This is a genomic window from Peribacillus sp. NJ11, assembly GCF_030348405.1.
Classification (GTDB): domain Bacteria; phylum Bacillota; class Bacilli; order Bacillales; family DSM-1321; genus Peribacillus.
Genome location: NZ_JAUCFO010000003.1, coordinates 57,672 through 115,342, shown reverse-complemented (window position 1 = coordinate 115,342; position 57,671 = coordinate 57,672). Strand labels below are relative to the sequence as shown.

The 57,671-nt window shown below is 37.9% G+C and carries 52 protein-coding genes, 4 pseudogenes and 1 riboswitch (1 of these 57 only partly in view); of the genes and pseudogenes, 15 read left to right on the top strand and 41 right to left on the bottom strand.

Annotation, left to right across the window (positions count from 1 at the left end):
- Nucleotides 1–742, bottom strand: the 5' portion of a protein-coding gene (gene xylA, locus QUF86_RS28500) for a xylose isomerase (RefSeq protein WP_289336493.1). It extends 590 nt beyond the left edge of the window; only the first 742 of its 1,332 coding nucleotides appear in the window; the start codon lies at nt 740–742; its stop codon lies off the left edge, out of view.
- Between the two features lie 379 nt (nt 743–1,121).
- On the opposite strand from xylA, the gene QUF86_RS28495 reads away from it, so the two are divergent.
- Nucleotides 1,122–2,282 (top strand): ROK family transcriptional regulator, encoded by a 1,161-nt coding sequence (locus QUF86_RS28495; protein ID WP_289336492.1) that lies wholly within the window; start codon nt 1,122–1,124, stop codon nt 2,280–2,282.
- Nucleotides 2,283–2,658: 376 nt separating this feature from the next.
- Here QUF86_RS28495 and QUF86_RS28865 read toward each other — a convergent pair whose 3' ends face one another.
- Together QUF86_RS28865 and QUF86_RS28490 are read right to left on the bottom strand one after the other, a co-directional pair.
- A complete protein-coding gene (locus QUF86_RS28865; protein ID WP_353957727.1) occupies nt 2,659–2,796 on the bottom strand; it encodes an IS3 family transposase in 138 nt (45 codons plus the stop codon).
- Nucleotides 2,796–2,924 (bottom strand): hypothetical protein, encoded by a 129-nt coding sequence (locus QUF86_RS28490; protein WP_289336491.1) that lies wholly within the window; start codon nt 2,922–2,924, stop codon nt 2,796–2,798. Before QUF86_RS28490 ends, QUF86_RS28865 begins: the two co-directional genes overlap by 1 nt.
- Before the next feature lie 379 nt (nt 2,925–3,303).
- A riboswitch (Lysine riboswitch) is annotated at nt 3,304–3,482 on the top strand.
- Between the two features lie 135 nt (nt 3,483–3,617).
- On the opposite strand from QUF86_RS28490, the gene dapA reads away from it, so the two are divergent.
- Nucleotides 3,618–4,514, top strand: a complete 897-nt coding sequence (dapA, locus tag QUF86_RS28485) for a 4-hydroxy-tetrahydrodipicolinate synthase (protein WP_289318497.1) — start codon at nt 3,618–3,620, stop codon at nt 4,512–4,514.
- 681 nt (nt 4,515–5,195) lie between these two features.
- Here the strand turns inward: dapA and QUF86_RS28480 are convergent.
- From QUF86_RS28480 to QUF86_RS28435, 10 genes and pseudogenes are all read right to left on the bottom strand, one after another.
- Nucleotides 5,196–5,336: an IDEAL domain-containing protein gene (locus QUF86_RS28480; RefSeq protein WP_289336511.1), complete on the bottom strand. Its 141-nt coding sequence runs from the start codon at nt 5,334–5,336 to the stop codon at nt 5,196–5,198.
- Between the two features lie 285 nt (nt 5,337–5,621).
- A complete protein-coding gene (locus tag QUF86_RS28475; protein ID WP_289318496.1) occupies nt 5,622–6,248 on the bottom strand; it encodes a hypothetical protein in 627 nt (208 codons plus the stop codon).
- Nucleotides 6,232–6,720: a hypothetical protein gene (locus QUF86_RS28470; RefSeq protein WP_289318495.1), complete on the bottom strand. Its 489-nt coding sequence runs from the start codon at nt 6,718–6,720 to the stop codon at nt 6,232–6,234. Before QUF86_RS28470 ends, QUF86_RS28475 begins: the two co-directional genes overlap by 17 nt.
- A 605-nt stretch (nt 6,721–7,325) precedes the next feature.
- Nucleotides 7,326–7,778: a JAB domain-containing protein gene (locus QUF86_RS28465; RefSeq protein WP_289336490.1), complete on the bottom strand. Its 453-nt coding sequence runs from the start codon at nt 7,776–7,778 to the stop codon at nt 7,326–7,328.
- Between the two features lie 1,211 nt (nt 7,779–8,989).
- The gene (locus QUF86_RS28460; protein WP_289336489.1) at nt 8,990–9,262 is read right to left on the bottom strand and encodes an HU family DNA-binding protein; all 273 of its coding nucleotides are present in this window, start codon (nt 9,260–9,262) and stop codon (nt 8,990–8,992) included.
- A gap of 170 nt (nt 9,263–9,432) precedes the next feature.
- Nucleotides 9,433–11,406 (bottom strand): hypothetical protein, encoded by a 1,974-nt coding sequence (locus tag QUF86_RS28455; RefSeq protein ID WP_289336510.1) that lies wholly within the window; start codon nt 11,404–11,406, stop codon nt 9,433–9,435.
- Between the two features lie 5 nt (nt 11,407–11,411).
- The gene (locus QUF86_RS28450; RefSeq protein ID WP_289336488.1) at nt 11,412–11,903 is read right to left on the bottom strand and encodes a hypothetical protein; all 492 of its coding nucleotides are present in this window, start codon (nt 11,901–11,903) and stop codon (nt 11,412–11,414) included.
- The gene (locus tag QUF86_RS28445; RefSeq protein ID WP_289336487.1) at nt 11,884–13,197 is read right to left on the bottom strand and encodes an ABC-three component system protein; all 1,314 of its coding nucleotides are present in this window, start codon (nt 13,195–13,197) and stop codon (nt 11,884–11,886) included. Before QUF86_RS28445 ends, QUF86_RS28450 begins: the two co-directional genes overlap by 20 nt.
- Nucleotides 13,198–13,438: 241 nt before the next feature.
- Nucleotides 13,439–13,849: pseudogene (locus tag QUF86_RS28440) on the bottom strand (recombinase family protein); the annotation flags it as partial.
- Between the two features lie 25 nt (nt 13,850–13,874).
- Nucleotides 13,875–14,435 (bottom strand): recombinase family protein, encoded by a 561-nt coding sequence (locus QUF86_RS28435; protein ID WP_289336486.1) that lies wholly within the window; start codon nt 14,433–14,435, stop codon nt 13,875–13,877.
- 291 nt (nt 14,436–14,726) lie between these two features.
- On the opposite strand from QUF86_RS28435, the gene QUF86_RS28430 reads away from it, so the two are divergent.
- On the top strand, nt 14,727–14,945 hold the full coding sequence (locus QUF86_RS28430) for a YuzF family protein (RefSeq protein ID WP_289336485.1): 219 nt from the start codon (nt 14,727–14,729) through the stop codon (nt 14,943–14,945).
- Nucleotides 14,946–14,957: 12 nt separating this feature from the next.
- Nucleotides 14,958–15,854 carry a manganese catalase family protein gene (locus QUF86_RS28425; RefSeq protein ID WP_289336484.1) on the top strand — a complete coding sequence of 299 codons (897 nt, stop codon included), beginning with the start codon at nt 14,958–14,960 and terminating at the stop codon, nt 15,852–15,854.
- A gap of 197 nt (nt 15,855–16,051) precedes the next feature.
- Here QUF86_RS28425 and QUF86_RS28420 read toward each other — a convergent pair.
- From QUF86_RS28420 to QUF86_RS28400, 5 genes and pseudogenes are all read right to left on the bottom strand, one after another.
- Nucleotides 16,052–16,150, bottom strand: a pseudogene (locus QUF86_RS28420) (tRNA-dihydrouridine synthase); the annotation flags it as partial.
- A gap of 48 nt (nt 16,151–16,198) precedes the next feature.
- Nucleotides 16,199–16,333 (bottom strand): annotated as a pseudogene (locus QUF86_RS28415) (helix-turn-helix domain-containing protein); the annotation flags it as partial.
- A gap of 105 nt (nt 16,334–16,438) precedes the next feature.
- Nucleotides 16,439–16,720 (bottom strand): hypothetical protein, encoded by a 282-nt coding sequence (locus QUF86_RS28410; protein ID WP_289336483.1) that lies wholly within the window; start codon nt 16,718–16,720, stop codon nt 16,439–16,441.
- 300 nt (nt 16,721–17,020) lie between these two features.
- Complete coding sequence (locus QUF86_RS28405) at nt 17,021–17,329, bottom strand: FtsW/RodA/SpoVE family cell cycle protein (protein ID WP_483313971.1); 309 nt, start codon at nt 17,327–17,329, stop codon at nt 17,021–17,023.
- A 153-nt stretch (nt 17,330–17,482) separates the two neighbouring features.
- Nucleotides 17,483–17,617 (bottom strand): hypothetical protein, encoded by a 135-nt coding sequence (locus QUF86_RS28400; protein ID WP_289336482.1) that lies wholly within the window; start codon nt 17,615–17,617, stop codon nt 17,483–17,485.
- 204 nt (nt 17,618–17,821) lie between these two features.
- Here QUF86_RS28400 and QUF86_RS28395 point away from each other — a divergent pair, with 204 nt between their 5' ends.
- The 5 genes from QUF86_RS28395 (at nt 17,822) to phoU (ending at nt 22,249) form a co-directional block, all read left to right on the top strand.
- Complete coding sequence (locus tag QUF86_RS28395; protein ID WP_289336481.1) at nt 17,822–18,793, top strand: PstS family phosphate ABC transporter substrate-binding protein; 972 nt, start codon at nt 17,822–17,824, stop codon at nt 18,791–18,793.
- 136 nt (nt 18,794–18,929) lie between these two features.
- Nucleotides 18,930–19,835, top strand: coding sequence for a phosphate ABC transporter permease subunit PstC (pstC, locus tag QUF86_RS28390; RefSeq protein WP_483313970.1), 906 nt, complete (start codon nt 18,930–18,932; stop codon nt 19,833–19,835).
- Between the two features lies 1 nt (nt 19,836).
- Nucleotides 19,837–20,715 (top strand): phosphate ABC transporter permease PstA, encoded by an 879-nt coding sequence (pstA, locus tag QUF86_RS28385; RefSeq protein ID WP_289336480.1) that lies wholly within the window; start codon nt 19,837–19,839, stop codon nt 20,713–20,715.
- A 28-nt stretch (nt 20,716–20,743) separates the two neighbouring features.
- On the top strand, nt 20,744–21,544 hold the full coding sequence (gene pstB / locus QUF86_RS28380; protein WP_249598213.1) for a phosphate ABC transporter ATP-binding protein PstB: 801 nt from the start codon (nt 20,744–20,746) through the stop codon (nt 21,542–21,544).
- A 45-nt stretch (nt 21,545–21,589) separates the two neighbouring features.
- Nucleotides 21,590–22,249, top strand: coding sequence for a phosphate signaling complex protein PhoU (gene phoU / locus QUF86_RS28375; RefSeq protein ID WP_289336479.1), 660 nt, complete (start codon nt 21,590–21,592; stop codon nt 22,247–22,249).
- Between the two features lie 216 nt (nt 22,250–22,465).
- On the opposite strand, the gene QUF86_RS28370 is transcribed toward phoU, so the two are convergent.
- Nucleotides 22,466–23,008, bottom strand: coding sequence for a hypothetical protein (locus tag QUF86_RS28370; protein WP_289336478.1), 543 nt, complete (start codon nt 23,006–23,008; stop codon nt 22,466–22,468).
- Nucleotides 23,009–23,414: 406 nt separating this feature from the next.
- Nucleotides 23,415–24,401 carry a YhdH/YhfP family quinone oxidoreductase gene (locus QUF86_RS28365; protein ID WP_289336477.1) on the bottom strand — a complete coding sequence of 329 codons (987 nt, stop codon included), beginning with the start codon at nt 24,399–24,401 and terminating at the stop codon, nt 23,415–23,417.
- A gap of 104 nt (nt 24,402–24,505) precedes the next feature.
- Between QUF86_RS28365 and QUF86_RS28360 the strand changes: the two genes are divergently transcribed.
- The gene (locus tag QUF86_RS28360; protein ID WP_289336476.1) at nt 24,506–24,925 is read left to right on the top strand and encodes a MarR family winged helix-turn-helix transcriptional regulator; all 420 of its coding nucleotides are present in this window, start codon (nt 24,506–24,508) and stop codon (nt 24,923–24,925) included.
- Between the two features lie 603 nt (nt 24,926–25,528).
- Here QUF86_RS28360 and QUF86_RS28355 read toward each other — a convergent pair.
- The 10 genes and pseudogenes from QUF86_RS28355 to QUF86_RS28310 form a co-directional block, all read right to left on the bottom strand.
- The gene (locus QUF86_RS28355; RefSeq protein WP_289336508.1) at nt 25,529–26,938 is read right to left on the bottom strand and encodes an NAD-dependent succinate-semialdehyde dehydrogenase; all 1,410 of its coding nucleotides are present in this window, start codon (nt 26,936–26,938) and stop codon (nt 25,529–25,531) included.
- 241 nt (nt 26,939–27,179) lie between these two features.
- A complete protein-coding gene (locus QUF86_RS28350; protein WP_161923007.1) occupies nt 27,180–28,043 on the bottom strand; it encodes an alpha/beta fold hydrolase in 864 nt (287 codons plus the stop codon).
- A 4-nt stretch (nt 28,044–28,047) separates the two neighbouring features.
- Nucleotides 28,048–28,446, bottom strand: coding sequence for a hypothetical protein (locus tag QUF86_RS28345; RefSeq protein WP_056519646.1), 399 nt, complete (start codon nt 28,444–28,446; stop codon nt 28,048–28,050).
- Between the two features lie 207 nt (nt 28,447–28,653).
- A complete protein-coding gene (locus tag QUF86_RS28340; RefSeq protein WP_161923006.1) occupies nt 28,654–30,513 on the bottom strand; it encodes a sigma-54-dependent Fis family transcriptional regulator in 1,860 nt (619 codons plus the stop codon).
- 210 nt (nt 30,514–30,723) lie between these two features.
- Nucleotides 30,724–31,026, bottom strand: a complete 303-nt coding sequence (locus QUF86_RS28335) for an ArsR/SmtB family transcription factor (RefSeq protein ID WP_056519639.1) — start codon at nt 31,024–31,026, stop codon at nt 30,724–30,726.
- A gap of 251 nt (nt 31,027–31,277) precedes the next feature.
- Complete coding sequence (locus QUF86_RS28330) at nt 31,278–31,550, bottom strand: histidine phosphatase family protein (protein ID WP_289336475.1); 273 nt, start codon at nt 31,548–31,550, stop codon at nt 31,278–31,280.
- A 364-nt stretch (nt 31,551–31,914) separates the two neighbouring features.
- Complete coding sequence (locus QUF86_RS28325) at nt 31,915–32,772, bottom strand: cupin domain-containing protein (RefSeq protein WP_483313969.1); 858 nt, start codon at nt 32,770–32,772, stop codon at nt 31,915–31,917.
- Nucleotides 32,773–32,869: 97 nt separating this feature from the next.
- Complete coding sequence (locus QUF86_RS28320; RefSeq protein ID WP_289318597.1) at nt 32,870–33,130, bottom strand: spore coat protein; 261 nt, start codon at nt 33,128–33,130, stop codon at nt 32,870–32,872.
- A gap of 11 nt (nt 33,131–33,141) precedes the next feature.
- Entirely contained in the window at nt 33,142–33,330 is a 189-nt protein-coding gene (locus tag QUF86_RS28315; RefSeq protein WP_289318596.1) for a hypothetical protein, read from the bottom strand.
- A gap of 787 nt (nt 33,331–34,117) precedes the next feature.
- Nucleotides 34,118–35,173: pseudogene (locus QUF86_RS28310) on the bottom strand (IS110 family RNA-guided transposase); the annotation flags it as partial.
- A 423-nt stretch (nt 35,174–35,596) separates the two neighbouring features.
- Between QUF86_RS28310 and QUF86_RS28305 the strand changes: the two are divergent.
- Nucleotides 35,597–36,304: a cytochrome c biogenesis CcdA family protein gene (locus QUF86_RS28305; protein WP_289336474.1), complete on the top strand. Its 708-nt coding sequence runs from the start codon at nt 35,597–35,599 to the stop codon at nt 36,302–36,304.
- Nucleotides 36,305–36,581: 277 nt separating this feature from the next.
- On the opposite strand, the gene QUF86_RS28300 is transcribed toward QUF86_RS28305, so the two are convergent.
- From QUF86_RS28300 to QUF86_RS28250, 11 genes are all read right to left on the bottom strand, one after another.
- Nucleotides 36,582–37,115 (bottom strand): hypothetical protein, encoded by a 534-nt coding sequence (locus QUF86_RS28300; protein WP_289336473.1) that lies wholly within the window; start codon nt 37,113–37,115, stop codon nt 36,582–36,584.
- A 17-nt stretch (nt 37,116–37,132) separates the two neighbouring features.
- Entirely contained in the window at nt 37,133–38,167 is a 1,035-nt protein-coding gene (locus tag QUF86_RS28295) for a bifunctional lytic transglycosylase/C40 family peptidase (protein ID WP_289336472.1), read from the bottom strand.
- Nucleotides 38,168–38,259: 92 nt separating this feature from the next.
- The gene (locus tag QUF86_RS28290; protein ID WP_289336471.1) at nt 38,260–40,308 is read right to left on the bottom strand and encodes a CD3337/EF1877 family mobilome membrane protein; all 2,049 of its coding nucleotides are present in this window, start codon (nt 40,306–40,308) and stop codon (nt 38,260–38,262) included.
- A gap of 11 nt (nt 40,309–40,319) precedes the next feature.
- Nucleotides 40,320–40,754, bottom strand: a complete 435-nt coding sequence (locus tag QUF86_RS28285; RefSeq protein ID WP_289336470.1) for a hypothetical protein — start codon at nt 40,752–40,754, stop codon at nt 40,320–40,322.
- Complete coding sequence (locus QUF86_RS28280) at nt 40,751–43,201, bottom strand: ATP-binding protein (protein ID WP_289336469.1); 2,451 nt, start codon at nt 43,199–43,201, stop codon at nt 40,751–40,753. Before QUF86_RS28280 ends, QUF86_RS28285 begins: the two co-directional genes overlap by 4 nt.
- Before the next feature lie 12 nt (nt 43,202–43,213).
- Nucleotides 43,214–43,603, bottom strand: coding sequence for a TcpE family conjugal transfer membrane protein (locus QUF86_RS28275; protein ID WP_289336468.1), 390 nt, complete (start codon nt 43,601–43,603; stop codon nt 43,214–43,216).
- A complete protein-coding gene (locus QUF86_RS28270; protein WP_016236199.1) occupies nt 43,600–43,830 on the bottom strand; it encodes a TcpD family membrane protein in 231 nt (76 codons plus the stop codon). The genes QUF86_RS28275 and QUF86_RS28270 overlap by 4 nt, the downstream gene beginning before the upstream one ends.
- 5 nt (nt 43,831–43,835) lie before the next feature.
- Nucleotides 43,836–44,915 carry a conjugal transfer protein gene (locus QUF86_RS28265; RefSeq protein ID WP_289336467.1) on the bottom strand — a complete coding sequence of 360 codons (1,080 nt, stop codon included), beginning with the start codon at nt 44,913–44,915 and terminating at the stop codon, nt 43,836–43,838.
- Nucleotides 44,902–46,875, bottom strand: coding sequence for a type IV secretion system DNA-binding domain-containing protein (locus QUF86_RS28260; RefSeq protein ID WP_289336466.1), 1,974 nt, complete (start codon nt 46,873–46,875; stop codon nt 44,902–44,904). Before QUF86_RS28260 ends, QUF86_RS28265 begins: the two co-directional genes overlap by 14 nt.
- Nucleotides 46,856–47,629 (bottom strand): hypothetical protein, encoded by a 774-nt coding sequence (locus tag QUF86_RS28255; protein WP_289336465.1) that lies wholly within the window; start codon nt 47,627–47,629, stop codon nt 46,856–46,858. The genes QUF86_RS28260 and QUF86_RS28255 overlap by 20 nt, the downstream gene beginning before the upstream one ends.
- Before the next feature lie 1,190 nt (nt 47,630–48,819).
- On the bottom strand, nt 48,820–50,370 hold the full coding sequence (locus tag QUF86_RS28250) for a primase C-terminal domain-containing protein (protein ID WP_289336464.1): 1,551 nt from the start codon (nt 50,368–50,370) through the stop codon (nt 48,820–48,822).
- Between the two features lie 1,059 nt (nt 50,371–51,429).
- On the opposite strand from QUF86_RS28250, the gene QUF86_RS28245 reads away from it, so the two are divergent.
- From QUF86_RS28245 to QUF86_RS28230, 4 genes are all read left to right on the top strand, one after another.
- The gene (locus QUF86_RS28245; protein WP_289336463.1) at nt 51,430–53,286 is read left to right on the top strand and encodes a helix-turn-helix domain-containing protein; all 1,857 of its coding nucleotides are present in this window, start codon (nt 51,430–51,432) and stop codon (nt 53,284–53,286) included.
- A 161-nt stretch (nt 53,287–53,447) separates the two neighbouring features.
- Nucleotides 53,448–54,590 carry a ParM/StbA family protein gene (locus QUF86_RS28240; RefSeq protein ID WP_048883064.1) on the top strand — a complete coding sequence of 381 codons (1,143 nt, stop codon included), beginning with the start codon at nt 53,448–53,450 and terminating at the stop codon, nt 54,588–54,590.
- 9 nt (nt 54,591–54,599) lie between these two features.
- Nucleotides 54,600–55,019 (top strand): hypothetical protein, encoded by a 420-nt coding sequence (locus QUF86_RS28235; protein WP_289336461.1) that lies wholly within the window; start codon nt 54,600–54,602, stop codon nt 55,017–55,019.
- 1,319 nt (nt 55,020–56,338) lie between these two features.
- On the top strand, nt 56,339–57,022 hold the full coding sequence (locus tag QUF86_RS28230) for a MerR family transcriptional regulator (protein ID WP_289336460.1): 684 nt from the start codon (nt 56,339–56,341) through the stop codon (nt 57,020–57,022).
- Nucleotides 57,023–57,671: the final 649 nt, after the last annotated feature.

The window sequence follows — 57,671 nt, the reverse complement described above, 5'->3', positions numbered from 1 at the left end:
CTGTTGCCACATCGAAATCATACTGATGTGTTGTCGGTTCTTTTGGTTTTGGCTCAATGAGGAATTGTCCTGTAAATTCGATTTCCTTCGCATAATCAACAGCCATATGGAAAAAGCGGCCAAGGTTATCCAGTTCAAGTTTCATATCTGTATTTAAAAGGGTTTCATAGCCTTCGCGTCCACCCCAGAATACGTAGTTGTCTGCACCTAATTCTTTCCCAATCTCTAAGCCTTTCTTTACCTTTGCTGCAGCATACGCATAAACATCTGCATTACATGATGTTGCTGCACCATGAACAAAACGTGGATGTGTAAACGCGTTTGCGGTGTTCCATAAAAGCTTTGTTTTACTTGTGCTCATGTATTCCTTAATCATGGCGACAATTTGATCAAGATTTTTATATGTTTCACTTAATGTAGTTCCTTCTGGTGCAATATCAAAATCATGAAAGCAAAAGAATGGTGCATTTATTTTTTCGAAAAATTCAAAGGATGCCTCAACACGCGCTTTTGCTAAATCCATACCTTGAAACTTATTCCAAGGGCGAATCATCGTTGCATTCCCAAACGGATCTGATCCATCTGCTGTAAACGTGTGCCAGTAAGCTACGCCAAAACGAAGCAGCTCTTCCATTGTCTTCCCATTGATTTTTTCCTCTGGATTGTAAAATTTGAAGGCAAGCGGATTTGTAGAATTCGCTCCTTCGTACTGAATGCGGTTAATGTTTTCAAAATAAGTCATTTGATTTCCTCCTAAGATTTAATTGAAGAAACTTGGCTACCAATTGGCACTGATGTTTATTAAATTTGTGATATTCTTTGCAGGAAATACCAAGCACATCTGCATTGTTCATCTGGATGATTATCAAAAGATAACTCAATCATGCTGCCAATAAAAAAGAAAGAGAATTCCAATTAATTGTTACCGTTTTCATTTTCTCGCTAACCGCGAGTTACATATTCTGATAAGACCCTACCTCTTATAGAAAAGATTATGAATATTCTTAATGTTTGAATCGAGTATAGCAGCGCAAACTTAGTTTGTCTAGTAAATCAACTAAGTTTTGTTATAATAAATATTAAGTTTTGTTATAATAAATATTATAAGAGGGGATGAAGTAATGCAGTCAATAACTTGGAATCAACAAGTAGTCAAAAAAAATAACAAATATTTTGTTTTCCAGACTATTATGGAACAAGAAGCTTTATCGCGGGCAGATATAGCACAATACACCGGTTTAAACAAATCCACTGTTTCATCATTAGTAAATGAATTATTAGAAGCTGGCCTAATTTATGAATCTAGTCCAGGTGAATCGAGCGGAGGTCGTCGTCCTGTTCCCATACATATTAATCAAGTTGCTGGATACTCAATTGGTATTGATATAGGCGTTAACTATATTTTAGGAATTTTGACTGATTTAAAAGGAAAAGTTCTTATAGAAAAAACACAAATTATTAACGACTCTTCTTTTAATCTGATCCTCCAGATTATAAAGAAAATGATTTACTCCTTGATGAAGGAAATGCCTTTTAGCCGCAATGGCATCATAGGGATAGGAATTGGAATTCCTGGCATTGTCGATAAAGAGGGAAAAGTTCTTCTCGCTCCGAATCTTGGGTGGAAAAATATATTCATCAAACAGGCTATAGAAGAGGAATTCAAAGTTCCAGTGATTATTGAAAATGAAGCAAATGCTGGTGCATATGCGGAAAAGCAATTTGGGGTTGGTCAAGACTATCAAAATATCATTTATGTAAGTGCCGGTATTGGAATTGGGGTTGGTATCATTTTAAATAGGGAATTGTATCAAGGATTAAATGGATATTCTGGTGAATTGGGTCATATGATTATTCAAATGAATGGAAAACCCTGTACTTGTGGCAGCAAAGGCTGTTGGGAGGCTTATGCATCTGAAAATGCCTTACTGAAGGAAGCTACAGGAACTGGAACAACCCTAGAGTCAGTAATAAAATCAGCTGCAGAAAAAAATGAAGCAGCCCTTCAGGTATTTCATCAAATTGGTTGTTATTTAGGATTCGGGATTAGCAACATCATTAATACATTCAACCCTGAACAAATTATTATTGGGAATCGTCTTGCAATGGCAAAGGAATGGCTAGAGAAACCAATTAAAAAAACAATCGATAACCATACACTCCCGTTCCATCAAGAAGACTTACAAATTGATTTTTCTAAGCTCTCCATATACTCTGTTGCGTTAGGTGTTTCTGCCTTTGCGGTTGAGAATTTTATTAAAGGTGAATTGCAAGAAGTTTAAATATTTCGCTTGCCTTTGCTCCTCCCACTCAAAACTATTTAAAAGCTCATCATTCTTTATAATAGTTATTGATTTTACTCTAGTGAGGTGCCCCTAACATTTCGAGAATTTTATTTCGAGAAACTTTGTGGCAAAAATAAATTTTATATATTAATAAATAACGGAGCTTGGAACTATAACAACAACAAAGGAAATTTTTAGTGGCAATCAGTGTAGGAAGTACCACAAATACTCCCCTATTTTAGGTGAGGGCCTCTTATATCCTATTTTGTTACAAATAAACGGCAAGGTTCTGAACTGACCTAGCAGTTTGAGAAACATATAAAACTCCAAGTTTAGGCTGCCTTAAAACCATATTGTATGGGGCTAAGGTAGTCTAATTTTTTTGTAGTCGGTCCTTATTATAATAATTTAAATATCTTTCGATCCTTAATTTTACCTCCTCATTGCCAAGGAAATGGAATTTAACTCTCAGAAATTCTCCTGTTTTGAGACTGGCATGGAAAGATTCTATTACCGCATTATCAGAACGTGTTTTTCTTGTCTAAAATAATCTTCGATCATTTTCTTTTGAAAAGCTTTATGTTCAGGTAAAATCAAGGCTGCCTGCCACTTTAGAATTCCTCGGTCATGAATAGTCATCAGGGGGACCTCCCTTTTTAACCACGTATACGAACATAAGTTCTTTCGCAAGTGAGAAACTATCAAATTCGATAAACGCGGAAAAAAGTAAAAATACATGTATTTTCTTAGTATTGAAGTATAGGGAGAATAAAAAGTAACTTATACGGTTGACTTAAAAAGGTTTATCCTGAGGAAACTAATTCATACAATTTGTTTTATAAAACTATTATATTGAGTTTACATAATAACTAAAAAAGATGAATCCACCCCAATACTGTAGCCTTTTCCATCGTTATCCATGTATTCTTAAAAAAAACTTCAAAATTGACCTTGCAATAGAAAGGATTACTTGTTATATTACAGTCAATTAAATATTTTCTTACTTCATACTTTTTGAAGTGAGGATAGAGGAGCAAAGACCATTAGTACACATTTTGAGGAGAATGAGATCCTATGACTATTGTGGAAAGGGGAATTTGCCGAAGCGGAAAGAATCTCATGTTCTTGAAGCTGGTTCTGCTATTGAATAAATACAGGACTGTCATATAGGAAACTATATGGAGGGCTATCTTACGCGCGGAAACATTTTTTTGATAAATATTGTTTCTACTGCAGCAGCGAATCCTCGTTGTTGCTTTTTTGCGTTTATTCCTGAATGGCCCTAACCACCTCTGAATTTTTTTAAAAAATTATACAAAAGGGTGTGAAGTTATGAATTTTGGCCAAGTTTTAACCGCAATGGTTACCCCGTTTGATCATAATAATGAGGTTGATTTTAATGCTACGAGAACTTTAGTAAATTATTTAATTGCTAATGGTTCTGATGGATTAGTTATAGCTGGTACAACTGGAGAGTCTCCTACATTAACTGCAGAGGAGAAAGTAGATTTATTCAAAATTGTTGTAGAAGTTGTTAATGGAAGAGTTCCAGTCATAGCTGGAACTGGCTCAAATAACACGAAAGCTTCTATCAGCTTAACACGGCAAGCAGAGGCAGCAGGCGTTGACGGAATAATGCTCGTTACCCCCTACTATAACAAGCCGTCTCAAGAAGGATTATTTCAGCACTTTAATGCTATTGCCCAATCAACATCATTACCGGTAATGCTTTATAATATCCCAGGACGGAGTGTTGTAAACATGTCAGTAGAGACGATTGTTAGTCTCTCAAAAATTAACAATATTGTGGCAGTAAAAGAAGCAAGTGGTGACTTAGATGCCATGGCACAAATCATAAGCAAAACAACTAGTGATTTTACATTGTACAGCGGCGACGATGGGTTAACATTACCGGTTTTAGCCATCGGTGGAACAGGCATTGTTTCGGTTTCTTCACACATAATTGGTAATGAAATGCAAGAAATGATCAATAGCTTTAAAAATGGTGATGTCCATGGTGCCGCTACTACACATCGTAACCTTCTTCCAATTATGAAAGCATTATTTGCTGCACCAAGCCCAGCACCGGTAAAATCAGCATTAAATATGCGGGGTTTAAATGTGGGAGGTGTCCGCTTACCATTGGTCCCTTTAAACTATGAAGAAAAAAGAGCACTACAAATAGCTCTACACCCTAGTAACGTAGAAGCAATTTTGTTAAATAAATAAATGATTCATATAGCGAGTCTTTAATACAGATTTTCTAATTAATAATCATATAAACTGGAGAAATTTTAAAAAGCAGTGCAACTCCGAAAGAAGTGCACTGCTCTGCTTTCTAATCGATGCACGACTCAGGGTTAAAAGCTAGTAGAAATAGTTAGAGATAGCTAGAGATAATAAGGTTAAAGATATTATTTCGTCAACTGAACCAACATTAATTATATAGCCTGACCTTTAATTCACCGCGTTTTCCAACAATTTGTACAACGGATAGAGCATCCCGACGCTAGCCCAGTAGGTCCCAAAAATCCCCCGGAAGTTTCAGCAATAGGACACCAAAAAAAATCTTCTTTAAGTTATAAATAATTCAAAGCACTGTAGGCAAATTAAAATATAGGCGTATATTCTAACGAGGTTTATGGTACATTACAAAAATAGATTTCTTCTTTTGATAGCTTTTTTAAGCTATCCATAAAAAAGAACCCTGAATTTGACTTTTCTTATTTATTCTTATAGATGGAAGCATTTAATCTACTTGAAGGAGACTCTTTTATGTCTATAGAGTGGTATTTATTGAGGTCCCCGTAGCATATCTAAGACCACTTAAATAAAAAAATGAATCAGGAAGAAATTAAGCAGCATTACCTGATCCATTATTCTAATTTTATTTCCTTTATTGAATTCCTTTTATCTTGTTAAATAAAGAAATAAGTTAGGAGTTATATTTTTTATTAAGTTCTGTTTGTTTGCATTTAATGTTGTACGTTTTAATTCATTTGTTAATCGGAAAAACTCTACCTTATTTCGGTTTTTCAATGAGTCATCGATTTGTTTTTCAATTTGGACTTTCCTGTAATCGGCAAGGGCTTTTTTAAGTACATTTCAGCGATCACTTCAGGTTCCAGTAGCGTTTCAGGCAATTGCTTCTCCATAAGAAACCAACTCCTTTACCTTTTTTCTATTATACTGAGTACCTTGAGGATTATTATTATTTTGTAAAGTGCTTGTCTGGCTCCTTTTTCTATTTTTCATCGGAATTATCACACCGGGCAAAAGATCCTTAAAAGGCTAGTTTCACAACTATCCTTTTAAGGACCTTTTTTTGACCGCTTATTAAAAATAATCCTCAAAGTTCAATAAAATGGCCTTCATGGCTTGGCTTGAGTTTCCCTTTTCTTTAATCCTTTTCAGAAAGTCCATGAACAAAATCACCAGTAAATCCTCGACCTTCAACTCTTCATCCATCAAGTATGGGGAAATGTCATGCAGGAATACCTCACCCCGGTAAATCTCCGACTCCTTTATTCGAAGGGTGATCTCTGCTCGTTTTTCTTCTGAGGTCACCTCGATTTCCTCTTCCCTTTGCTCGAAAGAGAAAAGGTTGGTCGTCACCTGCTTCAATACCCTTTTTTCAATCATCGGCCGTTCCAGGAATTTTTTCTTGGAAGAAATCAAAAAGGGACAGATCTGTTCATATTTGGCCCCTTTTTTCACTTGTTCCAAAAAATCAAAGTATAAGAGGGCGATAAGGTGATACAAACTTAGGTTTTGCGGAGCCTCTTCAAACAAATCCTTCATGTCCTCGACGAATACCTCCCCCCTTAAAAATTCATAATAGGGTACCTCGATTTGCAGATATCGATATTTTGGTAAGAAGTAATCAAAAAAACTCTTTTTTTCCTTTGTCCCATAAACCAGCTTGTTCGATAAAAGGTTGAATTGACTATAGGATTTCTTCAATGGAACCCCCTCTTTCTAACCAGGCAACCGTATGATGGATCATGCAAAAGGCAACCCTCCGATCGGAAAGGTCCTTTAAGATGGCGACTTCATGCAATCCTCCCCTTTCGCCGTATTCCGTTTCCAGCAAGTAGGTATGCATATATTCCTTCGTGTCCGCATAGTCCATTGCATAATTCACATCCTTCCATCTAGTCAAACCGAACCTTAGCAATAAGGTATTGCAGGCCGTTTGCGTCAAGGATTTTCCCGTTTTTTGCTTATATATCGGATTTAACGTTTTGCAAAGGGTCCGGAGCTTGACCTTCATGACATAATCGACAGGGAACTTAATGTCATGCTGCTTGTCCTTCCTGACTTTCCTCACCGACGTTATTTGGTACGAAGAACCTTCGGAAGATGTTTTTTGAATAGCTTTTGGTTTTGGATCCTTTTTCTTCATTTCCTCGAAAAAAGGGTTCAATGATGTCATCCCTTCCCTCCTCTCCCCTCTCATTCTGTAAAAATGGGAACATACCTTAGGGTCACTTTGCCAGTTTTCCACTTTACTAACAATATAGTGGGGAAGAGGTCACTTTAGAACCGGGGAATGTATGAGCTTCCTTTACCATGGCGATACTATTTAGCAAGAATATTAAATTGCGAGGGATATATATGATGAAAAAGAACAAAAAGGATACGGAGATAAAGAAGCAGTTTGCGAAATTAATGGAACAGGCGGGTAAAAAGGCCGGAGGAAAAATTGTAAAGGTAAAGATAAAGTAAGAAGAAAGCGAAGGAATAACATTCTGACTTTTATTACAAGCGTAGAATATTTACTCAGCAAATTGTTCCTTCTACCCGAAGGCGCTATTGTAAGTTTTTGAGGTTGCATCAAGCAACCTTCAAGCAGGCTCGATGCCTGCTCTAAATCGAGAAAAAACGGATGTTTTTTTCTCCATGCGTGAACGCACCAGCTGACGATCCAGCCGGTGTGCCTCCTTTTATTGGTTATTTCCTTCAGTGCTTTTCCAAAGGTACCCAGTCCCTATAAAACAAAAGGGAGAACCATCCCCCTCTTGCTCGTCTTTCTTCTTATTAAAAATACCCCTTTTCTTTTAAGCTAACATACTTACCCGTATGGGAAACAATCAAATGGTCTAAAACTTCAATCCCTATAATTTTCCCTGCTTCCGCCAATCGCTTTGTGACTTCAATGTCTTCCATACTCGGGGTTGGGTCACCCGATGGGTGCTGATGGCTGACAATAAGGGAAGCCGCGTTGTTTAAAATGGCGCATTTCAGCACATCTCTAGGATGGACGACACTCGCATTTAAGCTTCCCACATGGGCCCGATGAAGACCTACAACATGATTTTTCGTGTTGAGCATCATGACAAGAAAAACTTCCCTGTCCTCGTTTGCGATTTGCGCTGCGGCTAATTCTCGGGCATCTTCTGGATTGCGAATTTGAAAGGCCGCAAACGGCTCAACCATTTCCCTGATTTCCTGCTTAATTCGTACCACTTCAAAAATTGGGGTTAATTCCATTTTCAAAACTCCTTTTCATTTTATTTTTTTATTTGTTGCCCTTTTGGTTTTTCTCTGGTGGGTTTTTCTTTCCTACTTTCATTTGCCTTGCGAAGCGAATTAGTTCCCCAAAGGGGGATTATTTTTCCCCTTTGACATGTAGAACGAAAGACACGCATAGGCAATCGGTCAAGGGATTAAGCACAAAAAGTTTTTGATGTTGCGATAGCGTCCCTAATCAAAAAGTTTTTTGCCCCTTGATCGATTGACTGGCCGTCTTAGCTTCCTGCCGGAAAGGTTCGGGTGTCCTACCGGCTGGGAGGTTAGCCGGCCTGCGCTGTTTTACGATTCGGAAGGCAAAGGGAAAAATAAAAAAAAGCAGCCGCCCGGCTGCTATCCTTATGACCTTTTATTCTTTTAAACTCTTAACTTTCGGTCTTCGGTTCGTTCGGTATGGCGGCGATAGCCGTAAATGGATCAGGAACCTACGGAATGTAGGCGAAGCATGAGCTGTACAGTTCGTCGTTATCGAATCATTTAATACCGAAGCGACACGTACAGAATGTCAGAAAAGTGTTCTTTCCTTTCTGTACAGTCTGTAGTGCTACCGCACGAAGTAGATTCAAAATGCTCTAAGGCTTGATACCCTTAATGCTGAAGAAATGAGACAGCCTTTAAGCAGTTCAATCGATAAAATCAGTATAGAATGGATGCCGTCTAAAAATTGTTAGTCAGACAAAACTCGATATTCAAGAACGAATGTTCCTATAAACAAATCTAGGAAGGGGCGATTTTTACTCTTCATGTCCGTGGGAAAATGAAATGTCATGGATTCTTCATGCCGGAACACATAAAAATGTTGAAGGATGCTGGCCAGAAGCATTTCTAAACCTCAATTGGACCAAACACTAATTAAAGTCTTTGAACGGCTGTTATCAGGAAGCCCGAGGTAAAAACACTTTTAAACAATACCACATGAAAAGATGGTTTCCTTACGTCAAGTCTCGCATCGAGTACATAATTAGATCCCTACGAAAAGAAAATCTTCATTCAAGATGAATTGGATGCGGAAATTACACTCAACTTTTTTCATATTGTTGACGTCAAGAACCATAGCAATTAACCTATGTGTAATCCGAGGCGAAAGTAAAAACCTACCTTTTCATAAAGAAAAAAATACTCTGGAGAATATCTCATCCCCAGAGTATTTTTACACTTACCAACTATACCTTTTATTTAACGGCCTCTTTTAATTCCTTACCTGGTTTAAAGGCAGGAACTTTGGAAGCTGCAATTTGTATTTCTTCTCCTGTTTGTGGGTTTCTACCCGTTCGAGCTGCTCGCTCGCGCACTTCAAATGTGCCAAATCCAACTAGTTGGATTTTTTCCTCTTTAGCGAGTGTATTTGAGATCGTTTCAAACAATGCATCGACTGCTTTTTTCGCGTCTCCCTTTGTTAGTTCAGCTTGTGTTGCCACAGTATTTACTAAGTCTGTTTTGTTCATAGTCAAGCACCTTATCCTTTATTCTTATTTAATATGTAGAGATGACAACATAACATATTTTTTATATGTCTGTCACTTGGTAAGTTCGACGGAAGGAAGCAAAATTCCTGTAATGAACTAAGAATAGCTCCTTGGCGAAAGTCGGTAATCAGTATTATGTAAACAGTCGGTTAATAATCTACTTTTAACTCATTCATTTTTTCATCGACTAATCCATTTTCACCGTTGTAGAAAGTATACTTTGTGTATGTACTACCAAACTTCTCCGGAGGAGTGTTTTCTACGAGAATAATCTGATTGTCTTTACTTAATTCAATCAATATTTTATAGAATTCCTCGTACACCATTGGATCATTAATCTTATCCTTTTCTTCCACACCCTTTGAAGCCAGTTCTTTCGACTGACTTTCAACTTGGTTCATTGGCGTTTGTTGATCCTCTTTTTTTAGAGTACCTACATATTTACTTAGAGAATCCAACAACAAGATGCCGGGGTGGCCTGTTGCATATCCTTTTGTTTTACTCTTTAAAATTGCTCCTAAATATGATAGCTGCATGGATTCTAATAATCCGCCACTTTCATGTGCATAAACACTGGCCCCATTATAGAATGGAATGAACTGTTCCTGATGAATATAGGTCTCACCAGTGGTATTGTACTTTAATCTTTCCATAAAAGCCTTGTACTCGGAATCTAAGAAGTGGAAAATCCCCTTTTTATCCGCATCACTCATCTGCAACGCGGCTATCTCATCCTTTAGTCGTGTTTCAGCGGATTTTAAATCTTCAATATGCTTGTTCTTTTCATCAACTTTATGATGAATTCTTAATCCCTCTTTTACCATTTCATGATTTTTAATCAACTTATTTATAATACTATTTATGCTATCAATTTGAGAAAGAAAAGGGACATCCGTTTCTTTAGCAAACTCTGAGAGGGCTTCATTAAAAATGACTTGTTTTCTTGATAACCTAGCTATTTGTTTATCGCATTCTTCAACCTTACCCATTTCATGTTCAATCAAAGCAGTTACCAAGTTTATTTTATTGGTGATTTCCTTTTTTACTTTAAAAAGCGTTTGTTCGGTATTTGCGCTTTGATGTACCTGTCCATGCGTATGATTTAACACTTTGGAGCTACAAAGTGGACATTCAATGCTTTGATCAGGGATGACTAACTTATAGTTTAGTTCTAAAGTTTCCTCTACCTCTTGTTGTTCAACCTTATACTCTTTTAATAAAAGCCTTTTAGAACTAATCGAAAGCTGCAAATGCCTTTTTTCACGCTGATAATCAAACACTTCGTTAGAAATACTCTCTAAATCCTTTTTTATCTTGATGTACATCTTATTTTCATTGTTTTCGTTACTATTCAATTTACTATTTTGTATAACAGTATCCTTCGCTACTTTTTGACTCTCTATACTATTTTTGAATTTATCTAATTTCGTTTGTAAGACAATACGATCTTCAGCATCTTTATCTTTCAGATAAGAATTTAACCCAGATATTTCCTTGCGAGTTTCTTCAATATCATTCTGTACCTTTACCAGCTGTTCGTTTAATGTATCCTTATCAACATCTACTAAATTGAACATCATTTTGAACGCATGCGGATTCTTATTACTTTTAAACGTACTCTTTTTCTCCAAAAAGTCACCTGTTCCCAGTTCGTGTTGATGAATATACACATATCTGAAAATATCTCTAAAAGAGACTGTATCAAGTTCCTTCTCCTTACTATGCTTTTGATAGCGAATGATTTTATACTCGTTAATATTTAATTTTTGCATTAATACTTGCATTGCGTCTTTAATATATAACGTTTTGGGCGTATATTCATCCAGATTCTCAAAAGCACAAAAGTAAATACTGATTTTGCTCTGATTCTCCTTCAATAATCGTTTTAAAGTCAAGATTTCATCATCGATTTTCACTTCAAGAAAAACCTGATCACAATAAGTATCTAACTCGGTTTGAACAGTTAAATCAATTTTACTCTTCTTACCCAGGCAGTAGTCTATTAAACTGAGAACTAACGATTTACCCGATGTCTTTTCCCCGCTTATGATCGTGAAATCCTCATTAAAATGGATGGTCCGTCTATATGACAGTCCTTGGACAACTAATTTTTGCAGAATCATTTGGCTCAATACTGCACCCCCTTTATAACTTTTAAGTTATCCATTGAAAAACTAACAGTATTGAAAGCACTTGTATAATTCTCTTGTAAAGTTGAGAAGAATTCTGAGTTTTGTTCAGAAAAAAATTGTCTACCTTTTGGCGTTAACTGTACTGTTATATCACCAAGCTTCTTAGAGATGTCACCCCGTACACTAACAAATTGTAGGTGTGACATAATTAGAAGAATATCATTAATCTTTGTTTGGAATCTAAAATACAAATTCGGCGATGGTGCAAATCCATTCTGCTTCTCCGTTCCTTCTGCAAACAAATTAATCAAATCAAAATTAACAAGGCTGTAATAAAACAAGATTTCCGATACTTTTCTGCGTTTATTACTTTGATTTGAAAAAGAAAACATCAAACAAAGCACCTTCATTAACTCCAATTTTTCATTATCAAATAATAGTTGAATTGATGGAGGGACTGAAAAGGGTCTATTCTCTTGAGTTTCCATTAAATCTCTCCTCTCCCCACCATATATCCTCATCTTCATTCTCAGCTAAAACATGGATTAAACCCCTATTTTCATCTTCATCTGACTTATTCTCTTTTAGAAGTAGAGCGTGTCTACCAAAGTTAAAATTCTCTAAACTCTCATGTACCACTGTTAAAAATCGTTCACTGTCCCCATACTTTTTATATGTGTCTACATATCTCTCTTTATATTTTATAAATACTTTTCCTAACATTACATCAATAATATCCACTGTCATACCGGCTTTTTGTAAGTTTCGAATATACTCTTCTGCTGCTACATAAAACGCCGAACTTAATTCAATTATTGACTTATCAATATTTTCCAACTCTAATTTTTTGTAGAACAAATTTCCTTCTACGTTCTTTTTAAAGTCCTTCAATCCCGCACCAACTACAATTGGAGAAGCTCCTTCTAAGCCCTTGGGTACCACTATCTCCTCTGTTACAGAAGCAGGTGTATGAATATATTGCAGGATTCTCCTTATTTCATTTACATGTGAAGAACCATCTTTTTTATACGGGATAGTAATTAGACCATAGTCCTCACGTAATTCCTTAATTCTACCTGAAGACGGATTGTCCAAAAGAATATAATGCATTCCATTTAGGTATTTTTTGTAGTCCTTTATTATGTCACTAACAAATTTATCATCAAAAGAGAAACCCATGAACAATAGATGTTTACTACTCGTAACAGCTTTTAATAGGTCTCCATATTTTTCATTATTATAGAGGTTTTCATAGCTGCTCCTACTAATAATGATTGAGCCTGAGTTTGCTGTATAACCATGAAGATGACAGATTCTCTTATCGTCAAACATATCTTGAGTGCTAAAATCTATATCTTTTAAAAGAATCGGAAGTTCATCGCACTTTATATTCTCATGCAAAAGATTTTCATAGTTTGTTGTAAGGTGAAGTTTAAAGTTCATCTTTGCTAAATCAGAGTAATTATGTTCACTTACATCTTCTAAATTCGTCCTGTGATCTCTGATTAATTGTACAATCATTCTTTGAATATCTTGATCAATTAATCCTGCATAATTCTTTATTTGATCAATCGCTCCCCAATAATCATTATTCTCAAGATGCCACTCGACTGCATCTGGTAATAAAGTACTTAGTTTACCGGTTGCGTATTTATGAGTGATATTTCTTATTAAATTTCCCCATGTTGGTATTTTGAATGGTACTGATAAACCCGCTCCAATAAAAGGTACTACTTTATTTTCATTATAAGCAGCTCTTAGTTGCTCTAAATTACCATCCATACAATCTATCTCCTCTTTCTATCCTGTTTACCTTCGACTATTTTCGAGCATATACGTTTGATTCAAAATTATTGAAGAATTATTTTGAATCTATTATATACATTCTATCAAATGGTACCATGGTCATCTAGAAACTTTTCATAATTTTCCATGTTTTCCACTCAGAATCAAAAAAGCCTATGCGTCATTGAGAAAAGGCTTACTTTTTTTTCGAGTTTCTTCTATTATATAGTGGTTTTTTTTAGTCTTTTTCATAATCCTTAACCAACTTATAAAAAGTCGTCTTTTTAACTCCTAATTCCGCCATGGCTTTAACAGCTGTCATCCCTCCTGCTTTCCATATATTATAGATTTCTTTAAACTCTTCCGTTACTTGAGCTTTTGGCCGGCCAAAGGGCACACCGTTTTGCAAAGCCACATCAATTCCTTCACGCTGCCGTTTTCGAATACGGTCCCGTTTCTCTTCCGCCATCCAGGAAAGGATTTGTAAAACAAGATCTGCGATGAAGGTCCCTAAACTATCCTTAAATTGAGTGGTGTCCAACAAAGGCATATCCATGACCACGATATCTGCTTGAATATTTTTCGTGATGTCATTCCACTGAAGGATATCTTCTCTGTTCCGGTCAAAATGACCTAGTGAATGAATGTATTATCCGAAAATAGAAGATCACTATTTAAAATGTGGCCTTTTGTTTTCTTTTAGCCCTAATAAGAGTACTCTTAGATATACCTGTCATGTTTTCTACTTGCTTATAGGAATTAGCTTCTAATAACTGTAATGCATGTTCAATTTGTTTCTTACTAAATTTATTAGGTCTGCCTTCTCTAAAATCCTCACGCTGTTTAGCAATAGCTTTCCCTTCTTGAGTACGCTCCACAATCATATCTCTTTCAAACTCTGCAAAAGCACTCATAACACTAAATATTAGTTTTCCTGTAGGTGTATTCTCTACTAGACCCATGTTCAAAATATGTACCTTAATACCTTTTTCAAACAATTCTTTTATTGTTTTAATTGCATCTACCGTTGATCTTGCAAAACGATCTAGCTTAGCAACAACTATTGTATCCCCTTCTTTTAGTAGAGAAAGTAATTCTTGAAATTGTGGACGCTCTGATTTAGTACCTGTGAACTTCTCTGAATAAATTTTTTCACATCCTTCTTTTTCTAATGCATGAAGCTGTGCTGCCAAGTCTTGGCTAATTGTACTTACCCTAGCATATCCATATTTCATGATGTAATTTCCCCTTTTTACACTTTATTTATGACCCTAAATTATGACACCTTGCAACACACTGATATTACTACACTATCAAAACGGGGTCAAATCTTTTAAGTTATGACACTTATCCAACAATAAAAAAGTTACTTTATGCTAAAGATGGCTTTTGAAACAAACAAGTTAAGAAGCAGAGGAGTATTTAAAATAATAAGGAGATAAATCCTTGAATTAAAATATGTATTACTAGCATAGTTGACTCATATATTTAAATGTTTAAGTTACCAACAAAGGAGCGAAGTCAGCATGAATCAACAAAGACCATCTTTAGTGAGTCACATTGATCCGTACGTATATCAAACACTTCAAGGAATTACTGGGGCTATGGTAGTCGTTCAAACAACGCAAGGGACAGTTTCTGGAAAGCTTAAAACGGTTATGCCTGATCATATTGTGGTCGAATCAGGTGAATCTCCTTTCTTTATTCGCACTCAACAAATTGTTTGGGTTATTCCAAAAGGATAAGGGGGCAATACGATGTTTAAGCGAGAAAACCGATTGGTAATTGACCTGCCAATTCCAGAGCATGGAGATCCGAATGCAGCAGCAGCCGTTCAGGAGCTTTTAGGTGGAAAGTTTGGAGAAATGTCGACGTTAAATAATTATATGTTCCAATCCTTTAACTTCCGCCAAAAGGATAAGCTTAAGCCATTTTATGACCTTGTGGCTAGCATTACTGCGGAGGAATTTGGACACGTTGAGCTTGTTTCCAATACAATCAATCTTTTATCAAGAGGAAATACCTTTTACACTGGAGACCCAGACGTTACACCTTTACGTGAGGGGAAGGATAGTCGCAATACCTACCATTTTATTGCCACTGCACAAACCGCTTTAGCTGGGGATTCCATGGGTCGCGCCTGGACCGGAGACAATGTTTTTAATAGTGGAAACTTAGTGTTGGATTTACTTCATAATTTCTTCTTAGAGGTGGGAGCCCGTACACATAAAATGAGAGTGTATGAGATGACGGATCATGAGACCGCTCGTGAAATGATTGGGTATTTATTAGTTCGTGGAGGAACGCATGTTTTGGCCTATGCTAAGGCATTAGAGATTGCCACAGGTGTTGACGTAAAGAAAATGGTCCCAATACCGGATTTATCAAATACAAAATTCGACCATGCACGAAAATTTGAAGAACAGGGATTAGGAAACGTCTTATATACATGGAATGACGTCGGAGATTATGCTGATATTAAACAAATATGGAAGGGGATTAATCCAGAAAACGGCGACCGACTCATTGTTAAAGAGGGAACACCAAAAGGAGCACCTATTCCGAACCTAGACGATCTTCCCGAGCAATTTGCTCCTGGAATTGATCGAGATGATTATGCAAGAATTGCGAAACGATTGATGGAAAATCTCTGAAGAACAGGCTAGGACTATACGAACGAACTCCTTTGTTTCCAATAGTTTTTCTAATTTTTTTCAAAATCCAAGAAATCTATTAGATTCTCCTTAATAATTGTAAGTTATACAACCTTTATAGGAATTTTTTTATTTTCACCCAATAACAAAAGACCTCAAAAAAGAGGGATTTTGTTTTTTATCTGGGGATCTTTTTACTCTCTGTTTACAAGACCAGCACCAAATTCCTTGACGGTCAAGCGGAATGCCGAGTTACAGACTCCCGCCATCGGTGCTAGCACTACCGGATTCTTCATTCCTATATCGCCTATTTTTAACACATTGTGACCTCCTATAACATTCTTTCATTTATCCTCAGGTGGCTGAAGCTCCTCAATGGAAACATGAAGAGTTTCCGCCACTTCCAGTAAAAATGCCTCTAAAGGGTTGCGGTTCCCTCGTTCGACTTCTCCCAGCAAGGAAACGGAAACACCTATTTCAGGATGGTAATAAAGATAATATCGTCGGATTTATAAACATTAAAGAGTATTTAACGGCTATTATGATGAATAAAGATCGTAATAAGGAAGTCGAACTAAAGACATTTAAATTGATTCTGGTACTATCAAAGATCCATCAATGATAGTCGTATTGGGAACTTTCAGATGAATACCGTTCTTATTTAAGAAAACGAGTAAATCATCTTCTGCTAAAGTGGGATAGACATCTGATCCATAAAAACCATCCGGATCGGAGAATTTCCAATATACATAAATTAAATTAGTGTTACCGTCCGGAATGGAATAAGTTTGACCCTTGTAACTTATATTACAATCTTTCCAAGAGATATATCCTGCGGACGGGGAGTTGTTAAAAACTTGTACCACAAGTACATCCCCTTTCTCTATTTATTTAAAATAGGCTTTGTTAAAGATTAATGTTGATTTTTGAACAAATAAAAGAGACCACCTAATAATGAACTACACCTCCAATTGTTGTGTCTAACAATTGGGGTGCAGTTCACCTTAAGGAATCGACTTTTGTTACTTCTTCTTATAGAACTAACGCACCCGTTAGTTCATTAAGAAAAGCAATTCTTAATAAAAAATCTAGCCCTTTAACGGAATAAGGTCTGTGACTTATGGAATTATTTTTGAACAAGGTGGAGGTAACTAACGGCTTTCTTTTCACATGTTCTTATTATCTGAAATTGTTTGCACAATTTCTTTTTGCTCCAATAAGTTCATTCTCATAATTTCATTCTCCATAATCCCAATTGACACCATAAGCAGCAGCAGTGACGATCCGGCGTAACTTATAAAAGGCAGCGTTATCCCGGTAATAGGAAGAAGCCCGGTAGCGCCTCCGAGATTGATCACTACTTGAATGCCAATCATCGAGGAAATACCAATCAATAGCAAGAAGCTTCCAAAAGGGTCCTTGCATTTAGCCGATAGCATTAAGCCCCTCAATACAATAAACCCGAGAGTCCCCAGTACAAATAAAACACTCCTGCTATTAAAGTCACTGGAGATGAGGATTGAGCAGGCAATTTAAAGAGATTTCTGTTAAACTCCTTCAGTCTTATAATTGTAAATATACGTGGGTGGAAGGTCTTGTTTATCTTCATTATTTCCATAAAATGCATCTTAAATTTTTATATTGGTACTTTCCGCTTCAGGCAATCCTTCTTTTGAAGCCCTGACTTTATTATCCTCTAACTTGGCATTTAATTTAATGTTAGCCAGGACTGCCTCTTCATTAAATAAGTTCTTTTCATTCATAAAACAAACCCTCTTCCTAGCAAAATTAGATGATAAATATAAAAACATGAGAATCATCTTTATTATTTTACAAAAGTCGAATGGCAATATACATTTTATAGACTTCATAATCTGGCTTGAACTTTTTACTAATAATTAACCGAATTTCGGAAAATACTAGGGATGTATTTAATATTGTTTATACCAAACCAGGAGGAACTGAAGATGACAAAATTCAGATTCGTTGTTTTATTACTATTAATTCTTACATCGATTGGGATAACATCAGCTTGCGGCAAAGGAAATAACAATGCTGGAGATCAAAAGAATGAAAATGGCGGCGGAGCTGCAGGTAATTTGGAAGGAAATATTAAGGTGGATGGTTCATCCACTGTTTACCCAATTATGGAAGCTGTTGTAGAAGATTATGGATCTAAGCAGCCAGGAGTAAAAGTATCCGTCGGTTCATCAGGAACAGGAGGCGGTTTTGAAGCATTTGGAGCAGGAGAAACACAATTAAGCAATGCTTCGCGTCCAATTGAAAAAGAAGAACAGGCCAATCTCAAAAAGAATGGCATTAACTACACCGAATTTCGCTTAGCATTTGATGGAATCTCGGTAGTTGTCAATAAAGACAACGATTGGGTAGATTATCTAACAGTTGATGAATTAAGTAAAATGTGGCTCGAAAGTGGGACTGTTAAAAAATGGTCTGATATACGCAAGGGATGGCCGGATAAGGAAATTAAATTCTATTCTCCGGGAACTGACTCAGGTACATTTGATTATTTCGATGAAGTTATCCTTAAAAAGAAACCTTTAGTAGAGGGAGCTACTCTTTCTGAGGACGATAACATTCTCGTTCAAGGGGTTAAAGGGGATAAAAATGCTATCGGATATTTTGGTTTCGCCTATTATCTAGAAAATAAAGACGATCTCAAAGTGGTTCCAATCGATGCGGGAAAAGGTCCTGTTACACCCTCACATGAAACAATAAAATCAGGTGAATATTCGCCTTTATCTCGTCCGTTGTTTGTATACGCTAGTAACTCTGCAGTAACAAAACAAAAAGAAGTTTACGACTTTCTCCAATATACTCTTGAAAATGTTGGTAGATTATCTGAAGATGTAGGCTATGTGGGTTTGCCACAAGAAGAATACAAAAAGGATATAGATAAATTAAAAGCGTTAAAGTAGTACTAGAGTGAGAAGTGTTAAAGCACTTCTCACCTGCCTTATTTCAGTTAATAAAAGATTAAACGATCTCATCGTTACAAGGAGAGTTATTAGTGTGGCAGATGGAACTTTAAATAATCATTCAATACAGGAATTAATCTCAAAAAAATTCAATAAGAAACGTACAGGCTTTTCAATTGAGAGGCTTATTCCAATCCTTCTCTTTTTGACTGCTTTAATATCTGTTCTAACGACAATTGGAATTGTGCTGACTCTCATTTTTGAAACCATTACTTTCTTTACTCGTGTCTCAATATTAGAATTCCTTACTGCGAAAAAATGGTATCCGTTTTCAGAGACTCATGGATCCTATGGAATCATGCCTTTAGTAACGGGTACTTTAAAAGTAACTGGAATTGCCATCTTAGTTGCCGTTCCAATCGGGATTGCGTCTGCCGTTTATTTAAGTGAATATGCAACCGAAAACACGCGGAAAATCATTAAACCGATTTTGGAAGTATTAGCTGGAATCCCAACCATTGTATATGGATATTTCGCATTAACCTTTGTAACTCCGATTCTCCGAAGCATTATACCTGGCCTGGAAATCTTTAATGCGTTAAGTCCAGGTATTGTGATAGGCATAATGATTATTCCAATGATCGCTTCTCTCTCCGAGGATGCAATGTCTTCAGTGCCTAATTCCATTAGAGAAGGGGCTCTTGGTTTAGGGTCTACAAAATTTGAAGTGGCTGTTAAAGTAGTACTGCCTTCCGCTCTATCTGGGATTATAGCTTCTATTGTATTAGCAGTCTCCCGTGCTATAGGGGAAACCATGATCGTTACTGTTGCAGGTGGTTCTACCCCGACCCAAACATGGGATGTTACAAGATCCATCCAAACAATGACGGCATATATTGTGCAAGTGAGCCAGGGGGATGTAGGTTATGGGACAACTGTTTATTACAGTATATACGCGGTCGGAATGACTCTGTTTCTCTTTACTCTGATCATGAATTTTATCGCACAGTTTGTGTCCAGACGCTTTAGGGAGGAGTATTAAAATGAAATTGATCGACCATAGCAAAGTGTTAATCCATATGAAGCCCCGATTATCTTTTAATATCTTTTTTCGGTTATTATTTTTATTGGCGACTCTATTCGGATTAATAGTATTAGGAATTCTTCTGTACCGTATTATTTCTCAGGGTCTTCCTTATTTTGACCTCCAATTTTTACAAAACCTACCTTCTCGAAATCCTGAACAGGCCGGAGTGTATACAGCTTTTATCGGTTCAATCTGGCTAATGGCCGTCGTCGCTCCGGTTTCTTTATTTTTAGGGGTAGGGACGGCTATTTTTTTAGAGGAGTATGCAAAGAAAAATGCTATTACGACTTTTATTCAAATCAACATATCAAATCTAGCAGGAGTTCCATCCATAGTTTTCGGGCTTCTTGGCCTGACAGTGTTTGTTCGTGCGTTAGCTTTAGGAAGCAGTGTATTAGCGGCTGGTTTGACAATGAGTCTGCTAGTATTGCCAGTAATCATTGTTGCTTCTCAGGAAGCTATACGTTCTGTACCCAAAGAGTTACGCCATGCCTCCTATGGCTTAGGAGCAACTAAATGGCAGACTATCCTTCGTGTCGTTCTTCCGGCAGCAATACCAGGAATCTTAACTGGCGGCATTTTAGCCCTATCAAGAGCTATTGGTGAGACAGCTCCACTTGTTGTACTTGGTCTGCCCCTTTTTCTGGCCTTTTTGCCAAGATCAGTCTTCGATACCTTTACTGTTTTGCCCATGCAGATATTCAACTGGACGAGCCGCCCACAGGAAGAGTTTCAGGCATTAGCTGCTGCAGGTATTATGGTTTTATTAATTTTACTGCTTCTTTTAAATACTATTGCTGTTCTGATCCGAAATAGATATCAAAGACGATATTGAGGGAAAACCTTTATAGGAGGGTTTAGCTATGAGTGAAACGCAAACTCAAAAGAGTGTAAAGGAAAGTAATAATACTAAATTGGTCTATAAAACGAATGAACTGAACTTATGGTACGGAGAAAATCACGCTTTAAAGGATATTCAGTTAAATGTAGTGGAAAATGAAGTAACAGCCATAATCGGCCCTTCTGGATGTGGAAAATCAACGTATATAAAAACGCTAAATCGAATGATTGAACTTATACCAGGCGTTAAAGTAACCGGAGAGATCTCATATCGTGGAAGAAATATTTTAGATAAATCTTATCCTGTGGAGGAGTTGCGGACTAAGGTTGGTATGGTATTCCAAAAGCCTAACCCCTTCCCAAAGTCAATTTATGAAAATGTAGTATATGGACCAAGAATTCATGGTATCCGTGATAAAAAAATACTTGATCAAGTCGTTGAAAAAAGCCTTAGAGGGGCAGCTATCTGGGATGAAGTAAAAGACCGATTACATACAAATGCCTATGGATTGTCCGGTGGGCAACAACAGAGACTGTGCATTGCCCGCTGCATGGCTATCGAACCAGATGTGATACTTATGGACGAGCCGACCTCAGCCCTTGATCCAATTTCAACTCTAAAAGTTGAAGAATTGCTTCAGGAGTTAAAAAAGAATTTCAGTATTATAATTGTTACTCACAACATGCAGCAGGCTGCCCGCATTTCGGATAAGACAGCCTTCTTTCTCAATGGTGAAGTCATTGAATTTTCAGAAACAAGTAAGATTTTCTCTAACCCCTCTGACAAAAGAACAGAGGACTATATCACTGGTCGTTTTGGATAAACAGCTTCGATTATCGATTAACCATTGAGAAAGGATGTTTTCAGTATGCCAATCCGTGAAAAATTTGAAGTGGATCTAAAGGAGCTGCAAAGAAAACTTAAGGAGCTTGGAACATTTACTCATGACTCATTGATTAGATCATTAAAGGCTTTGGAAACAAAAGACATAAATTTAGCTCTGGAAGTTATGGAAGAAGATACAAAAGCAAACATCTTGGAAGAGGAAATCAATGATTTTGCTATCTGGCTCATCGCAAAACAGCAGCCGGTCTCAATTGATCTCCGCCGAATCATTGGTGTTATCAAAATAGCTACTGACGTCGAGAGAATTGCTGATTTTTCCGTTAATATAGCAAAGTCAACAATTCGAATTGGAAAAGAAGGGAAAATTGGACCCGTCGAAAGCATAAGGAAAATGCATCAGTTAACATTAGAAATGTTGGAACTCTCCTTGGCCGCCTTTATCGAAGAAGATGTAGAAAAAGCGAAAAAAGTAGCCAGTATGGATGATCAAGTGGATGAACTCTATGGACAAACCATTCTGCATTACCTTGAAAATCATGAAGGCACACCAGAATCTTTATCTGAAACCACACAATTGTCATTTGTATGCCGTTATCTAGAAAGAGCAGCTGACCATTGTACAAATATAGCGGAAAGTGCGTATTATCTAGTGAAAGGAAGACGTTATGATTTAAATAGCTAACGAAAATGACCGCAAACGCATTATTGCCTTGCGGTTTTAATTTTAATAAAAGACTCATTTTGTGGTGTCAAAGTAATTACCAAAACGCTGTGTTGCCTTAAATTAATGACACGTTCCCTCCACAACGGTCATTAATTAAGTTTTTATCTGTACATGCGATCCGATGTGCTACTCTTATCCCCATTAATTAAAGTCATCAACAATTAAACTAAATTGTCAAAAGACCAAATCCTTGTTCTTTTTCTCCAACCAACAAAAAAGGCTGCCGAAGCAACAATGTCTAATTAAACTAACGCACCCGTTAGTAAAAGAAGAAACTATACAGTACTCAACTATATTTAGCCATTGACCATCAGGACCAATGGTTATATGAGGAACCATATTCAATTCAAACAATTTGTAAAGGTCTTTCCTATTCTTCTTAGTTATTTTTCCCAATAGTTCTGATACATCAGTCTCGGAAAAAATTAGATAGTCCATTGTAGTGGAACGTAAATAAAATTCGTAAACATATCGTTTCTGGCTATCTTTAACATAGCCGAGATAACCGATTTCCCTTGGGAAAGAACGTGTTAAGGGGAATTTATCAACTTCAATAAATATATTTGAAAGTTCATTTAATAGGTCTTGTTCATATTCAGGAATAATCGCATAGATATAACAATCGTATATGTAAAAGCTATTGATTATGCTAACAAACTCTTGTTCATCAATTTCTTCATCGAGTAATATTTCCTGTTTTTTCGGATTGCTTCTCAAAGCAAAATCACCCTTTTTTTATGATTATACAACTGACTAGAGATGTCTCTCTCTTCAAGTAACCTGCCCATTAGCCACCCATGAATCGCTGCTACCGCAGCAGCCAACTTTGTTCAACTATCGCACCCGATAGTTTAAGTACATTTCTTCACAAACTTGTACCTTTACACTACATTTATTATAAAAATGCTGCCCCAACTGCGACCTAACCAAAAAGCTTACTGATTATTGCAACTAAATCATTTAAAGGAAAGCATCCATTGTTTAAATTTACTTCTTTCAAACCCTTTTACCAATAAAAAGAACTGCAGATACATGCAGTTCTATCAGAAAAAATTGTTATGTTTTAAATTTACATATAAATCGATTTAGCGTTTTTTACTTTTTGAGTAAGTTTAAATGATTTTTAATACTTAATAATTGTTCTTCCTAAATGGTGACCGTTCTTAACTGCTTCAATCGTTTTAGGTAATTCTGTAAGTGAAATCTCACTTATAAGAGTAGTTTGAGAAATGTTCCATTCATTCGCTAGTTTCTCCCAAATATAACCACGGTTATTAATTGGTACATTTACAGAATCAATTCCCAAAAGGTTAATCCCTCTGAGTATAAACGGTAATATTGTTGATGTTAGTTTTATACCACCTGCATTCCCACACATACTCATACTTCCACCATAAGAAATTTGAGGAATTAATACAGAAGCAACTTCCCCACCAACAGTATCTAGGACATAGTCAAAATTTTGTTTATTTAATGGTTTATTTTGCTCTCCTAACTCATTAACAAAAAGCACATTGGTTGCTCCTAAAGATTTTGCTACCTCTGCTTGGTGATCTTTTCGAACTAAAGCAGAAATATTTTTGTAACCAATTTTAGATAAAATTTGTAATGAAATACTACCTACTCCACCAGTTGAACCAGTAACTAGTATCCTAGGATTGTTATTTATATTCATGCCTTTCTTCTCTAAAGCTATGATGGAGAGTGCAGCCGTAAATCCTGCTGTCCCAAAAACCATAACATCTTTCAAGGTTAAATTGAATGGCAAAGGAACAATCCAATCTGCAGAGACTCTAGCATATTCTGCAAACCCTCCTGTATGGCTCATCCCCATTGCAAAACCTGTAACAACAACTTTCTGTCCCTCTTTGTAACGATTATCTGTAGTATGAACAATGGTTCCACTTAAATCAATTCCGGGGATCATTGGATAATTTCGAATAACTCCACCATTTTTTTGAACAGCCAACATATCCTTATAGTTTATTGAAGAATATGCCACCTTTATTAAAACCTCGCCATCAGAAAGACTGTCAAGATTAACATCTTCCAAATCATAAATTACTTGATCCTGTCTTTCTTGTACAATAATTGCCTTGAATGTATTCATAATTACCCACTCCTTTTTTCGCTACAAAACATTTTTGCAACAAAAATATTTCATTACAAAATCTAACATGATATTATTGTTACTGTCAATATGGAGGAGATACTATGGAATTAAAAAATTGTATGAACTTTTTACTAAGTGTTAGTCAGAATAAAGTCTTCAAATATTTTAGCAAGCTTTTAGAGGAATTTGGAGTAACACCAGCTCAATATGGTGTGTTGAATTGTTTGTGGAGAGAAGGACAATTATCTCCTAAACAAATTGGAGAAATGGTATATTTAGAAGCCCCTACTGTCTCTGGGATATTAGATAAAATGCAAAAAGCCGAATTAATAGAACGTTCGGTAGATCCAAAAAATCGTAGAAATGTTTTAGTGATAGCTACTCAAAAATCTAACAAAATTAGAGATGAAGTTGAAGCTGCAACAATTAAGTTGAATAATAAGGTTCTTCAAAACTTGTCAGATAACGATAAAGAAGTGCTAAAAAAAGCATTAGAAACAATAATAAAGTCTGATTTATAATTATAAAATCTATTTTCTCTTAACCTATGTTTGGAACAGTACTTTGATGGCGTGTAAAATTATGGACTATCTCTAACTATATTTAGCTTAGAAAAAACAAATTAAAGTAGACCCCCGTCATAATCTGTTGATGGGGGTGACCAAATTGAAAATTTTAAATTGGTAGATTTTATAGAATAAATCCTTCGTTTGAAGCTACCCTCTTTTAAACTAACCTGCCCCTTCGTATTATAAAGGTCAGCCAGTTATTTCTGGTTGAACAATTTTTATATGGTTTTATTATAACGGTAGCCGGGGTAGAACGTACCTGCCCGTGGGGCTTATACAATCCTAGTTAACATAATACGGATTATCAGCAATTAAAAAAACTTGGATTTGAAGTCTTCCTAAAATAAAGTCAAATTCATATATAATTTGATTGGAATTGCTTCATGAATCTCAAGATAAAAACTAAAATACAAGTTATGTTTCTATCGAATTATTTTCACACCAGAACCTAATACGTTGAAAAGGAGCGAGCTGTTGCCAGCTCCTTTTTCTATTTCTTCTTATGTGTACAGAACCGAAGTTTTATCACCCCAACGGCGAAAGTAGAATGTTCGATTAAATGCCGATGGAAATGTATTTCACTTCCAAAAACTCCTCAATACCATAATGGCCGCCTTCACGTCCTAGTCCGCTTTCTTTAAATCCACCAAATGGTGCCTGTGCAACAGACGGAGTGCCGTCATTTACACCAATGATCCCGTATTCCAAGTCCTCACTTACACGAAACGCACGTCCAAGGTTTTCAGTAAATACATACGCTGCTAATCCGTAAGGAGAATTGTTCGCACGCTCAATCGCTTCTTCTTCCGTTTTAAAGGTCGTAATCGGCGCGACTGGTCCGAACGTTTCTTCTTTCATACAAACCATTTCATCTGTTACACCGCTTAAGACTGTTGGTTTAAAGTAATAGCCGTTCGTTTCTCGAAGCGCATTGCCACCGGCCAATATTTTTGCGCCTTTATCGACTGCATCAGAGATATGGCTTTGTACTTTTTCTACTGCTTTGTCGTTAATGAGCGGACCGATGTCAGTCCCTTCTTCTAAACCGCTGCCTACTTTTAATTCCGAAACAGCTTTCACGAACTCTTGTGTAAATGTTTCGGCGATCCCTTCTTGCACATAAATGCGATTTGTACAAATACATGTTTGACCGGCATTACGGAATTTTGATTCAATAACACCTTCCACCGCTTTTTCGACATCGGCATCGTCCATCACAATGAACGGTGCGTGACCGCCCAATTCAAGCGAGACCTTTTTCACGGTGTCCGCTGCGCGTCTCATTAAATATTTGCCGACTTCCGTTGAACCCGTAAACGTAATTTTCTTTACACGGGTATCGTCTAGCCAAACGTTTCCGATTTCTTTCGGGTCTCCTGTAACGACATTGACAACCCCTTTTGGGATGCCTGCTTCTTGCGCGAATTTTGCTAAAAGCAACGCAGTTAACGGAGTAGACTCAGCTGGCTTAACAACGACCGTACAACCTGCTGCTAATGCCGGGGCTACTTTTCTTGTAATCATCGCCGCCGGGAAGTTCCAAGGCGTAATCGCTGCGACAACACCAACCGGATGCTTTTGAACGAGAAGGCGTTTATCAGAATGCGCAGCCGGAATCGTTTCTCCATATACACGCTTTCCTTCCTCTGCATACCATGTTAAAAAACTGTTGGCATACTGCACTTCACCAAGCGCTTCTTTTAATGGTTTTCCTTGCTCCATGGTCATCGTTTTCGCAATTTCCTCTTTGTTTTGATTGATGAGAGTAAACCACCTTTTTAAGTATTCACTACGTTCATAGGCCGTCGTTTTCGACCACGTACAAAACGCCTTATGTGCCGCATCTACTGCCGTTTTTGCTTCCTCTCTCCCGCCGTTTGGCACGGTCGCAATGATTTTTTTTGTGGCAGGATTATCTACTTCTAATACGTTATGAGTATTAACCCATTCGCCGTTTATGTACATACTGTAATGTTGCATTGAGCTTCCTCTCCTTTTTCGTTTCAAATAAATGCTCGCAATCTTCTCCTTGAAAGAAGGTTCTTCTGTAAATCAGGACACATAATAAAATTCCAACCGTAAATGCCCATATTGCGCCTTTTACAGCAAGGACAGAAAAAATAACAGGAGAGACTTTTCGTCTCTCCTGTATGATGTCATGATTCGTTTGAAACAGACTTTGTGATGGCCTCTTTATTTTTATTTTTTATACTAAAGTATTTTCTTTGGTTAAGATATCTTGAAGAACTTCTTCCAAGTATTTAACAAATACTTCGTGGTTTTCACTCATTGGGAAATGACCAATACCTTTCATTTCTACAAACTTGGCTCCTGGTATTTGTTCAGACGTACGTTTAGAGTCTTCAGGTGTTGAAAGATAGTCATATTCTCCTGTCAGCATATATACTGGACATTTATTCGTGTCAATTTGATGGAGCTTTCCACGTAAATCATGATCTACACTATAAAAATATAGGTCTCCTTTAAATACACCTGGAGCCCCTTGGCTATAGTACCACGATGTTAAACGACGATCTTTTTCTGGGCTTTGTGGAGCCATGAGTCCCCAGACTCCTGATCCACAAACTTCTCCACCGTGAGTATGGGGATGATTCCACCATTCCTGATAAAATCCAGGTGTATGGTCGGATCCCTCAACAGGTATGGTGGCTCGGAAGTACTCAGGATACTCAAGTGCCAACTGAAGCGCAGCATGTCCGCCAAAAGAGCTTCCCATAAAAATGGGATTTTCTAACTCCAAAGCCTCACAGAAATTAAGAACAAATTGAAGATAAAAATCTGTTGTAAGCTTGTATTCTTCTTTCCACCATTCCACACCATGAGGGGGATCTGATTTACCGTGTCTTGGTAAATCATAAGCTATCACCCTAAAATTCTGTGTAATGTTTGAATCTTCAAGTAAGTCTCGCCATTGTCTGCTGTCAGCCCCAGCTGTATGCTGACAAACTAATGGGATACCTTGTCCATTTTCCTCAAAATAAACCTTGTGCTCAATGCCATCTACTTCAACATAAACATATTGACCTTTAACAGAAGAAAATTTACCCATCATATTACACTCCTTTAACTAACTTGTTTTTTACTTCTCGAGTAACATCCAGGAAACGGATCATGTACCTCAAATTGGCATACAGTTCCTTAAGATTTCCTTCCAACTGCAAATTCCCTTGAAAGACTGCTGCGAATAATTCATGGAACATTGGAGGTGGTATTGGCTGAGTGAATTTTTCCCAAGCTTCTAAACTACCTCTAATCGCAAAACTCCATCCGTCTAACGCTCCCTTTTCAAAGAAGTTAGTCAGTTTACCTTGCTTAATTTGGACTATGTATTCCTTTGCACCGATTTGCAAGAGTAAGTCTGTAACACAATATTTACCTATTACATTTAACTCTTGATCTGTGTTTACGGCTTCTTGGAAATTTTCCATCCATTCTTTTGATCCTACTTGCATATTTTATTAGCCTCCCTTTACTTGTTTTATTGGGACATGGTCCTCAACTTGATATATTGCAAGAACCGTGCCAATTAATTAGACGTTTAAAATAAAGTGAAAATGGAGTCTGCAATGGGGCTTTTACTTTATGAGCTTGATGATTCCCATTTTAAAAATGTACATTTGACCGGTCTGTGTTCGGACAGACGAACAGTTATATATACTTTATTCGACGTTATATTTTTGAATTTTCCGATAAAGAGCACTGCGGGAGATACCCATTTCCCTCGCAGCTTGGGCACGATTACCGTTGGCTTTATTGAGAATGATAGAGAGATATTCACGTTCACTTATTTTATCTATTGATTGATCCAATCCTAAAAACTCATGTGCATGAAATGAATCGAAGTGATCTTCATCATGTAGATAAACAATTCGCTCAATTACGTTCCTCATCTCTCTTAAATTCCCTGGCCATGTATGTTGTTCGAATATATTCATTACTTCTGGAGTGAAAGAGATTGTTTTTCGTTGTGCTTTTTCACAAGCTTCACCTAACATTGTATTCAAGATGCTTTCCACGTCTTCAATTCGTTCTCTTAAAGAAGGGATTTTTATATTAAAAACGTTTAACCGATAATAGAGATCCTCTCGAAATTCTCCTTTTTCAATTAGTTCTTTAATATTTTTATTTGTCGCAGCTAAAAAACGTACATCAACTGGAATCGGTGTAGTACCTCCTACTCTTACCACTTGTTTTTCTTCTAAAGTTCTAAGAAGAGTAGCCTGTAAATCAAGTGGTAAATCTGCTATTTCGTCTAAGAATATGGTTCCTTTGTCCGACGCTTCAATTTTCCCTTGACTCCCTTTATGTTTTGCACCTGTAAAGGCTCCGCCTTCATAACCAAACAACTCTGTAGTAATTAGTTCTCGAGGCAAGGCTGCACAATTAATCGCAGTGTAAGGTTGGTCCCTTCTTTCGCTTTGCTTGTGAATAAAGCGAGCCATAAAGTCTTTCCCGACTCCACTTTCCCCCTGTATAAGAATACTTGCATCACTTCTTGAAACCTTTATAGCTGTTTGTATGGTCTTCTGGAAAGCTGTATTTTTAGTGTAAAAGGCAAAGTAATCTTGATTGATTTTACCTTTTGGTAGGGTTTCCTTAGTTTGGGAATGTATAAATAGGACGTTGGCTAATGGTTTACCTCGCTTCACTATTTCTTCTGAATTGATGAAAAACTTCTTCTCATTCACTTCAATTTCGGTTGAAACTGAACCTTTTTCAACGCCACTCAATATCATTTTTTTACTTGATTCCGAATGACCGTTGTTTTCTTCCCACAACTTTAAAAAGTCATGAGCAGGCTTGTTTTTGTATAACTCTATACCTTGTTTATCAAACGATATAATACCTGTGTTGGAGTTGAACTTATGAACGTATTCAGTTAATACGTGTGATAAAACTTGCTCTTTGATTTCTGCTTTATGAAATCGGTATCTTTCACTAATAGCATGAGCACCAGCAAATGCCAGTGTATATAACTCTCTCAAATCATTATTAGGACCCATACGGCAAACGTCAAAGGCCCCTATGTATTCTCCATCAACAAAAATAGGACACGCAGAACAATCCCAAACGCGAAGGGCTAAACAGTAATGCTCATTCCCTGAAGTAGCCATGGCAGTGCGTGTTCTAAGCGCAATTGATAGCCCTGTTGAACCAACGTTTTCTTCCATCCATCGTGCACCTACAGACATTCCACACTGGTCGGCTATTTTTTGAGATTTGTGATCAGCCATCATTTCCACTAAGTATCCTTCTGCATCTGCAAGTAAAAGAAGGTATCCTCCTCCTTTTAAGCGCTTACAAAAATCCTTCATAACTGGCAACGCAGCATTAATCAGGTCGAGGTTTTTCTGTCGTCTTCCTACAAGATCACTTTGTGGAATATGAGAAAAAACATTTTCCCTCTCATGAGAAACACCCATCTGTTTACACCTATTCCACGATTCCAAAACTTCTTTTCGTACGTTGATGTCGGTGTTCCCATCAAGAACAAACTGCCTCCATTGCTCGTCAGCCATAATAAATGTTCCCCTCCTCAAAACTGAATTTCGTTGATATCCATTCATACATGAATATCCCTGGTGTTTATCAAACTTATTCATCATTATCTTCTTTACATCATTGATAGTACTTTCATTAAACATTTTAACATATCTGAATTTGTCGATATATTTGAGGGGTTAAGCTGAATTTTTCAACACAATGGCGAGAAATTCAGTCTAATTTTCTTATATGTCTTGCCGAATAAACTCGGCGAGTTGAAGGATGTTTTCTTCGTTTCTTTTATAATATGTCCACTTTCCAATACGGGTGGAACTTACAAGTCCAGCTTTCTGTAAAATGGAAAGATATTGAGAGACCGTTGATTGTGTAATATTTAATTTTTGGTGAAACTGGCTTACACATACCCCTATATCTCGAAAATCACCCACTTCCTGAAGGGAAAAATGTTTTTCCGGTTCTCTTAGCCATTCTAGCATTTTAAGCCTTGTTTCATTTGATAATGCTTTGAAAATTTCAATAGGTTTCATGATTCTTATTATATCTATTATTTACGATATGTAAAATCATTTATTATCTTGTAGGTTCTCGTTTAAAAACATTCATTAGAAACATAAGACTATGCATTTCTTTTAAATATAGAGATAAAGGAGAGAACATATTAGTTATGTATAATATGTGCTCTCCTTTTTATTAAATTAAAGCGCCCTATTGCGGAACAAGAAAAACGTATTTCTTATTCTGCCTATTTAACATAACGTCACATTACAGGAGGTAGAGACTAAACACTCGTTACATTATTCAGGTGTGAAACATCACCCTCCGATAATAAGTGATGCATCCCATCTTTTATTTCTAAGATTGTAAGGCTTGTGTCATGTATAAATGGTGGTGCCCATAAATCTTTAATCGATTTTCCTTTCACATACATGAGTAAAGATTTTAGAATAACAGAATGAGTGACAACTAAAATATTTCCGGACTTTGGTTCGACAATGTCTATTGTCTCATTAGCCCAAACGGGCCATGTGCTTTCATCATGAATATCTTTCATTTTACTCTCCCTCATGATTTTAATTTTTTCAGTTTCAGAAAAATCTTTGTACCTGCATTCTTTTACAAACCTGCCTCGATAAAAGAAAAAGCTGCCTTTTAAAGACAGCTCCGATCCTAAGCTAAAGCACCCGTTCGTTCATTAAGAAAAGCGATTCTTATTAAAGAATCGCGCCCTTTAACAGAAGACTCGATTTCAAGATATCATAAAAGACAATAATAATGCTCTTTCACTATTGTCTTTCGTTTGTTTAAGTACATTCCTTCACAATCTCTTCTAATTTAAAAAGGTTACACCGAAATGGCAAAACTTTAAAAATTTAAAAATCTTTTATCTACATCCATCCATTATCTTTACATTTTTTCTACATATTTTTGCTTTGTTGAAGAAGTTTAGATTCCCCTGTCTGTTCCCATTCTTCCACTGTCTCATATGCTTTTTCTGGAGAATATCCTTTTCCAACTAGAACCCCCATTAGAATAAATTCTTGAAGAATATGAGTAGCATTTATTCCTCTTTTAACATCCTCCAATCCTTCATTTACCAAAAATTCCGTATACCGTACCCATTCATCTGGAGTCTTACCAGAAATAACGGTATTTCCATTGCTATGACCGTTGCCTTGTTCCGCAGCCATCGCATCTGCTTTCATAAGATGAACAGTACCAAATGGGTGGTTAGGCGGAGCATATATGGTGTATAGTTTTAACGGAATATTACCAGTATTGGTTAGATTATGCCATGTTCCAGCAGGTATCATGATTGCCGAATCATCATATACATTTCTTACAAAGTTTAAATTATCTTTACTCTTGCCCATTTGAACAATCCCCTTGCCCTGTTCAATACGTAAGAATTGATCAACGTTAGGATGTATTTCCAAACCGATATCTTCGCCAATATTGAGGCACATCAAAGTAACTTGTAAATGTGTTCCTGTCCATAAAGCAGTACGATACGCATTGTTTTGTTTCGTCGCTTCATTAATATTAATGACAAATGGGTTAGCTCCAAAATCTTTTAACATTCCTCTACTATTTCCATTAGAAACACGATAGGAATCAAATGTATTTGCGTGAGTTGTCCCATTAGGATAAGTCCAGTAATTCGGGTTTCCACCATAATTATATGACGAGCTTTCATAATAAGGGTTTTGATGTAGATACCCATAAGGAGTATAATGCACTTTCCTCAATCCCTTCACAGATTTATGTATTATCATATGCTCCTATTTAGAAACGTCCTTTTAAAAATTTTAATAAGTTTTATTTTTATCCTAAAAATAAAAAGCCGAATACAAAATTCGGCTTTCAAAAAAATTAATTTTGTTGTTCAGACATTAATTGGGTTCTTAATTGCTGTACTACCTCTTCTGAAGCTGAAGCAGCTGGTTTATAGTGGCCCTTTTGAATGGCAAAACTATATAATGTTCGTTGACGGGACTCATCCTGATTTCTCATTTGAATCAATGTCTGTCTTAGTTCTGAATTATTCGTTTGGGCAATGATATGGGCATATCCTGTTAAGCTTGCATTTAAGCCAGCCAGATAATCATTGACCATTTCTTTATCTTGAAACATTTTAATCCTCCTTAATTTAAATATGACATTAAATCTTGTTGGGCTTGTTTTGCTGCTTGTGCATCTCTTTCAAAAATAGCTTTTAACTCTGGATCAGTACAACTTTGAGCATAAACTTCCAATTTTTTCGCTACGTTTCCATGTCCACCGATTAAACTTCGTAAGTGTTCAACTTCTAGTTCAGTTAAATTATGGTTCATTATTTATCCTCCTTTACTTTAATAAATTCTCCCTTTTTTAAAATTACATACATTACTTGACTCTTTCGTACAATAATTTCAACATAATGCATTAATTTTACTAAATCAACGTCTCGTTACTTTATTTCTTAGTCCATATATATCGAAAAAAAATAAGATGAGAACAAGTATAAGCAGAGATGAATTACAACACACTCACATTCAAATACGTCAGATTACCTTTTAATATATTATTTTGAAGTTCTATTCTCATTAACCTGCTTCTTTAGTTTAAGTACTTCTTCACAATATCCATTAGCGTTACTAAACAATCTGGCCCAATTGTTGAACAAAATTCAAACGCACTCTTGAACTCCCTCAGTTTAATACGATTTTCTCACAAATACTCGCTTATTCGCAGGATTTCATCACCATTGAATTTAAGTTCACGGTTAAATGGAGTGATTTCAGGACATGAAGATTTCGTGAAGGCATAGTGAAATAAAGGAGTTGTACAACACTCCACATTTTACCATATAATGTACATTCTCCACGCCGCCCCTGGAGGCTTTCCCTCCCATGTCTCAACGGGTCAATTGCCCTATCATTCCTTCGTCATGCCTATCCAAGGGGTGGAGGCCAGTTATGCTATCCTGATGGGTCGGTGCCCTTTTGTTCAAGAAATCTGGTACTCCGTACATATTTGAAATCCTACGAATAAGCCAACATTCGTAAAAAGAAAAAGTCTATGAAAATTAGTTTTTGAAGGTTCCCTTCGAGAACCCTATTAAAAAATCCCCCTTTAAAACTAAGCAACCAGTTCAGTTATAGGTTGAACTTTATCTGCACAATAAGACTCGTTTCTGCGCGCTATTCCAACAAATACCCTGGCTAGCTTACCTACCAATTTCATAATCGATTTCATTTTCTTCATTTTTTTCACCTTAACATTATGGGTGTGAATGGCTCGAAATTCCGTGTTATTCATCACAAGGCTCATGGTGGCTAAGTAAAGGAAACGCCTTAGCCTGGATCGCCCTATGACAATTTGGCCTTTCCACTTTCCAGAGCTTGCTTCAGCCAGATGCAACCCAGCGTGCCGAAGTAAAGAATTACCGTGTGAAAAACCACTTAGATCTCCTGCTTCACCTAATATTCCGGCTAAAGAAATTTCACTAATTCCCTTAATGGCAAGAAGCTTCTTGGCAAAAGGTATTTGTTTTAATACATCCTTAACCTCTTGTTCCACTCTTTCGAGTTGTAAGACTGCGAGGTCATACTCCTCTAATAATTGTTTCAAATGAAATTTATACGCTTCAAGTGCTTGTCTTGTGCCGACAGATTTCCTAGCTAACTGAAGAAGTAATTGAGCTTTCTTTAATCCAGGCTGCCTCTTCATTATTGATTTCCATCCTGAAACAACATCATGAGGTTTCAGGGAACGCAGTTCCATTGGAGATGGAAATAAACGAAGTGTGGTGATAGCCCCTTTACCAGTAATGTCTTTAAATACTTGCCTGAGTTCGGGAAAGACAATATCCACCCAACGGTTTAATTGATTAATAGTGCTAACGAGTCGTTTAACTACCACATCACGGTTAGACATAAGGACCCTAAGTATTTCAAATGATTCTGAAGTGTTCCTGACAAAGGCGTAGTAACCGTTCTTCACCATATCAGCGATAACCAGGGCATCTTTCTTATCACTTTTCGACTGAGTATTATCACGGTTTTCTTTATTCCTTTTTACTAAGTGAGGGTTTACCGTTACTACCTCAATTCCTTGTTTAAATAGCCATTTTGAAAGATTAATCCAGTAATGGCCTGTAGGTTCCATTCCCACAATGGTTACCTCCAGTTTATTTACTCTTTGAAGCTTATTAAACGCACAGTGAATGACGTTTGGTTTCACAATATGACTGTATGGATATATGTAGTACAGTACGTCTCCCTTAACATTTGAAAACCATTCTTTTTTCATTTTAGGGTTTATTTTTCGAAAATCTATTCAAATCATAAAGGTATGCCTAAGAATATTGCTTTTAAACTCACTGGATCTGAAATTAATTCCGATAATTTAATCTATAGTACATTTAAAGAATTGTGGGATTCACCGCAGTCATTTCAAGATTCCCGTGATAAATTCGTTTCCACCTATCTCATGAAAAGGTTAATTTACAATTAAGTAACCAAGGTGATAACGGGAAGCATGACAGAAAGGGATATAGAGAATTACATGGATGAAATAAAACCATATACTAAATAATACTTTTTAGGTGGTAAAATTATGGAACAACTTAATCTTTTTCTTGCATTTGGTGCAGGGTTCTTATCGTTTTTATCTCCGTGCTCACTCCCTTTGTACCCAGCTTTTCTTTCCTATATTACCGGGGTTTCTTTAAATGACTTAAAAAAGGAAAAAGGCATTTTTAAAAAGGAAGCGTTTATACATACTATTTTATTCTTAATGGGATTTTCCATTATCTTTTTAGCTTTGGGGCTATCTACTTCTTTTGTAGGGACATTTTTTATGGAATATCAAGATTTACTAAGGCAACTGGGAGCTGTAATCATGGTTTTTTTTGGGCTAGTGCTAACCGGTATGCTTAAATTTGATTTCTTGCTTTCCGATAAGAAAATGAACTTTAAAAGGAGGCCTTCAGGATACACGGGATCTATCTTAATTGGCATAGGTTTTGCAGCAGGATGGACCCCTTGCACAGGCCCTATACTGGCTGGTGTCATTGCTCTAGGAGTGACAGATCCAGGAAAAGGCATGCTTTATATGCTTTTCTATATTCTGGGTTTTTCGGTTCCTTTTCTAATCATGTCATTATTTATTGAGAAGATGCACTTCATTAAGAAGAGAAGCGCAATGTTAATGATGCTTGGTGGCATATTTATGATTTTGATGGGAGTATTATTGTACTTTGATATGATGACTAAAATCAGTGCCCTTCTAACTCAATTTTATGGAGGATATACAGGCTTATAAACCTAACTGGATTATATAAAAGAGCATGCCATTACAGCATGCTCCTAATTTTCGAATTTACTTAAACCTTTCAAACTGCTGTTTCCTTTTGAAGTCGTGAAGACGATAAATAGGCATTCATCGGAATTATCTATACTGATATGGATTATTCAACCAAATTGATAAAATCCATATAAGTTCCTTTGAGGAGACTTCATACCCAAAATCCCAGTAGCAGATTCTATAGTTGAGAGTTGTTTTTAAATAGGAATTTAAAGTGAATGCCAAAATCCCTCTTTTATTTCCCTCCCGTTAATTGTCCAATAAATTCAACATCATCCACCTTCCAGCCTTGATCTTTCACAAATATGAGCGAAGTTTTAACGATAACCGTTTCGGTGGCAGCCACATTGTTAAATTCCGTAGTGAGTTTAAATTCATTAAAAAATTCAGCTTCCGTCTTCGATAACTGGTATTCAAAAGGCTTCAGTCCTATCATGGCTGATTGGACGGACTCATTCGAATCCGGAAGTTCCGTTCCGGAAGGATGGGTCGCTTTGAATCCTTGATCGGTCATGAATGGTTCAACTTTTTTATATCGTTCGGCAGTGGTTTGATAAGAGAAAAAACTTTCAAGAAACTGGCGATTCACCTTTAAAGCATCCGTGTTTTGGATAGAGGATAGGGATTGAATCTGCTCTTCATAGTTACCCTGGTTGGCCCTGACTTCATTCAGCTGTGACCGCAGAGAGAATATATACATGATGACCAAAGTAGCCATGACGAATACTATCATCATAAACAAGAAATTTTTCTTTTGGGTTGACTCCATGCCCTGCACCTCCATTTCTAGATCCGTCTAAAACCTAGGAAAGGATATAATTTTTTCCATTCTTCAACGGCCGAATAAGAAGTACCACCACTGCTATTGGCATTGATAAATTGACCGTTCCCCACATACATGCCAACGTGCGAAGCACCGGGCTTATAGGTGGAGAAAAAAACGAGATCACCCGGTTTTATTTGGTCTTCAGGAACCGGCTTTGTTTTGTTGTACTGCGATTGAGCTGTCCCGTACATATCCATGCCAACCTGTGCAAAGGCATATTCCAGCAGCCCACTGCAGTCGAACCCTCCTGCTGCTGGTGTCCTGCCTCCCCATACATAGGGTCTGCCGAGGTACTGTTTCATTATGTTATGAACTTCCTCTACATCAAAAGATTGCGAACCGTCCCCCATGACAACCACGCTGTCATTTCCACCGTTGTAATATTGCATGACATGGTCCACATAATTCACATCACCATAACGGCTCCACCCTTCCCTTGCAGCCATACTATGACTAAACTGGATGGCTACTTCCTTGGAATAGCCTCCACGCTCCAATGCGTATCCAATAAATCCATTTCCAAAGTTATAGCTTTGCAAAGCAAGGTTTACATCACCTTTGGCTTGCTTCATCACTTCTGCAAAATGTTTCACGCCTACCTGAATGGAATACTCCGGGTCGGTAATGGCACCGGGTGGGAGTCCAATTGATTCGGAAGATTGCATCACATCTAATTCACGTCCACCAGACTCCTGTTGAATCATGGCCATGATAAGCCCGACATATTCCCCCACCCCATTTTGTTCCGCATATTTCCGGATTAACGGCTCGTATCGCATGACTTCAGAAGACACCTGCGCTATTCCTCCTGCTCCTTCACCGGACATCCCTGATTCAAACTGCCCCTCACCACCCAGGCTGATTGAAATGAACAAGGCAAATCCGAAAAGCGATGTAAGGAGGAGAAGGATGCCTGCAATGATCCAAGTGATGGGGTTTTTGAGAATGGCAATGGTTCCAGCTGCTTTTACACCTTTCTTTAAAACGCCTTGCATAGGAACTCCTTTCAATAAAAGAGATTCTGACAAAAAATAGGTGTGGATGTTCACAAACATTCCTGTCATGACTACTCACTTCTCTCGAATTATCATTCTCGATCCTTTTCGGTTTCCTTGGCTTTGGGTTTCCTGCCCTCCGAACGTTTAACGGATATGGAAGGTAATACTTTTGCTTTTCTAGCATCAATCTTCTTTTGAATTTCCCATTGCGTTAGGTGTTTGACTGGTTCTCTTGAAGCTGCTGCTTCTTGTTTGCTTTCCATTTTTGTAGCTGGATTACGATGCGGGGAAGGTTGATTTCCAGGGGCATGTACCCCATCTGTCCGTTGCCTAGAATGCTTAGGCTGTTCTTGTTTTCTACTTTCTTGTCTAGTTGAATTCGGAGGGTTCTCACCAGGCTTCCGGGCATCCGAAACCGTACGTTCAGGAATTCGTGAAGGTTGTCCACTGACTGGTTCTTTGCCTGTTGCCCCTTCATCCTTTTCACTTTTATAATCCTTTAAATCCACAATCGCAGCTCCCGCATTTCGTGATGCTGATCGGTTGTCCATGCCTGTATTCAAACCCGTTGCTGTATTTACCGAGCCCTTTCCAGTTGCTTGTTGGCCAAGTAACCCTACACTTGGTTTTTGAGGTGTATTCTCGCCAACCACTTTTCTGTGTTCTGACCTTCTACTGTTTGCTATGGGTGGATGGGTAAAGGTCTTTCGGCCCGTACCTTCTTTTCTCGACTGATATTCTTCTTGACGCTTTTTATTTTGGTGGCCTCTATAAGCTTTGGCGACCATTCTTTTGGCTCCCTTGAATCCTGATTCACCAGCATCACCCATCTTATCAAGTGTATTGGTTGTCGCTCTCTCGACTACTTGTTGACCTTGAATCATACCAGCAGAAGCAACTTCAAAGATTTCGGAACGGTATTTGAATAATCCCCAAATGGTCATGCAGATCAGGAAAACAACAAAGACATACCCTTCAACACCATTCGTCACTTTTACTGATTCGTAAAGCAAGGTGACAAGTCCGGTAATGACGGCAATCAATAGGACTAATCCTGCTTTCATAAGTAATACGCCCACAAGCTTCTTCCCGTGATTCAAGGCCGTTTCACTATAAGAAGGGATAACGGAGAGAACTAATGGAATGGCTGTGAATATGACTAATGCCAAGAACCATACTTGAAGCAAAAACTTAAAAATGCCTAATAACAGGATTGGAATCGAAAGCGCAATGGTAGAAAGGATTGTAACAATCAAGTATCCGAACCGTTCACCACTAAAACTGGAGGACATTTGTTTGTTGTCAAAGTTGGAAACCTCATCACTGACGATAATCTTTCTTTGCTCTTTTCCTTCTTTCGTATGAGGCTTGATTTCCAAAAGTTTATTTACCCGGTTTGGATCCTCGTTTAATACATCAGATACTTTTGTTGAGCCATAATTCAAGAGTAAATATGGACGCTTCACCATTAAGTTAAAAAGTTGATTTTCCAACACCGCAATTCCTTCATTGGAATCATAGGTAGCGTTGCTGTCGAACTCATCAGAACTGACCAAAACGTTTGCAGAGCTTGCAATCCCTTCAAGCTCCGCCCCCCGATCATTCAGCCATTTAATGTTTCCGGTTGTATCTGAATAAAACCAAAAAGTAATAACCGTGATAGAAATAGCTCCAAGGATTGATTTCACCGCATGGCCGACTTGTTGATTTACAAGGTAACGCCAGGCAGCTGTTCCTCCAACTAAAATGACAAACAAGGATAAAAACGTTCCAGACATAATCTCATAGATTCGTTCGCTCATAATTCCAGCTTCATCCACAATATTGCTAATTAAATCAAAGGACATCAGCTGGTTAACCGAATATAAAGTAAAACTAGCAATCGTTTTATTAAATCCCCACATTCCTTGATTAATGGCATGTAGCGCATTATCGCCAGCTTCCGTGATACCGTCGCCGATATCAGCTTCCATTTGATAATGATAGAGTGGATATTCCTTGCTTTCCAAAGTCACACGTCCCACTGTTTCTTCCTTTTTCTGAACCGTAGGGGCCGCATCTTCTGCAATGGAAGACGTTGGCAAGAGAAGAACCAACAACACTAAACAAAAGCCTAAGCCTTGTTTAAGGGTTTGCATCCAATCCCTCCTTATTTACAGTTAATGCACGCTTCCCGGTCAAACTTCTCTGATATTTCTTCACGGACGATATCCAAGCTTTCGCTGGTATCAACTTTCCATTCATCACCTTTTTTACGAAGGACAATATTATCCTTTACTGAATTTTCACCATTCGGATTTTTAAAATCGGTAAAAACATAATACCGTTCTAAATCTTCATCGAAATAGATTTCATAGCGAATATCTTCATACTTTATTCCGGACTCTTTTTGTTTTGTAGTTTTATGAATTTCATAAGACTCTTCCTCATAAAGCAACTCTTGCTCACGATCATAATCCCGATCAAAATTTGCTTTTTCCCACTCGTAAGCTAGTTTTGAAATATCTTCAGAAGTTGATGCGCTTTGATTACAACCGGTTAAAAGTGCCAATATGGCTATAAAAGAGATGAATAATCTTTTCACATGAACGCCTCCTCGGTCTCTGCTCTACCACGATCACTTTCTTTTGTATTGAAGGCACTGATCCACTCATCAAACAATACATCCGTCTGAATCTTGGCCGTCCGCCCGTACATATCCTCAATAATGCATTGACCTTCCGAAAGGTTTTTCAACATATCCCGGTTGGCCTTGTTATCTTCCATCCCGAGGAATTCAATGATGTTTCCAGCTTCTTCGGTTGTTTTCGCTTTAAAGGCAAACTTCGTGCCAATATTCTCTTTGATCTGTGGTTTGTTGTATTCATACGTAGACTGTGTGACGATATAAACGGCGGAACGTAAGGAACGACCTGTACGAAGCAATTCATTGATCAGGCGGTCCCCGGCTCCCGTATTCATGAGCATCCATGCTTCCTCAAACACCGTCATCTTGACGACCGAATCATCCCGCGCGAATTTCGTTGCGAACTTGGCCAGTGGCTGCATGAGGGCAACGGCAATGTGTTCATCCCTCGTGGCCGCCCTTTCGCCTTCGTCCGGCAGATTTAAGTTTTGAATCTGCAAGATATTCACTTGTTCATCAAGACTGATTCCGACAACATCACCTTCTGAAAACATCAGTTTTGCAACCCCGTTTGTTCCAATCTCATAAAGTAGATCGCCCACATTTTTAATGTCTTGATCCTCGGCTGCCTGCAAATAATGTACGACTTTCAGGAGGCCTGGCTTCTCTTCCTGTTGAAGGACATGACGAACCCCCTTATAAATGGCCGTTTTCACATTCCTTTCATTGGATTGAAGCTCCGATAAGTATTCAAGCACGCTAACGGCTGCATCCTGCGCCTCTTCCCCTTCAAGGAAGGTAAGTGGATCAAGCTTTCCAGCATCCTTCTTCTCGCTTGATAGAGTGATATAGTTGAAACTCTCAATTAATTCTTGAAAGAAGGGGGCGGTACGCTTCATTTCAGGCGTAAGGGCTTGCTTGAATTTCTTTTCCACCTCGTCCTTCGGGTCCGTCATCAGGACTTTCGCTCCGAAAAAAACGGCATTTAATAAGATATCTTTTAGTAAATATGATTTCCCCATCCCTGTCGGTCCTGAGATGGTCACATGCGGGGAGGAATATTTGGACCCCTTTAAACCCAAGTGGGCTAGGAACGGATGGTAAAAGACGAGAGAGGGAGAGCTTTCCATGCTTTCCCCATCATGCGATAAATTCTTACCGAGATAGAATCCCACCGTATTTCCGATTTTTCGTGTAAGGGAGAAAAGGGATTCGGCAAAGGATTCAGGCGTAAGGATCTGCTCCCAATCCCCTGCTATAATTTTGGCTGCTGGTAACGATTGATGGAATAAAAGGAGTTGGTCGGCAAGTGGCTGCACAAGTTCAATTTGCTGATCCTTAAAATCTGATTTGAGCCTTCTGGCTCGTTTTCGGACTTCTTCTTTAGTTGGACCATATACAACAAAATGGATGTGCGTTCTAAGAAGTGGTTTTCCTTGGTTTTTAATTTCATTTTCCAGTTCATGCAGGAGCTCACGTCCCGTATTGATTAAACTGTCGTCATCCTCATTCGCTTCAATCAATTGAGAGTCCTGATCGCGAAATCTCTTTTTGATGGTATTGGTTTGGTTCTCATCCTCTTTTTTCCTTTTGTAAACGGTCCGCATATTGACTTCTACCGGGAAATGATAGGACTGAAAAAAGTAAGCCCACTCCTTATGGCTTAAATCGACCGGAAATTCTGAAACAGGAAGGAAAGCACACCATGATTCATCATCCAGTTGACTAATATGGAGATACCCGGCTCTCCCTGGATCGAGAATGCCTTCCGTAAGGCTGTAGACACTTCCGTCACCGTCAGGCTGTTGCTGGCCCCTTACGAACTGATGTCGGATGATATAACGTAATTCCTTCTCTTTCACCCTGAAGGCCCCTAGATAATGATTCAAGGTCGTATAAGCATCTTCCTCAGATTCCTCGAACATACTGGCTGTAAGATCGTCCACCTCATGCCCTCCAAAACCAGCAAGCTTTTGCAAATAACGGTTCATGCTCTTAAAGGATGAAGTAAACGTGCGGATGATACTTTCATCCAGCTCCCTTTTCTTTAGCTTCACGCCTATGAAAAATTTGTATTCCACGACATTTCTAGCTTCTTCACGCAAGATTTCTTTTGCCCGTTCCGCATAGTATTTTCCTGTTTCTGCATATTTCCCTTCATATTGTTGTTGCAGGCTTTCCATACGCTTATCAATATCAACAGGTATCGGAACGATTTTATAGTCAATCTCCTCAAAGGCAGCCATTTGCCAAGCGAGCCTTTGAAGTCGGTTCACCAGATTATTTTCAGCTTCCTGTTCATTCACGCCTACTGTATTCTCATGTACCCGATAATAAGACCAAGCCTCCATCTCATGCGTATAGATCACATTATCTTTATAAGAATGAATCGGAAATTGGATCACGGGATCACCCCCTTATTGGAATCGCTCGTATGACTGTGCTTTCTTCACCTGTGGTTGATAAACAGGTTTATGGCTGCTGTAACTAAATCGTTTCGTATACAAATATCGGAAGTACCCAATAAAGAAACGATCAAGCCGTTTACCATCCAATTTGCTTCGACAGATCGCGCCTGCGATCATCCAAGGCAACACGGCATAAAAAGCCAGCTGCAATGTCGTTGGAAGGACTTGGTTGATGCTCCCTCTGAAAAGAAAGAAGACACTGAAAAGCACGAGGGCAACCATGATTTGCCTAATCTCAATCCCTTTGGAAAAGACGAGGGATTTTTCGTTTTTTCCAATTTTCCAAATTTTCAATGGATATTTAAAGAATTTCCGGTAGCTATAAGCAGCTGACCTCATGAAAGCCCTCCACTTTTCACTTGATTCCAAATGGCATTGGCCATGCTTTCGAATTCACCCGGATTAGAGACAATCACATAGCAAACGACTGCAAAGATAAAGCTAGAGAAGAACATGCCCCAACGTTGGGATATGAATGCTCGAACAATCATGACAACCATAACAATGAACAAGACCGCCGCGACCTGGGACGACACGTAATCTGTAAGACCTGTAATATCTGGCATGAAAATCATCCTCCTTTAGTGTGTTTTAATTCATGAACATAAAATTTATTATTTTGCTTGCTCACAACAAGGGTAAACGGGTGTTTCGATTGTAGCCCCGTATTCGCCTCTTGTAAGAGGACCACCGTCTTCACGATGTATTGCCCTTTTCTCTCCCCGTCATAGACCACAAAGCCTTCCAGGCCCTTATACTCGTATAGGTCTTTAAGAGATTCGGGGGTTTCCATGAGATACGACATTTCCTCAGTTGAATTCGTCGTATAAGAAGTGAAAAATTGTGTCGCGAACTGCTGAAGTTCACTCTCTACCTTAGTATTCTTGTCTGCCTGATCGGTTTTATCAGTAATGGCCGTCATTCGAGTATTATTCGGAAGAGCTTGATAATACGGCTGTTCCATTACGTTAAAGAAATTCCCGTCTGTGCCAAGCCGAACGACAATCATTTGCTGTTTCTTTCCTAGCGATTCATCTTTCCTAGTGGTCTTTTCTTCTTTCACGACCTCTACTTTGCCGTTTTTGTTTTTCTTCTTCACTTCCACCTGTTCTTTTTTCTCGACGCTCTTGAAAAGTTCATATTCTATACGATACACATAACTGGCCGCTGCTTCCGAAATATCTTTCACATCATATAAACTAGCACTCTTCAAAACTCGTTTCCCTTTAAACTCCGAAAGGTTTTCCAACTGTCCAACTTCTAACCCTTCTGCTAGAAAGCTTTGGAGTGCCTTAGATCGTTCTTCTCGCTGCTTTTCATCATCGGGTACGTTGATATAAGTATCAATAAACTGTCGGGAATACTCTTCACCAGCCGGTGAATTGGCGAAACCCACTTCATTCAGGCTCGCGATTTGCGCCGCGGCTTTATCTTGGTATCCATTGACCTTCTCGTTCAGAAAGCCTGTCCGGGACCATGATAGAAAGGTCAAAAAGATCACCCCTAAAAGTACAACCCAAAATATAAAGCTAAAGGTCATTCGTCCATTAAATCGCGACGACTTGAGTCGCCTATCATCTTTCATCACTTTCTTGCGCCCTCGGTCTGCATTGTTCTTCACCCCTTGCTTGAGCGTATCAAGAAACTTCATTTGGTGGAATCCCCCCTAATTCTAGTGCGTTTCGAACATAGACTCGTCGGAAATAGGTATCACCCATATTTTCTTCTACCATTTTACGATTGATGAAAATTTCACCGATTTGCAAATTCTTGATCTCGCTCGGATTCGCCTTGAACCGTTCTACATCCCGAACCGTTCCCATGGTTGCTTCATAACGGATCCGGGGATATTTTTTTTCAATCTGCTGCGTGATTTCCTGGTCGGAATACGTACCAAAAACTTGGGCTATCCGTTCGGCGTCTTTTGAGGAATTGACACGGCCTGTTGCGATAATATTGCAGTTGGAAATAATTTGCTCCGTCATAATCGGGTCAATGGCGTCAATATCTGACAACGTTTGAGTGGAGATAATACATTCAAAGCCAGCAGAACGTGATTTATTGACGATATCCACGATCCTGCGGTCACCATAGGCAGAAAACTCATCATACACACCAAAAATCGATTTACGCCCTTGGGCTTGTCTATAAGCTACCAAACTATTTACATCCAAAATAATCATTTTTCCAATCTTTTTAATGTATTCGGCATATCGGCTGCCGGAAATGCTGAAAATGACGACGTCGTTATGATCCGTAATTTTTTGAAGATCAATGCCGTTCTCCCTTTCTACAAATAAATGACCAAGATCGGATTCTAGGAGCTCCCCCAGCTGCATTTTCAATCGTGTCAGGCATCCCTCCACAATTTCTTCCGGAAATTCATTATCTAACACCTTTTTTATACGCTGCATGCCCTCTTCAAGCTTTGTGACGTATCGCTTCCGCTTTTCTATCACCATTTTTTTGACCGTTTCTTTCTTTGGTTCTGCATTGGCTATAAAACCGCTTAAATCGTCATCCGTTGGAGATGACGCCTGCCTTTCGACCATGACGTCTTCCTCTACTTCAACCTCGAACTCTTCCTCAATTTCTACTTGGCTGCTATGTTCCCTGAAAAATTCGCTCATGTTTTTATAATTGGTTAATTCCACAATCGTCTTGATGTCCCTTGGAACCCCTGCCTCATCAATCAACTTGACGACCAATTGCAAATAACGGGAAGCAATATCGGTATAGTAAGCCCCATCCCCTTCATTCGAAAAGCTAAAAAGTGACATGAGCTTATCCCGTGTTTCGGTTGGGGTACCATTCTTGATCGGATTGTACGTGAGATCGTCCATTTCGGAAAATAGATACACCTTCCTGCCATAGGCCTCGCACAAGGCCTTAAATTCAAGCATCGACTTTCTTTCGCCCTTCCCATCCATGAAAATAACCGGTTTTTCCTGTTGCAAAGCCGCTTCCATTAGGGAGGCAATCAACGTAGTCTTTCCAGTACCGGTTCCTCCTGTTGCTAGCATGTGATAATTGAGCTCTTTTGAATGAAGCGTTACACGCTCTTTAAAATCGGAGTACCCGACAAACACTTCTTTGGACGGTTTATGTCGGTACTGTTTCTGCTTCTTATTCAAGAACTTCACTCGTTTTTTGCGGAAAGCCTTATATTTCTGCTCTTCCTTTTGCTTCTTCACCTCACCAGATTTGGTGGTCACTTGCTTTTTCCAAAAGTATTTGGCGAAGATAAAAAATCCAAATGAGAAGAGAAAAGCTAAACCGAGTAAAACAAGATAGGAAGTACTGGTCACGGCAATGGTATCCCCCTGATTGAGGAATCTTTCCAAAACATCTGACATATAAGGAATGTTCATGTCTGAAATCAATCCAAAATAACTGAGGAGTCGCCCTGTTTTAAATTGCCAAAACAAAAGGATGAACCCGGCTGCAAGGATAACGTAGGAGATCCAATCCCGCTTAAAGAGGGTAAGAATCGCAAAAATCAGTATTCCAAGCATGGCCGGAAGAAAAAACAAGACTGCAATTATGCCGATTAATCCATAAATCACTAGATCGCCAACGATCTGATCGGTTTCAGTCTGCTTCGGTTCCAACCGGCAACACCTCTTCCCAACGTTCTTCCAAAATGATAGAAGGTACATTACGCACAGTAATCTTGCTGGCATTAATCAACCCCTGTTTGGCCTGATTGATCACATTATGAATTTTTACATCATTCGCAAAATAGATCACCTGATCGTAGGAGTATAGCTGATGGTCCTGTCGTACACCGGAAAGCATGTCATCAAACATTTTAAACTTGTAATCATAGCGCTTACGATCTTTCTTGTTCAATTCCAGCTCAACCCAAGTGGTAGTCACATTCCCATCCGTTCCTTTAAAAAAGAAAACAGCATCTGGAATTCGGTCTCGATTATCATTGTAGGCCTTCAATTTACTTCGATTATCTCCTTCTCCTATCATAGAAAAACGAATTTCTCTCTCTGTCCGATATTTAAAGTCAACGGCCTGCTTTTCCGATTGTAGTTCGTAAAAAAGGATCAAGTCGGTAATAAGAAGGTCATGCTGCATGGTGTAGATCGTTGCCTTATTTGGAACGGTTACATTGACATTCGTTATTTTCCTGGCCTCAATCGTTCCAAGATAAACCCCTACTTTATGTGCAATGCGTTCATGCTTGACAAACTTTTGGCCTTCTAATTTTCGTAGCCTGCGATAAACACGGTGAATGTTTGGCTCCCTGAATTTCAACATGATTTGTTTGGCCGTCACCATACCATTCCTCAAAATAAACGATAAATACTCCAAATCTTTCTCTTTCAACGACGTGTACTTTAGCAATACCAAAAATATCATCCTCTTCTAGAAAATATAGGAACCACTCTCCCTCTTAAAGTTTACCAAAATAGTTATTATTTTCATAAATAAAACCCCAAGTAAAACCACAACTAATAAAATAAATGATTGAAGTATTTTCAAGCCCAGCCAAAACACTACATCTAAGAAAAATCCATAACACAGTTAAGCTCTTATTTAGTCAACAACCACAATAAGAATGGATTAAAAATGTATGTTTATACAATCCTTTAAAATAATATTGCCCTTGTTAAACCCTCTACATTAATCTCCCATTCCTACCATTTCTCCACTTTCTTATTCCCTTGACCTTGAAATAGATCTTGAACTTTTTTATTCTTGAACTTGATATTTGACCTTGAACTAAATCACTTGAACTTAATTCTTATCTCTTCAACTACCTAACTATCACTCCTCCCCATTATCTAAAATCTAACCTGACCACCCCAATCACACTTTGAATACCTCCGCCTTTATTTGAGTAGCAGAAGACCTCGGCTATGTTTACGTAGTATAGGCGAGGTCTTCTGCGGGAACCGAGAATAAATAGGGGGTATTCAGCCCTTGTGCGATTGGGGTGGTCGTCATTTTAAGACCGCAAATAATAAAGACATTCATTACCCTTCCATTTACGTATAGGAATCTATATCATTTGCTATTTTTTTACTTATTTTTAGTCTACTAGACGTACATTTGTTTGGCAATGATTGTAAAGATAATTGATTAAAAATTACCATATTTTTGGATGTTAACTTGTGTATTATCACCTACACAGACGTAAAATCTAATACGAAAATCACCTGCTCATAAAACACAATAAGGACTAAAGATACCGAATTTAAGTTTCATGATGAAAGCAATTAAAGATTCCTGAAAATATAAGATCACCTTTTGAAATCCCAAAAAACCCACAAACTAACATCCCCTATATGTATTAAATAATGAATAAAAATAAATAACTAACAGTTAACCTGACGTCTACTACTCTCCCCACAAAATTCAGTTTCTAACCATGCAAACAACCAGTACATGCCCGGAATCAAATTAAGTAAATAAGAGTGATCAGCAACTTTAACACCCAAGCCCCCTTAAAAACACTAAGGATAAGGATGAGCAGTAATTCTTAAAGACCCCACAAGAAGGATACTATAGATATGTACTGGCAGATTGGCTTATTATTTTCAAGAAGTCAACTTATCCGGCGGAGAAGCTCCGGAACTATATATTATGTCCACTTCATGAGTCAACAATTCGGCTTCCAATGTGGGTAATGGAAGGGCAGCAGTAAATTGATTCGGAACGGGCAGCAATTCGGCAAAAGTCAGCTGGGCTTGGCGAATGTGATTCCTACGTAATACCAACAAGCTCCTGAATAGCATGGAACGGCTGGCCAGTTTGGTGACTGCCCCGCGTCCGCGGCCTATCGTAAACTTTTTGAGTTTACTAGATTGCTTGCAGACCTCTTTAAGCGTGGAGAGGGGCATCCCAAAGATTTCAGCAAGGTTTTTCAAAGAAGCCTCCAAAAACGGCGTTTCAGGGCTTGTATGGGTATCCAGATAGGCAATGATATCCTCTTCCCACTCCTTATAATGGGAACGCACTCGTTCTTCCCGAGGCTTTTTGAATTTATACCACCCTTCCCTTCCCTTGAATTTAGCTTGTCCATCTGTCCAAAGCTCGAGTAAGTCTTCCACATATGAACGCTTTACGCCCTTATATTTTCCTGAATAAGCACTCTTCAGGATTCGTTCGAATTCTCTTTTCTTAAGGGGCTGTTCCAGGTTACTGTTGAATTGATCAAGTTCATCATAAGCTTCTTCGATTGTCTTATCACTTGTATAATTGGCAAGTGCAAGTGTCATGAGCGCATTATTGCGGCTGGATGCGTAATGCCCCTCCTCGATGTGTGTAGCTCGAATAAGCGCACGATACCAGTCCGAAGAGGTCTGATCGATTGCTGTTGCATTCTTGTTGTAGACCACACGCAGGAAGTCCCTATTCTCCTGCTCTTCATACTGTTTGGACCAGGTAAGCAACAGGCTTGTATTGGCAGGTCGGTCATAGAAATCCAGTACATTGTCTTCTCTTGGGATGCGGTAGAAGCCGAAAGGGATACATCCGGTATCGACCGGTACATATTTCTTAAGCGCTTTTCGAATATTTTCTGACAGACGCTCGGCCACTCTTAAAGCCTTGTAATCGTGTTTTTTGTTTATGTGGAAGGGAGTTTCCAGGACAAAGAAGACCTGGAATCCCCTTGGCGTTTCCAGCAGGAGATTTGGCCTTGGCAATCCCAATTCCTCACATCCAAGATAAAGGGCGTACAGATCCACTTCCTTCGAATCTATATCAAGTCCTATGACATGGATTTGTTTAAGGTTTTCACGCTGATGCCCCTTGATGATGCGGTTTTTGAAATCATAGTATGTACCACCTCGGTAGGTATTGGGTGTCCAGTGTGAGAGGTTTTGATACTTTTCCTGAAGCGTTTCGTAAGAGGTCACGACGAAGCCTTTTCCCTCCACAAGTTCTGCCTTGGACGGCGATACAAAAACCACGCCTTTACGATTCTTGGATTCGCTCATGGTCTTCTCGTATGCCACTATCCTGTTTATAGGTTGGCGTGTACCCTTTTTTTTGTATAGAAGCAAGCCATCATGGGTCATAAATCGCATAATTTCAACGATTGAATGAAGGCCTCTCTTATGATTTTCTGCCAATGGAGTTCCCATGATTCGCACCTTCCTTCTAATACTTGAATACAAACAGCTAAAGTTAAAAAAATTGGACCGATTTCCACTTCTTACATGGAACTTTTTGTTGAATAAAGTATATCGAACTCGACTTTTGAAAAAGGGTGCTCTCTAAGGGAAATGCACCAAAAATAAAAAGGACCCTGAGGCTTAGAGCCCCAAGGGATTGAAAAAAATATCAAAATTTTTTATTATGCAGGTTCCGCTCGCTTTTTGCACCAAAAAGGCCAATAATGGACCATTTGTGCACATGTGTGAAATTGAATGGGTTCCTGAAAAAGCCTGTCATAATAAGCTTTGTTAACGTTGAACCAAAAATGATGCCAAACAGGTTCCGCTCAACTTTTTGGGCTTGTGGTGCACTTTTGGTATACAGATTCCGCTCAACTTTTCAATTTTCCATCAAAAGGTGAGTACAATTTTATGGTTGAGAAAAATATATCGGTGCTGAATGGTTGTTTCGCCAACGTTTGCTCCTCCTACACAGGTTCCGCTCACTTCGTCTCCGAAAAAATAAGTTTGGTGCATTTTTTTCATAAGATAGCACACAGGTTCCGCTCGAATTAAGTGTATCGGTGCATATTTTACTCAATTTCCCCAAAAGGATTTCAAATTGGAATTTTTCTAAGAATCAATGATCACTAAAAAATGTTCCACATATAGGGTATATGTGGTGCATTTTATCTGTAAAATGGTACACAAGTTCCGCTCAAAGCTAGAATAATGGTGCATTTCTTTGAATACTGGAGTTCATTTGAAAAATCAAATAGTGCTAATAGTGAAGAGGCTGACTATTCCTCCTTTTTCTTTAAAGTGTTCAGCTAGTGGGAATTCCTTATTAATAGAGGTGTGTTGGAAATTAGACTGGAACTGGTGCATATGCACCATTATTTCGAAACCTGTGTAGTAAATGGTGCATTTACTCTACGAAATGTGGTCCACTCTTGTTATAATGATAAAAAAGTGGTGCATTTTAGATGAAAAGGTTCTAATCCTTCCACCCAAGGATTCCCTGCAATAGAGAGGATGGGGTTGTTGTTGAGGTATCAGGATATACATGATCGTATGATTTTGAACTATGAGTTCCTGAAAATTTCTATTTTCGAAGAAACCAAGATTTTGTTTGAAGATCGTCCTTATATTTTGGATAAATGGAAAAAGGAAGCCTATCGTATGACGGAGGAAGAGGTAAAAAATCAGGTTCCGGGCTTTTCTATGGGACCAAGCTTTCGGGCCTTATTTTCCTTGTTCACTCAAACGTTATACTTCGAAAAACTTATAACAAAAGAAATGATAAAAAAGGCCGTGGACAGTTACCAGGATACAATCAAGGTAATATTGGCCGGCCATTTCATACACGAATTCCCGATGGATGAGATAAAACGCAGTGCGAACGAAGAGAAAATAAGCGAGGCCTTGAGCCGCCACTATATCTATTCAAGCATGGATATTGATTATCATTTAATGAGAGACATCGTGACAAAGAAAAAGGACTTTAAAAAAGGAGAGGCTGGTCTCTTGGCAACCGAGATTATAGACAATCGTGGACACGTTAGAGGATTAGCAGAAATAAGGCCACCAGAATCACAGAAAGCAGAGCTAGCCTCCGATCAACAGGAAATGTGGCTTGAACTGATAGAATCTACTATAAATTCATTGGATGAAATGACCGCCGACCTCTTTGACTTAATTACATATTTATGGATGGTCTCGCCAAAGTCCGTTGACGGGTATATTGAATTTCATAGCAATGATGCCTTACAGCTTAGGAACCTGAAGAAACGGACAGCACAAGGACGGGAACTGGACTTCCGGGAGGAAGATCGCTTCAATATCATGAAACGGGTCGCTGCACTTTCAAGCATTTGGATCTCTCTGGGCAATCAACAGGTAAAAGTGATTAACACCCAGGATATCCAGGACAATGAACTTTATGAATTCAAGGATTTCCAGAGAATGTTCGAAATCGGGAAAATCCGTGTTGCTTATGATAAAAAGACCGGGGAAGCGAAAGGGATATATGCGGTACAGGTAAAGCCATCCCCTGTTCTTACCCCTTACTTAGATGGACCCAATCGCACACTTGGCTTGTTGGATTTAAAGGTGTTTCAGTATAGCCACTACACACAGCGCGAACACAAGCGATTGACCCGCTACCTAAATCTACAGTGGAAAATCAGGACCATTAGAAGGTCCTTGCATCAGCCGTTTAAGGTCTCTACCCTGTTGAAAATAATGGACATATCCAGTCGATATAATGGGGTGCAAAAAAGGGATAAGTTTGAAAACGTTTTGGATGAATTGCAAAAGGACAGCGTGATCAGTAGCTGGAGCTACACCGAGGAGATCGATGAGGAACAAGTTGGAAAAAAGGGATGGTTCCTAGGCTATTGGACCAAGTTGAACGTGCTTATTCTACCAACGGACATAGTCGTTAAAGAGAACCAGAAAAAAATGATGATAGATTCAAACCGCTTGGTGAATGAGGAAATTATTGAACGGATGAATCAGATAAGTCATGAAAATTCGATTTCAGAAGACCTTTTTTTCTCCCAGGACTTTTCACTAAATGAGTTGGCTCCGACACTTGAAATAGAAGACTCCTTTGAGGTTCCATCCAAAGTGACCTCCGTGATCACCAGTAGCCTTCCGAAAACAGAGCAGCAGGCATTTCATTTCGGACAGGAAAAGGAATTGGCGCTTTCTCCTGAGACGATGAGAGAGATGATGGACTCCCTAAAAATGAGTATCCGACAGACAGCAGAGGAAATCGGCATTTCCCACTCTACCCTTTCGCGATACCTAAGAAGGGAAAATAAGCGTCAAAACAACAAGAACGATGAAAAAATGCTCAATTGGATAAAAGAAAAATCAAAACGACAAAACTCTAATTGATTAATCGTTAGAGTTTTGTCGTTTTGTTTACTCTCTACATTGGAACAGGGAATTTTCACTTGCATGCAAATTGCATTCAAAGTTGACAGTTGCATACAAAAAGCATACAATAAGATAAGATTTCAAGAAAATAAATGAAACCGAGGAGGAATCTATTAAAAATGGCTAGATTTGTTTCAGTTGATGTTGGTAATGATGCGGTGAAAGGATTTTTGGGAAGTATTGAAAATCGTGTATACATACCGAACGTCATTGCAGAAGTGCAAGATCGGGAAATTGTGGAGATGGAAAAAAACATATTGAATGGATTACATGTGGAGATTACTTCATCCGCCCTAAAAAATAAAAACGGAAGTTTTGCAGTCGGAAAGTTAGCATCCAAGTATCCAAATAATGACGAATTAACGCCAGATCAAGATAAATCCGAGAGTGACCAACCTGTCATCATGCTATTGACAACCCTTGCTTATGATGCCGTGGAACAATTTCCTGAAGAAGATGGTGTTATTGAAGCCACTTATTATTTATCAACAGGATTGCCCCTGGATGAAACTAAACAAGGAAAAGCTAAAGACTTCCGAAAAAAGTTAAAAAACTCCCAACATGAAGTGAAATTCTTAAAAACCCCTTCCCTAGAAGGTAAAATTGTTCGGATTAAATTCGAACAAATCCTTGTGAATACGGAAGGATTCGCAGCATTTGTGGATTTAACAACAAATAATGACGGTTCTACCAAAAACGAAGAACTCATGGGAAAAACGATCCTCATCAACGATATTGGGGGCTTATCAACGGACTCAGCCATCATCACCGATGAAGCTGAAGTGGATAATGAATACAGCAATGGAATAAAAAGAGGTGTATCCACCTATTTGGATAATATTATCAAAAAAGTCTATTCCAAATACAAATACACTATTAAAAGTAGACGCACACTCGTAGAAATCATCACAAATGAACAGCCTGATGAACAATATCATATCTGGGTTAATGGGAATAGAGTGTCCATAAAGGATATCATAGATGAAGAATTATCCGTTTTGGCCAAAGAAGAATATAAATTAATTAAAGATATGTGGCGGAATGTTCCAGACATAAGGCTGGCCTATCAAATTGGTGGCGGATCCTTGGTGTTAAAACCTTACTTGAATGCACTGAATCAAGCCGACAAAAACTACCCTCTCCGTTTCGTTTCGGAAGATGATAGCGTATGGATGATTACACGAGCCTATTTTAAAATTTTGCTTATGTATTTACAAAGTAAAGGGATATCTACACAAAACGTGGCAGCTACAAAAGAGTGATATAAATCCATGGAACAATTTGAGCCTGGAAAAACCATCTCTTTTCGCTTACCCTCTGACACCCCTTTACATGTCAGTGAGTATTTAATAAGCAGGAAAAAGGAATTAGGCAGGAAATTCAGTAGTGAAATAGCTCCGATCTTTGTTAAGGCGGTTTCGCAAAAAGCCTTGGGGAATACAGATAGTGATCAAATCACCATTAGTCTGCCCGAAGGTTTGACAGCTGAACAAAAGGAATGGATGAACCACCCCAATACAAGGGCTTTGATTGGTCAACTTCTTTATCAGGTAGTGACCAAGCCTAATAAAGCCTTTGAATTTAATCAGACTCTTGAAAATAAGCAAGAAGAAAACACTGCATTTAAAGCTAATGCAGCCATTCAAAAATTTGCACAAAAAACATTCTTAGATTTTGACGACGACGACTAACCCTATCCTTTGATGGGGTTTTTCCTGTTATAGACAAAATCAGTCAAAATCAGAGAAAGGACATTGCTTATAGAAAGTCAAATACATATAGAAAGCTTTATAGAGCACAAACAACCTGTATTCTACATTTGGTTCATAAATTTTTTTACTCATTCGGTTAGAATGTTACCCCTCCCCCAAGGTTGCACCAAACGAATCACTTTATATAGACCATTTGTGTTCTGTAAACTATATATAGTCTATAAATTTAACTGGATTTAAGCTACAGGTGGCCGATTTAAGGAACAATCTACCCTCTGCTCCCTAACTGGCTATAACTTTCTCCTTAAATAAGATCAAATAAAAATAATAATAATAATTCAAAGATGGCCACCTTATAATTCTTTTTTATTTTGTTATTCGTTACTAGTCTTGTATAATATTATTATTCATGTGGGCCATTTGTGTTTTGTGTTCCACATATAGGCTATAATATAGAGGCTACATCTACTCCATATATTTTCTAAATCTCGAATGATAGTTTCGAGTTTAAAATAATGTTACTTATCTAACTTAAGAAAAGAAAATTATAGAGCACATATACTCTATAATCTATAAATGGTCTATAAACTATTACTATATATAGCCTACATAAACCTAGATCCATAACTAGACCGTTTTTTTAAATCTTATTCTTTCTACCATTTAACTGTTACTTCAAATATAACAGTTACTAATGTAGACCATTTATTTTTTGTATTCTACATATAGGCTATAATATAGAGACTATATCTACACCATATACTCCCTGTTTCCAACTTAAGAAAAGGAACATAGAGGCCACATACACTCTATAATCTATAAATGGTCTATAAACCCTTACCATATATAGCCTACATAAACCTGGAACTATAGCTAAACAATTATATTAACCTTTTTCTTTCTATTATGTAACTGTTACTGCAAATATAATAGTTACTAATGTAGACTATTTATGTTTTGTATTCTACATATAGACTATAATACAAAGGAACATTCCAATACTGAAAGCCTATTTCCAGTAAAGAGTTTTCAAGTCTTTGATCAACGATTATTGACCTTACTTAATTAGAAAAAAAGTATAGAGCATATGTACTCTATACTCCACAAATAGTCTATATAAACTGAGTCTATAACCAAATCATTCTATATATTCTTTCTGTTTTATCCATTACTCTCAGTAAATTTGTTATATATGTAGACCATTTGTGTTTTGTGTTCTACATATAGCACTACATATAGTTCATTATTTAGAGACTTTGAATAGGCAAGTAAGACAAGAAAAATTAGGAGGTTCAAAAATGCCTGAAGAAACATATTGGAAAATTAGCGATTTTGTAGAAACGTTAAAAACTCATCTGAACAATCAAAATATACATATTAATACAGTGGACGGTTGGTTTAAACGGTTAGAGAAAGAACGCCTTCATTATATTAATCGTACTCTAGAAACCAATGAAAAAGTGTACGATGAATTAGATTTAAAAATTGCAATGTTTATAAAGAAGAGAAGGGAAGAAAAGTGGGCCTTATCAGCGATTTCAAATGATCTCTCAAACTTTTTTGAGTTAAGAGCATTCCCTGTAAAAAAAGAGAAACCTGCTCCATATGTAGACAATATGGAGACTTTGAAAAAACAGATAACAGAAGAAGTGAAGAAAACTTTTGAAGAAATGGCTACCGCAAAAGTCGAAGAGTTGAAAAGCCAATATGAACTGTTACTAAACGGCTTGCCCAAACCACCATCTATAGAAGAAAGAAAGAACCAAAGCTTTCAAGCGATGGTGATCCAGAGAAAGATTGAAAGTTCACTGGAAGAGGAGGCGAACCAGGCATGGTCCAACTTGCCTGAGGATCAACGCCTTAAGAGGGTGGGTTTTTTTAGAAAAGACATCGATTTGGAGAAAAAGGACCAGTTTGTCCGTACTTATATCAATGAACGTTTTGTGGAACGGTTGAAAAAAGAAATGGAACTTGATAAGTGAGTCATGGAAGGCCTTTTAATATCTAGCCCCAAAAATCAACCATGGATTCGGCCTATTTTTGGCGAATCCATGGTTGATTTCTTAGTTTTAATAAAGGGGGCTGTAAACTAGCTGTTTCTAAAAATGACCGTACATAACCATAATTTAATGATAAGAATATTTTCATTCTCTAATCCAACAGATCCACTTATATAACAGTAAATACTACAGTTTTCCAATAATATTTCATGGTTTCAATTATGGACGTAAAGAAATGGAGGGGCTTAATTGAAAGACGTCTTAGAGAATATAGCAAGACATGAAAACCGATTATCGCTGGAAACGTTAAGGGATCATTCCCGTTTTTTTAATTAGAGAGTACTTAAATCAATCACAATCATTGAGACCTGAATAAGGTCTTTTTTTATTACAATTACTTTACTTAAAGGGTTATCCTAGTCTTTTGATAACCTCGTTGCCCTCCAAATCTCGTCATACGGTTTGCTAGGGGAATTATAGAAGTGCAACTGTTATATAGTAGCACCTTACTTTACAAAGTTAATCTTGGACATCAATTAAGGGCTCTAATTCGAGATGATAGTTTACATTGATTTTCATATTACTCCATTTTTCAAACCATTTTTCTTCACTCATCGGTTTAGTGAAGGGC

What these genes read in the sequence shown, in the direction of transcription:
- QUF86_RS28495 (WP_289336492.1), top strand. Translation starts at nt 1,122, where the DNA reads ATGCAGTCAATAACTTGGAATCAACAAGTAGTCAAAAAAAATAACAAA.
- QUF86_RS28490 (WP_289336491.1), bottom strand. Translation starts at nt 2,924, where the DNA reads ATGACTATTCATGACCGAGGAATTCTAAAGTGGCAGGCAGCCTTGATT.
- dapA (WP_289318497.1), top strand. Translation starts at nt 3,618, where the DNA reads ATGAATTTTGGCCAAGTTTTAACCGCAATGGTTACCCCGTTTGATCAT.
- QUF86_RS28470 (WP_289318495.1), bottom strand. Translation starts at nt 6,720, where the DNA reads ATGACATCATTGAACCCTTTTTTCGAGGAAATGAAGAAAAAGGATCCA.
- QUF86_RS28465 (WP_289336490.1), bottom strand. Translation starts at nt 7,778, where the DNA reads ATGGAATTAACCCCAATTTTTGAAGTGGTACGAATTAAGCAGGAAATC.
- QUF86_RS28460 (WP_289336489.1), bottom strand. Translation starts at nt 9,262, where the DNA reads ATGAACAAAACAGACTTAGTAAATACTGTGGCAACACAAGCTGAACTA.
- QUF86_RS28455 (WP_289336510.1), bottom strand. Translation starts at nt 11,406, where the DNA reads ATGATTCTGCAAAAATTAGTTGTCCAAGGACTGTCATATAGACGGACC.
- QUF86_RS28450 (WP_289336488.1), bottom strand. Translation starts at nt 11,903, where the DNA reads ATGGAAACTCAAGAGAATAGACCCTTTTCAGTCCCTCCATCAATTCAA.
- QUF86_RS28445 (WP_289336487.1), bottom strand. Translation starts at nt 13,197, where the DNA reads ATGGATGGTAATTTAGAGCAACTAAGAGCTGCTTATAATGAAAATAAA.
- QUF86_RS28435 (WP_289336486.1), bottom strand. Translation starts at nt 14,435, where the DNA reads ATGAAATATGGATATGCTAGGGTAAGTACAATTAGCCAAGACTTGGCA.
- QUF86_RS28430 (WP_289336485.1), top strand. Translation starts at nt 14,727, where the DNA reads ATGAATCAACAAAGACCATCTTTAGTGAGTCACATTGATCCGTACGTA.
- QUF86_RS28425 (WP_289336484.1), top strand. Translation starts at nt 14,958, where the DNA reads ATGTTTAAGCGAGAAAACCGATTGGTAATTGACCTGCCAATTCCAGAG.
- QUF86_RS28400 (WP_289336482.1), bottom strand. Translation starts at nt 17,617, where the DNA reads ATGAATGAAAAGAACTTATTTAATGAAGAGGCAGTCCTGGCTAACATT.
- QUF86_RS28395 (WP_289336481.1), top strand. Translation starts at nt 17,822, where the DNA reads ATGACAAAATTCAGATTCGTTGTTTTATTACTATTAATTCTTACATCG.
- pstA (WP_289336480.1), top strand. Translation starts at nt 19,837, where the DNA reads ATGAAATTGATCGACCATAGCAAAGTGTTAATCCATATGAAGCCCCGA.
- pstB (WP_249598213.1), top strand. Translation starts at nt 20,744, where the DNA reads ATGAGTGAAACGCAAACTCAAAAGAGTGTAAAGGAAAGTAATAATACT.
- phoU (WP_289336479.1), top strand. Translation starts at nt 21,590, where the DNA reads ATGCCAATCCGTGAAAAATTTGAAGTGGATCTAAAGGAGCTGCAAAGA.
- QUF86_RS28365 (WP_289336477.1), bottom strand. Translation starts at nt 24,401, where the DNA reads ATGAATACATTCAAGGCAATTATTGTACAAGAAAGACAGGATCAAGTA.
- QUF86_RS28360 (WP_289336476.1), top strand. Translation starts at nt 24,506, where the DNA reads ATGGAATTAAAAAATTGTATGAACTTTTTACTAAGTGTTAGTCAGAAT.
- QUF86_RS28355 (WP_289336508.1), bottom strand. Translation starts at nt 26,938, where the DNA reads ATGTACATAAACGGCGAATGGGTTAATACTCATAACGTATTAGAAGTA.
- QUF86_RS28350 (WP_161923007.1), bottom strand. Translation starts at nt 28,043, where the DNA reads ATGGGTAAATTTTCTTCTGTTAAAGGTCAATATGTTTATGTTGAAGTA.
- QUF86_RS28345 (WP_056519646.1), bottom strand. Translation starts at nt 28,446, where the DNA reads ATGCAAGTAGGATCAAAAGAATGGATGGAAAATTTCCAAGAAGCCGTA.
- QUF86_RS28340 (WP_161923006.1), bottom strand. Translation starts at nt 30,513, where the DNA reads ATGGCTGACGAGCAATGGAGGCAGTTTGTTCTTGATGGGAACACCGAC.
- QUF86_RS28335 (WP_056519639.1), bottom strand. Translation starts at nt 31,026, where the DNA reads ATGAAACCTATTGAAATTTTCAAAGCATTATCAAATGAAACAAGGCTT.
- QUF86_RS28330 (WP_289336475.1), bottom strand. Translation starts at nt 31,550, where the DNA reads ATGAAAGATATTCATGATGAAAGCACATGGCCCGTTTGGGCTAATGAG.
- QUF86_RS28325 (WP_483313969.1), bottom strand. Translation starts at nt 32,772, where the DNA reads ATGATAATACATAAATCTGTGAAGGGATTGAGGAAAGTGCATTATACT.
- QUF86_RS28320 (WP_289318597.1), bottom strand. Translation starts at nt 33,130, where the DNA reads ATGTTTCAAGATAAAGAAATGGTCAATGATTATCTGGCTGGCTTAAAT.
- QUF86_RS28315 (WP_289318596.1), bottom strand. Translation starts at nt 33,330, where the DNA reads ATGAACCATAATTTAACTGAACTAGAAGTTGAACACTTACGAAGTTTA.
- QUF86_RS28305 (WP_289336474.1), top strand. Translation starts at nt 35,597, where the DNA reads ATGGAACAACTTAATCTTTTTCTTGCATTTGGTGCAGGGTTCTTATCG.
- QUF86_RS28300 (WP_289336473.1), bottom strand. Translation starts at nt 37,115, where the DNA reads ATGGAGTCAACCCAAAAGAAAAATTTCTTGTTTATGATGATAGTATTC.
- QUF86_RS28295 (WP_289336472.1), bottom strand. Translation starts at nt 38,167, where the DNA reads ATGCAAGGCGTTTTAAAGAAAGGTGTAAAAGCAGCTGGAACCATTGCC.
- QUF86_RS28290 (WP_289336471.1), bottom strand. Translation starts at nt 40,308, where the DNA reads ATGCAAACCCTTAAACAAGGCTTAGGCTTTTGTTTAGTGTTGTTGGTT.
- QUF86_RS28275 (WP_289336468.1), bottom strand. Translation starts at nt 43,603, where the DNA reads ATGAGGTCAGCTGCTTATAGCTACCGGAAATTCTTTAAATATCCATTG.
- QUF86_RS28270 (WP_016236199.1), bottom strand. Translation starts at nt 43,830, where the DNA reads ATGCCAGATATTACAGGTCTTACAGATTACGTGTCGTCCCAGGTCGCG.
- QUF86_RS28265 (WP_289336467.1), bottom strand. Translation starts at nt 44,915, where the DNA reads ATGAAGTTTCTTGATACGCTCAAGCAAGGGGTGAAGAACAATGCAGAC.
- QUF86_RS28250 (WP_289336464.1), bottom strand. Translation starts at nt 50,370, where the DNA reads ATGGGAACTCCATTGGCAGAAAATCATAAGAGAGGCCTTCATTCAATC.
- QUF86_RS28240 (WP_048883064.1), top strand. Translation starts at nt 53,448, where the DNA reads ATGGCTAGATTTGTTTCAGTTGATGTTGGTAATGATGCGGTGAAAGGA.
- QUF86_RS28235 (WP_289336461.1), top strand. Translation starts at nt 54,600, where the DNA reads ATGGAACAATTTGAGCCTGGAAAAACCATCTCTTTTCGCTTACCCTCT.
- QUF86_RS28230 (WP_289336460.1), top strand. Translation starts at nt 56,339, where the DNA reads ATGCCTGAAGAAACATATTGGAAAATTAGCGATTTTGTAGAAACGTTA.